Source organism: Agromyces sp. NPDC058104 (assembly GCF_042884835.1).
In the GTDB taxonomy this organism is placed as follows: domain Bacteria; phylum Actinomycetota; class Actinomycetes; order Actinomycetales; family Microbacteriaceae; genus Agromyces.
The window spans coordinates 420550-478220 of record NZ_JBHVTD010000001.1; the positions used below are offsets into that span (position 1 = coordinate 420550).

General features: G+C 71.8%; 49 protein-coding genes and 1 tRNA gene (2 of these 50 only partly in view). 22 read left to right on the forward strand and 28 right to left on the reverse strand.

The features are described 5' to 3' along the window. The 4 genes in view from ACFVTH_RS02010 to folE are tightly spaced (at most 1 nt apart) and all read right to left on the reverse strand, a layout consistent with a single transcriptional unit that may run on beyond the window. On the reverse strand, positions 1-34 hold the 5' portion of the coding sequence (locus ACFVTH_RS02010) for a pyrimidine reductase family protein (RefSeq protein ID WP_387086263.1). The gene continues 725 nt to the left of window position 1, outside the view; 34 of the gene's 759 nt are visible here — the first part of the coding sequence; its start codon is at positions 32-34; its stop codon lies beyond the left edge, outside the window. Then, complete coding sequence (gene folP / locus ACFVTH_RS02015; protein WP_387086266.1) at positions 31-957, reverse strand: dihydropteroate synthase; 927 nt, start codon at positions 955-957, stop codon at positions 31-33. Before folP ends, ACFVTH_RS02010 begins: the two co-directional genes overlap by 4 nt. After that, positions 954-2198, reverse strand: coding sequence for an NAD(P)/FAD-dependent oxidoreductase (locus tag ACFVTH_RS02020; protein WP_387086269.1), 1245 nt, complete (start codon positions 2196-2198; stop codon positions 954-956). Before ACFVTH_RS02020 ends, folP begins: the two co-directional genes overlap by 4 nt. Before the next feature lies 1 nt (position 2199). Continuing rightward, positions 2200-2835, reverse strand: coding sequence for a GTP cyclohydrolase I FolE (gene folE / locus ACFVTH_RS02025; RefSeq protein ID WP_387086272.1), 636 nt, complete (start codon positions 2833-2835; stop codon positions 2200-2202). Between the two features lie 90 nt (positions 2836-2925). On the opposite strand from folE, the gene ACFVTH_RS02030 reads away from it, so the two are divergent. The 4 genes from ACFVTH_RS02030 to ACFVTH_RS02045 all read left to right on the forward strand — a co-directional run bounded on the left by ACFVTH_RS02030 (position 2926) and on the right by ACFVTH_RS02045 (position 6725). Continuing rightward, complete coding sequence (locus ACFVTH_RS02030; protein WP_387086275.1) at positions 2926-3600, forward strand: helix-turn-helix transcriptional regulator; 675 nt, start codon at positions 2926-2928, stop codon at positions 3598-3600. 56 nt (positions 3601-3656) lie between these two features. Beyond that, positions 3657-4352, forward strand: coding sequence for a response regulator transcription factor (locus ACFVTH_RS02035; protein ID WP_387086278.1), 696 nt, complete (start codon positions 3657-3659; stop codon positions 4350-4352). 31 nt (positions 4353-4383) lie between these two features. Next, complete coding sequence (locus tag ACFVTH_RS02040) at positions 4384-6240, forward strand: ATP-binding protein (RefSeq protein ID WP_387086281.1); 1857 nt, start codon at positions 4384-4386, stop codon at positions 6238-6240. A gap of 194 nt (positions 6241-6434) precedes the next feature. After that, on the forward strand, positions 6435-6725 hold the full coding sequence (locus ACFVTH_RS02045) for a WXG100 family type VII secretion target (RefSeq protein ID WP_387086284.1): 291 nt from the start codon (positions 6435-6437) through the stop codon (positions 6723-6725). Positions 6726-6774: 49 nt separating this feature from the next. Here ACFVTH_RS02045 and ACFVTH_RS02050 read toward each other — a convergent pair whose 3' ends face one another. The 6 genes from ACFVTH_RS02050 to ACFVTH_RS02075 form a co-directional block, all read right to left on the reverse strand. Then, on the reverse strand, positions 6775-7959 hold the full coding sequence (locus ACFVTH_RS02050; protein WP_387086287.1) for a hypothetical protein: 1185 nt from the start codon (positions 7957-7959) through the stop codon (positions 6775-6777). 154 nt (positions 7960-8113) lie between these two features. Next, on the reverse strand, positions 8114-9733 hold the full coding sequence (gene groL, locus ACFVTH_RS02055; protein ID WP_376944517.1) for a chaperonin GroEL: 1620 nt from the start codon (positions 9731-9733) through the stop codon (positions 8114-8116). 153 nt (positions 9734-9886) lie between these two features. After that, positions 9887-10942: a DUF3048 domain-containing protein gene (locus tag ACFVTH_RS02060; protein ID WP_387086290.1), complete on the reverse strand. Its 1056-nt coding sequence runs from the start codon at positions 10940-10942 to the stop codon at positions 9887-9889. 103 nt (positions 10943-11045) lie between these two features. Further along, the gene (locus ACFVTH_RS02065; protein WP_022889901.1) at positions 11046-11249 is read right to left on the reverse strand and encodes a cold-shock protein; all 204 of its coding nucleotides are present in this window, start codon (positions 11247-11249) and stop codon (positions 11046-11048) included. Between the two features lie 204 nt (positions 11250-11453). Next, positions 11454-11999 (reverse strand): LytR C-terminal domain-containing protein, encoded by a 546-nt coding sequence (locus ACFVTH_RS02070; RefSeq protein WP_387086293.1) that lies wholly within the window; start codon positions 11997-11999, stop codon positions 11454-11456. A gap of 27 nt (positions 12000-12026) precedes the next feature. After that, the gene (locus tag ACFVTH_RS02075) at positions 12027-12323 is read right to left on the reverse strand and encodes a DUF3263 domain-containing protein (RefSeq protein ID WP_387086295.1); all 297 of its coding nucleotides are present in this window, start codon (positions 12321-12323) and stop codon (positions 12027-12029) included. A gap of 202 nt (positions 12324-12525) precedes the next feature. Here ACFVTH_RS02075 and msrB point away from each other — a divergent pair, with 202 nt between their 5' ends. Next, a complete protein-coding gene (gene msrB, locus ACFVTH_RS02080; RefSeq protein WP_386939936.1) occupies positions 12526-12927 on the forward strand; it encodes a peptide-methionine (R)-S-oxide reductase MsrB in 402 nt (133 codons plus the stop codon). Position 12928: 1 nt separating this feature from the next. Continuing rightward, a complete protein-coding gene (locus ACFVTH_RS02085) occupies positions 12929-13477 on the forward strand; it encodes a nitroreductase family protein (RefSeq protein ID WP_387086298.1) in 549 nt (182 codons plus the stop codon). Here ACFVTH_RS02085 and ACFVTH_RS02090 read toward each other — a convergent pair. From ACFVTH_RS02090 to ACFVTH_RS02100, 3 genes are all read right to left on the reverse strand, one after another. Continuing rightward, a complete protein-coding gene (locus ACFVTH_RS02090) occupies positions 13461-14537 on the reverse strand; it encodes a DMT family transporter (protein ID WP_387086301.1) in 1077 nt (358 codons plus the stop codon). The genes ACFVTH_RS02085 and ACFVTH_RS02090 overlap by 17 nt on opposite strands. Before the next feature lies 1 nt (position 14538). Beyond that, a tRNA-Thr gene (locus ACFVTH_RS02095) sits at positions 14539-14611 on the reverse strand. A 91-nt stretch (positions 14612-14702) separates the two neighbouring features. Then, positions 14703-15635, reverse strand: coding sequence for a DsbA family protein (locus ACFVTH_RS02100; protein WP_387086304.1), 933 nt, complete (start codon positions 15633-15635; stop codon positions 14703-14705). 283 nt (positions 15636-15918) lie between these two features. On the opposite strand from ACFVTH_RS02100, the gene ACFVTH_RS02105 reads away from it, so the two are divergent. Both ACFVTH_RS02105 and ACFVTH_RS02110 read left to right on the forward strand, forming a co-directional pair. Continuing rightward, positions 15919-17019, forward strand: coding sequence for an ABC transporter ATP-binding protein (locus ACFVTH_RS02105; RefSeq protein WP_386939919.1), 1101 nt, complete (start codon positions 15919-15921; stop codon positions 17017-17019). A gap of 197 nt (positions 17020-17216) precedes the next feature. Next, the gene (locus ACFVTH_RS02110; protein ID WP_387086307.1) at positions 17217-18536 is read left to right on the forward strand and encodes a DUF4032 domain-containing protein; all 1320 of its coding nucleotides are present in this window, start codon (positions 17217-17219) and stop codon (positions 18534-18536) included. Between the two features lie 54 nt (positions 18537-18590). Here the strand turns inward: ACFVTH_RS02110 and rlmB are convergent, their stop codons facing one another. The 4 genes from rlmB to ACFVTH_RS02130 form a co-directional block, all read right to left on the reverse strand. Continuing rightward, the gene (gene rlmB / locus ACFVTH_RS02115) at positions 18591-19625 is read right to left on the reverse strand and encodes a 23S rRNA (guanosine(2251)-2'-O)-methyltransferase RlmB (protein WP_387086310.1); all 1035 of its coding nucleotides are present in this window, start codon (positions 19623-19625) and stop codon (positions 18591-18593) included. Further along, on the reverse strand, positions 19622-21046 hold the full coding sequence (cysS, locus tag ACFVTH_RS02120) for a cysteine--tRNA ligase (RefSeq protein ID WP_387086313.1): 1425 nt from the start codon (positions 21044-21046) through the stop codon (positions 19622-19624). The genes rlmB and cysS overlap by 4 nt, the downstream gene beginning before the upstream one ends. A gap of 80 nt (positions 21047-21126) precedes the next feature. Next, a complete protein-coding gene (ispD, locus tag ACFVTH_RS02125) occupies positions 21127-22404 on the reverse strand; it encodes a 2-C-methyl-D-erythritol 4-phosphate cytidylyltransferase (RefSeq protein WP_387088674.1) in 1278 nt (425 codons plus the stop codon). A 76-nt stretch (positions 22405-22480) separates the two neighbouring features. Further along, the gene (locus ACFVTH_RS02130) at positions 22481-22963 is read right to left on the reverse strand and encodes a CarD family transcriptional regulator (RefSeq protein ID WP_022889889.1); all 483 of its coding nucleotides are present in this window, start codon (positions 22961-22963) and stop codon (positions 22481-22483) included. 155 nt (positions 22964-23118) lie between these two features. Here ACFVTH_RS02130 and ACFVTH_RS02135 point away from each other — a divergent pair, with 155 nt between their 5' ends. Next, a complete protein-coding gene (locus ACFVTH_RS02135) occupies positions 23119-23595 on the forward strand; it encodes a hypothetical protein (protein WP_386939913.1) in 477 nt (158 codons plus the stop codon). 81 nt (positions 23596-23676) lie between these two features. Here the strand turns inward: ACFVTH_RS02135 and ACFVTH_RS02140 are convergent, their stop codons facing one another. Both ACFVTH_RS02140 and ACFVTH_RS02145 read right to left on the reverse strand, forming a co-directional pair. Continuing rightward, on the reverse strand, positions 23677-24357 hold the full coding sequence (locus ACFVTH_RS02140) for a response regulator (protein WP_387086316.1): 681 nt from the start codon (positions 24355-24357) through the stop codon (positions 23677-23679). Next, entirely contained in the window at positions 24354-25586 is a 1233-nt protein-coding gene (locus tag ACFVTH_RS02145) for a sensor histidine kinase (protein ID WP_387086319.1), read from the reverse strand. Before ACFVTH_RS02145 ends, ACFVTH_RS02140 begins: the two co-directional genes overlap by 4 nt. A gap of 185 nt (positions 25587-25771) precedes the next feature. Between ACFVTH_RS02145 and phoU the strand changes: the two genes are divergently transcribed. Continuing rightward, entirely contained in the window at positions 25772-26431 is a 660-nt protein-coding gene (gene phoU / locus ACFVTH_RS02150; RefSeq protein ID WP_387086322.1) for a phosphate signaling complex protein PhoU, read from the forward strand. 78 nt (positions 26432-26509) lie between these two features. Here phoU and ACFVTH_RS02155 read toward each other — a convergent pair whose 3' ends face one another. Next, positions 26510-27256 carry a phosphoglyceromutase gene (locus ACFVTH_RS02155; RefSeq protein WP_387086325.1) on the reverse strand — a complete coding sequence of 249 codons (747 nt, stop codon included), beginning with the start codon at positions 27254-27256 and terminating at the stop codon, positions 26510-26512. Between the two features lie 100 nt (positions 27257-27356). Between ACFVTH_RS02155 and ACFVTH_RS02160 the strand changes: the two genes are divergently transcribed. Continuing rightward, complete coding sequence (locus ACFVTH_RS02160; protein WP_387086328.1) at positions 27357-28214, forward strand: class I SAM-dependent methyltransferase; 858 nt, start codon at positions 27357-27359, stop codon at positions 28212-28214. Between the two features lie 236 nt (positions 28215-28450). Continuing rightward, complete coding sequence (locus ACFVTH_RS02165; RefSeq protein WP_387086331.1) at positions 28451-34540, forward strand: ThuA domain-containing protein; 6090 nt, start codon at positions 28451-28453, stop codon at positions 34538-34540. A 187-nt stretch (positions 34541-34727) separates the two neighbouring features. On the opposite strand, the gene ACFVTH_RS02170 is transcribed toward ACFVTH_RS02165, so the two are convergent. The 3 genes from ACFVTH_RS02170 to ACFVTH_RS02180 form a co-directional block, all read right to left on the reverse strand. Beyond that, the gene (locus ACFVTH_RS02170) at positions 34728-35888 is read right to left on the reverse strand and encodes a YgfZ/GcvT domain-containing protein (RefSeq protein WP_387086334.1); all 1161 of its coding nucleotides are present in this window, start codon (positions 35886-35888) and stop codon (positions 34728-34730) included. Continuing rightward, positions 35888-36496, reverse strand: coding sequence for an FABP family protein (locus tag ACFVTH_RS02175; protein WP_386939900.1), 609 nt, complete (start codon positions 36494-36496; stop codon positions 35888-35890). The genes ACFVTH_RS02170 and ACFVTH_RS02175 overlap by 1 nt, the downstream gene beginning before the upstream one ends. 178 nt (positions 36497-36674) lie before the next feature. After that, a complete protein-coding gene (locus ACFVTH_RS02180) occupies positions 36675-36989 on the reverse strand; it encodes a hypothetical protein (RefSeq protein WP_387086337.1) in 315 nt (104 codons plus the stop codon). A gap of 76 nt (positions 36990-37065) precedes the next feature. Between ACFVTH_RS02180 and ACFVTH_RS02185 the strand changes: the two genes are divergently transcribed. From ACFVTH_RS02185 to pstB, 7 genes are all read left to right on the forward strand, one after another. Further along, complete coding sequence (locus tag ACFVTH_RS02185; RefSeq protein ID WP_387086340.1) at positions 37066-37761, forward strand: DNA-binding response regulator; 696 nt, start codon at positions 37066-37068, stop codon at positions 37759-37761. Between the two features lie 75 nt (positions 37762-37836). After that, on the forward strand, positions 37837-40044 hold the full coding sequence (locus ACFVTH_RS02190; protein ID WP_387086343.1) for an RNA degradosome polyphosphate kinase: 2208 nt from the start codon (positions 37837-37839) through the stop codon (positions 40042-40044). Further along, positions 40041-40976, forward strand: a complete 936-nt coding sequence (locus ACFVTH_RS02195) for an NUDIX domain-containing protein (protein ID WP_387086346.1) — start codon at positions 40041-40043, stop codon at positions 40974-40976. Before ACFVTH_RS02190 ends, ACFVTH_RS02195 begins: the two co-directional genes overlap by 4 nt. A 152-nt stretch (positions 40977-41128) precedes the next feature. Further along, positions 41129-42223, forward strand: coding sequence for a phosphate ABC transporter substrate-binding protein PstS (locus tag ACFVTH_RS02200; RefSeq protein ID WP_387086349.1), 1095 nt, complete (start codon positions 41129-41131; stop codon positions 42221-42223). A 121-nt stretch (positions 42224-42344) separates the two neighbouring features. Then, positions 42345-43283 (forward strand): phosphate ABC transporter permease subunit PstC, encoded by a 939-nt coding sequence (gene pstC / locus ACFVTH_RS02205; RefSeq protein WP_387086352.1) that lies wholly within the window; start codon positions 42345-42347, stop codon positions 43281-43283. After that, complete coding sequence (gene pstA, locus ACFVTH_RS02210) at positions 43283-44380, forward strand: phosphate ABC transporter permease PstA (protein ID WP_387086355.1); 1098 nt, start codon at positions 43283-43285, stop codon at positions 44378-44380. Before pstC ends, pstA begins: the two co-directional genes overlap by 1 nt. Before the next feature lie 27 nt (positions 44381-44407). After that, positions 44408-45187: a phosphate ABC transporter ATP-binding protein PstB gene (gene pstB, locus ACFVTH_RS02215; protein ID WP_386939888.1), complete on the forward strand. Its 780-nt coding sequence runs from the start codon at positions 44408-44410 to the stop codon at positions 45185-45187. A gap of 145 nt (positions 45188-45332) precedes the next feature. Here the strand turns inward: pstB and ACFVTH_RS02220 are convergent, their stop codons facing one another. The 4 genes from ACFVTH_RS02220 to ACFVTH_RS02235 form a co-directional block, all read right to left on the reverse strand. Further along, entirely contained in the window at positions 45333-47201 is a 1869-nt protein-coding gene (locus ACFVTH_RS02220; protein WP_387086358.1) for a glycosyl hydrolase family 18 protein, read from the reverse strand. 233 nt (positions 47202-47434) lie between these two features. Beyond that, positions 47435-50011 (reverse strand): glycosyl hydrolase family 18 protein, encoded by a 2577-nt coding sequence (locus tag ACFVTH_RS02225; protein WP_387086361.1) that lies wholly within the window; start codon positions 50009-50011, stop codon positions 47435-47437. 163 nt (positions 50012-50174) lie between these two features. Beyond that, a complete protein-coding gene (locus ACFVTH_RS02230; protein ID WP_387086364.1) occupies positions 50175-52727 on the reverse strand; it encodes a LuxR C-terminal-related transcriptional regulator in 2553 nt (850 codons plus the stop codon). A gap of 112 nt (positions 52728-52839) precedes the next feature. Next, entirely contained in the window at positions 52840-53727 is an 888-nt protein-coding gene (locus ACFVTH_RS02235; RefSeq protein WP_387086367.1) for an aminodeoxychorismate lyase, read from the reverse strand. A 31-nt stretch (positions 53728-53758) separates the two neighbouring features. Between ACFVTH_RS02235 and ACFVTH_RS02240 the strand changes: the two genes are divergently transcribed. Further along, on the forward strand, positions 53759-54670 hold the full coding sequence (locus ACFVTH_RS02240) for a MerR family transcriptional regulator (RefSeq protein WP_387086370.1): 912 nt from the start codon (positions 53759-53761) through the stop codon (positions 54668-54670). After that, entirely contained in the window at positions 54667-55590 is a 924-nt protein-coding gene (locus ACFVTH_RS02245; RefSeq protein ID WP_387086373.1) for a transglutaminase-like domain-containing protein, read from the forward strand. Before ACFVTH_RS02240 ends, ACFVTH_RS02245 begins: the two co-directional genes overlap by 4 nt. A 211-nt stretch (positions 55591-55801) precedes the next feature. Here the strand turns inward: ACFVTH_RS02245 and ACFVTH_RS02250 are convergent, their stop codons facing one another. After that, on the reverse strand, positions 55802-56440 hold the full coding sequence (locus ACFVTH_RS02250) for a DNA-directed RNA polymerase subunit beta (protein ID WP_387086376.1): 639 nt from the start codon (positions 56438-56440) through the stop codon (positions 55802-55804). 116 nt (positions 56441-56556) lie between these two features. Here ACFVTH_RS02250 and ACFVTH_RS02255 point away from each other — a divergent pair, with 116 nt between their 5' ends. After that, positions 56557-57671, forward strand: the 5' portion of a protein-coding gene (locus ACFVTH_RS02255; RefSeq protein ID WP_387086379.1) for a ScyD/ScyE family protein. Its footprint extends 10 nt past the window's final position; only the first 1115 of its 1125 coding nucleotides appear in the window; it begins with the start codon at positions 56557-56559; its stop codon lies beyond the right edge, outside the window.

Sequence of the window (57671 nt, forward strand, 5' to 3'; positions counted from 1 at the left end):
CGTCGAGGGATGCCCCGCCCCCGGCCGTGCTCACGGCTCCTCGTTCGGGCCGTCGAGCATGTTGTGCTTGAGGTACGCGGGCTCGCGCCATCCCATGATCGCCTCGACCATGCGCGCGGCGTCGACCGATTCTGCGACGTTGTGCATCCGCAGGATGCGCGCGCCCTGCGCCGCGCAGAAGACGGCCGCCGCGATCGAGCCCGCGAGTCGTTCGCCGCGGGCCCGGTCGAGGCTCTCGCCGATGAAGTCCTTGTTCGAGACGGCGGCGACGAGGGGGAAGCCGAGCCTCGTGAACTCGGCGAACCGCCGGGTCAGCTCGAGCGTCTGCAGGGTGTTCTTGTTGAGGTCGTGGCCGGGGTCGAGCACGATGCGCGACTCGGGCACGCCGCGCGAGACCGCGAGCGCGGTGCGCTGCTCGAGGAACGCCGAGATGTCGCCGACGACGTCCTCGTACTGCGGCCTCGGGTACCACTGCCGTGGCTCCGCACGGCTGTGGGTGATGACGAGCGTCGCCTCCGAGTCGGCGACGACCTCGGCGAGCGCGGGGTCGTGCACGCCGGTCGTGTCGTTGATCACGTGCGCTCCGGCGGCGATCGCGGCGGCCGCGACCTCGGCGTGGAAGGTGTCGACCGAGAGGGCGGCGCCCGACCCGGCGAGCGCGGCGACGACGGGCACGACCCGGTCGATCTCCTCGGCGACGGGGATCGCGGGCCCCGGGCCGAACTTCGCGCCCCCGATGTCGATCCACGCCGCACCGTCGTCGATCGCGCGGCGCGCGGCGTCGACGGCCGCGTCGAGACCGAAGGTCGCGCCCCGGTCGTAGAACGAGTCGGGCGTGCGGTTCACGACCGCCATGATCGCGATGGAGGTGCGGAAGTCGACGTCGCGCCCCGCGATGCGGCGCACCGGCTCGGCGAGGTTCGGGTCGGCCCACGCGACGGGCGGCGCTGCGGTCACGCGGATGCCTCGGCGACGAGCTCGTCGAGGGGCACCGCCGGGTCGGCGAGACGCGCCGGGTCGAGCCTCGCGCCCGAGCGGATGAGCGACTGCACCGCGTCGTTCACGTCCCACACGTTGACGTTCATGCCGGCGACGACGCGCCCCTCGCGCTGCCAGAAGGCGATGAACTCGCGGGCCTGGCGGTCTCCGCGGAAGACGGGATCGGCCCCGTCGGCCAGGGTGCCGTAGCCCGAGTACTCCATGCCGAGATCGTACTGGTCGGTGTAGAAGTACGGGATCTCGGCGTACTCGAGCGTCTCCCCCGCGAGTGCGCGGCCGGCGGCCCGCCCCGCGTTCTCGGCGTTGGCCCAGTGCTCGGTGCGCAGGTGGGTCTCGAGGACCGGGTGGTAGACGCTCGCGACGTCGCCGACGGCGTAGACGTCGTCGGCGCTGGTGCGGAACGAGGCATCCACGACGATGCCGTTGCGCACCTCGAGGCCTGCGGCCTCGGCGAGGCCCGTCTCGGGGACGGCGCCGATGCCGACGAGCACGAGGTCGGCCGGCAGGGTCTCGCCCGTGTCGAGCTCGACGCCCGTCGCACGGCCCTCCGCGCCGCGGATGCCCGCGACCCCGGTCGACATGCGGAGATCGACGCCGTGCGCCCGGTGCAGCTCGGCGAACACGCCCCCGACGGCGGCGCCCACGGCCGCGGCGAGCGGAACCGCCTCGGGCGCGACGACCGTGACCTCGTCGCCGTACCCGCGCGCGGCGGCAGCGGCCTCGAGCCCGATCCAGCCTGCGCCGATGGCGACCATGCGCCGCCCGCCCGGCGAGAGCGCGTCGCGGAGGGCGACGGAGTCGGCGAAGGAGCGCAGCACGTGCACGCCGTCGAGTTCGCCCTCGGGCGCGCGCCAGTGGCGCGCGCTCGCCCCGGTCGCGAGCAGCAGGCGCGCGTAGTCGAGCGTGCGACCGTCGGCGAGACCGAGCCGGTGCGCCGCGGGATCGAGTTCGGTCGCGCGCACCCCGCGCAGCACCTCGACGCGCTCGTCGGCGTACCACTCGACCGGATGCACCTCGACGACGTCGCGCTCGGCGGCCCCGGTCAGGAACTCCTTCGAGAGGGGCGGCCTGATGTACGGCATCGCGTCCTCGCCGGCGACGATCGTGATGGGGCCGGCATGCCCCGCCTGCCTCGCGCCCTCCGCGGCCCGGGCTCCGGCGAGCCCGCCGCCGACGATCACCAGTCGTTCCTCGTTCATCTCACTGCTCCGTCCTGCCGATGCCGCAGCGGTCCAGGAACTCGCGGCGGACGCGGTCGTCGTCGCGAACGACGCCCGCGAGCGAACTCGTGATGGTGCGGGTGCCCGGCACCTGCACGCCGCGCAGCGACATGCAGAGGTGCTCGGCCTCGAGCACCACTCCCACGCCCTCGGGATCGAGCACCTCGACGAGCCGGTCGGCGATCTGCACGGTCAGCCGCTCCTGCACCTGCAGGTCGCGGGCGTACTGCTCGACGACGCGGGCGAGCTTCGAGAGCCCGATGATGCGGCCGCCGGGCACGTATCCGAGGTGGGCGACGCCGCGGAACGGCAGCAGGTGGTGCTCGCAGAGCGAGTCGAACGGGATGTCGCGGACGACGACGAGCTCGCCATAGCCTTCGCCCGGAAAGGTCGTCGGCGTGAACGGGCGGGGCGTCAGCATCTCGATGTAGGCGTCGGCGACGCGCCGCGGTGTCTCGGCGAGGTGCTCGCTCTCGACGTCGCGGCCGAGGGCGACGAGCAGCGCCCGCACCGCCTCGGCCGCCGCCTCGCGGTCGACGGCGTGCTCCGCCTCGGCGGCGGTCACGGCGTGGAGTCTCGGCACCTCGGCCGCGGCTGCGAATTCGCTCGACGTCATGCTTCCCTCCGGGCCGGCCCTCTGCTGCCGAGGCTAGGCCTGCGAAATTCTTTTGTCAAGATTCGCTGCATTTAGAGATATGATCCGATCATGGGCACCGCAGCGAACGGCGACCCCGACGCGATCCGAGCGGTCGGCGCGCTCGCCGACCCGGCGCGGCGCCGGGTCTACCGGGTGGTCGCCCGCAGCCGCGAGGCCGTCGGTCGCGACCACGTCGCCGAGGTGCTCTCCCTGCCGCGCAGCACGGCCGCCTTCCACCTCGATCGCCTGGTCGACGCCGGGTTGCTCACGACCGAGTCCCGGCGGCTCACCGGCCGCACCGGCCCCGGCGCAGGGCGGCCGGCGAAGCTCTACCGCCGTGCCGACGACGAGATCGCCCTGAGCCTGCCGTCGCGGCTCTACGAGCTCGGCGGGCGGGTCATGGCCGAGGCGATCGGGCGCGCCGTCGACGACGGCGTGCCGATGCGCGACGCGCTGCACGACGCCGCCGATCGGGCCGGGCGGGGGCTCGCCGGGACCTCCGCCGACCTCGGCACCGCGCTCGCCGACGCCGGCTTCGAGCCGCACGACGACGGCGACGCCGGGGTGACGCTCGGCACCTGTCCGTTCCACCGGCTCGCCCTCGAGAACGCGTCCGTCGTCTGCGATCTGAACCACGCGCTCGTCTGCGGCATGGCCCGCTCGACCGGCACCGACCCCGCACGGGTGCTGCTCGATCCCGGCGCCGGAGGGTGCTGCATCCGGGTCGTCCCCACCCCGCGGTGACCCGTCATCCACACGACTCACAGCCAAGATTCAGCGAACGTCAAGAGAATCGAGACATGAGCGACGGACCTCGCATTCTCATCGTCGACGACGAGCCCAACATCCGCGACCTCCTCACCACCAGCCTGCGCTTCGCGGGCTTCGCGGTGCGCGCCGTCGGCAACGGCGCGCAGACCATCTCGGCCGTGCTCGAGGAGGAGCCCGACCTCATCATCCTCGACGTGATGCTGCCCGACATGAACGGCTTCGGCGTCACCAAGCGCCTCCGGTCGGCGGGCTACACGGCGCCGATCCTCTTCCTCACCGCGAAGGACGACACGGAGGACAAGATCACCGGCCTCACGGTCGGCGGCGACGACTACGTCACCAAGCCGTTCTCGCTCGACGAGATCGTCGCACGCATCAAGGCGATCCTGCGCCGCACCATGCACGCCGAGGAGGACGCGGTCATCCGCACCGGCGAGCTCACGATGGACCAGGACACCCACGAGGTGCTCGTCGGCGAGGTGCCCGTCGAGCTCTCCCCCACCGAGTTCAAGCTGCTGCGCTACCTCATGCTGAACCCGAACCGCGTGCTGTCGAAGGCGCAGATCCTCGACCACGTGTGGGAGTACGACTTCAACGGCGACGCGGGCATCGTCGAGAGCTACATCTCGTACCTGCGTCGCAAGCTCGACCAGCACTCGGCCGAACCCCTCATCCAGACGAAGCGAGGGTTCGGGTACATGCTCAAGTCCTCCTCCAAGCCCTGACTCAGGTTCCGCCGCCTAGACTCGGCCCGCCATGAATCAGACCCTGTTCGAGCGGTGGAACCGCATCTCGCTCCGCACCAAGATCACCGGGGTGACGGTGCTGATGCTGACGCTCGGGCTGCTCGTCTCCGGCATCGGCACGGCCGCGATGCTGCGCTCGTACGTCGAGGACCAGCTGGAGTCGAAGCTCGAGGCGATCGCCTCGGGCAGCATGGAGCGGTACTTCGACATCGACAGCGACAAGCCGCGGGCGCAGACGAACCTCAACCAGCTCGACTTCACCCCCGAGGACGACGTCTTCGTCGCGATCTACACCTCGAGCGGCGAGTACAAGCGCAGCAACTGGGAGGACAAGCCCGCCGCGGAGTGGCCCGACATCCCGGAGACACTCACCCAGGCGCAGGTGACCGCACGCAACAGCGGGCACTACGCCGCCTTCCCGCTCGACGACGCCGACGGCGAACCCACCTTCCGCGCCGTCTCCGCACTCATGACCGCCGACTCGCACGGCACCCTGGTGCCGATCGTGATCGCGATCTCCTCGAAGGAGACCGAGCGACTGCTCGCCGTCTACCTCACGATCTTCCTCGGCTTCGGCCTCGGCGTGGTGCTCGTGGGCGCCCTCCTCACCCGCATGCTCGTGACGAGCACCTTCGGGCCGCTCCGCGAGGTCGAGCGCACGGCCGCCGCGATCGCCGACGGCGACTTCAGCCAGCGCCTCGGCGGCGCGACCCCGAACACCGAGGTGGGCCGGCTCAACCGCTCGCTCAACACGATGCTCAACCGGATCGACCGCGCATTCCGCGACCGCGCGCGCACGATCGACCAGATGCGCCGATTCGTCGGCGACGCCTCGCACGAGCTGCGCACCCCGCTCGTCTCCGTGCGCGGGTACGCCGAGCTCTACCGCATGGGCGCCCTCCAGTCGCCCGACGAGGTCGCGCAGGCGATGGACCGGATCGAGAAGGAGGCCATCCGCATGGGCGGCCTCGTCGAGGACCTCCTCGCCCTGGCCCGGCTCGACGAGGCCAAGCCGCTCGAGCTCGGCGAGGTCGACCTCGTGCCGCTCGCGCGCGACGCGGCGCTCGACACGATGGCGGCGCACCCCGACCGCACGGTCACGGTGATCGCGCCCGAGGAACTCGGCGACCCGGATGCCGCGGCCGACGCGCCCGAGCTCGAGGTCGAGCTCGACCCCGCCGCCCGCGCGGCGACCGGTCCCATCTCGTTCGCCGGGGCGACGCTGGCCCGCCTGCGGGGCAGACAGCCCCGGAGCGAGCCCTCCCCCGCCGCGCTCGCCCGCAAGGAGGCGCAGGCCGCCCGCCGTGCGGCGACGGCGGCGGCGCAGGCGGCACGGCGTGCGAGCCGGCAGAACGCGGCCCAGTCGGCGCGCGCCGATGCCGCGGCGAGGGCCGCGGAACGCACCGCGGCCGACGCGGCCGCGCAGGCCGCGGCCGTCCACGCCGCCGAGACGTCGCCCAAGCCCGTGCGCCGCGCCGTGGTGCTCGCCGAGGAGAACAAGATCCGCCAGGTCATCACGAACCTGATGGGCAACGCCATCCGCTTCACGAACGACGGCAGCCCGCTCGAGATCCGGGTGTCGGTCGACGACGTCGCCGAACGTGCCGTGGTCGAGGTCGTCGACCACGGCGAGGGCATCCCCCCGCAGATCCGCGAGAAGATCTTCCAGCGCTTCTGGCGCGCCGACACGTCGCGAACGCGTGAGACGGGCGGCTCGGGGCTCGGCCTCGCGATCGTCTCCTCGATCGTGGCGGCGCACAACGGCGCGGTCGACGTGGTCGAGACGCCGGGCGGCGGGGCCACGTTCCGGGTCATGCTGCCGCTGGCGGGGTCGTCGGCGGCGCCGCAGCCCATCGCCGAGGGCTGAGGCGGGCCCGGGGCCTCGGCCACCGTCCCCTGAGGGCGCCTGCGGGTCCGCATCCCGTCCCCTGCGCCCGGTCCTCGCGGTCCCCTCCTCCCCAGCGCGTCCAGGCACTGACATCCGACCCGATGCGAGGCGCGGTGCCCCGCCCGGGCCGACCGCCTCGTAGCGTGTGGGCACACCGAACGAAGGGATGCCCCATGACCAGCTACCACGTCGACGCAGAACAGGTCGCCGTAGCCACCCAGACCGCGCAGGGCACGATCACGCGCATCCAGTCCGACGTGCAGGCCCTCCTCGCCCAGCTCACGGGCCTGCAGTCGTCCTGGTCGGGGCAGGCCTCGAGCGCCTTCCAGGGCGCGGTCTCCGACTGGCGGGCGACCCAGCTGCAGGTGGAGCAGAGCCTCGTGGGGCTGAGCCGTGCGCTCGGCATCGCCGCGACGCAGTACGCCGACGCCGAGCAGGCGAACGCGCGGCTGTTCCTGCGCTAAGCGCGACGGGTGCGCGCCGGACCTCCCGGGAGGTCCGGCACGACCGACGTCAGCCCGCGTTCGCGACGATGCGGTTCGCGAGCTCGACGATCGAGGCCCGAGCCGCGGCGAAGTCGACTCCCTCAGGCAGGTACGTGACGCTCTCGGGCGGAACCGTCGGGAACGAGATGCGGAGCCAGTCGCGATCCAGACGCAGATCGAGCACGCACGGCGCCTCGTCGTCGGCGCACCGCAGCACCGAGTCGTCGGCAGCGAGACCCGTGACACCCACGGGCTCACCGCCGTCGGCCAGCCAGGTCTCCCGTTCGAGGAGGTAGCGCCAGTCACCTCCCGGGAGCAGCGAGACGGTGCCGTAACTCGCCTCGCTGGCAGTGAACCCGACCGTGCATCGAAGGGCCCCCGCGGTCGTGGTGGTGTACCAGTACTGCCCGACCCTCGGCCCGTCCCACGAGAGCCCGAACCACAGCTCGGGCAGGCCCGTCACCTCGGTGATCTCCTCGGCCGTCGTGAGCTGCGCGCACTCGTCGATCGTGTTCGTCGAGGTCGGGGGCGTCCACGCCTCACCGGGCGCTCCGCCCGCACCGAGCGCTGCGAGCATCCCGTCGGTCATCGCCGTGAACTCCGCTGCGAGCGAGGCGTCGGTATCTCCGTCTTCCGCCACGATGCCGTGCAGCGCGAGCTCGATCCAGGCGTTCTCCATCCAGCCGTAGAGCTCGCAGAACGCGTCGACCTCGTGGACGACGCACCTCGGGCCCTGCGAACCCGGCCCGTAGCCCGCAGGAATGTCGGGACCCGCGTAGAGGTCCACGTAGGCGAGCGCCTCCGCTTCGCCCTCGGGCAGGAGCTGCAGCCGCACCGTCTGGGCGTCGGCGGCGGGGCCGACCCATGTGGTCGAGGGTCGACCGTCGTCCCACGCGCACGTGAGTGCGCCGAGCTGAGCCGCGGCCGACGCGTCGGGCGAGCTCACCGCACCGAGATCGACGGCAGCGAGCGGCGCCACGCCGTCGCCGAGGAAGGCTTGCAACGACGTCGTCGGCAGGAGGTCCTCGCACCCGGCAGCGAAGCGGGGCGTCGGGGCGTCGACCGGTACGGGCCCGGCAGAGACGCTCGGACTCGGGCTCGGCGTCGGGACGCTTGTGGGCGACGGCGTCTCGGCGACGCATGCGGCGAGGAGCGCGACGGTGGACGCGGCGATGACGAGGGCGAGCCATCGTCGAGGTTCGGGACTCGACATTCGGTCAGCGTATCGTCAGGACGGGGTGTGCCAGGGCAACGTTTCGACAACGGCTCGGCGCTGGTTCGGCATCGTGCACGGGGCGTCCCCGAAACCGACGAAGGGCGCCCCCCGGAGGAGGCGCCCTTCGCGCGATTCGTGTGTCGCGGACTGCTTAGAAGTCCATGCCGCCCGTGGGGTCGCCGGCCGGGACCGGGTTCTTCTCGGGCTTGTCGGCGACGACGGCCTCGGTGGTGAGGAAGAGGCCGGCGATCGAGGCCGCGTTGAGCAGCGCCGAGCGGGTGACCTTCACCGGGTCGTTGATGCCGGCAGCGAGCATGTCGACGTACTCGCCGGTCGCGGCGTTGAGGCCCTGGCCGACCGGGAGGTTGCGCACGCGGTCGACCACGACGCCCGGCTCGAGGCCGGCGTTGAGGGCGATCTGCTTCAGCGGCGCGTCGATCGCGACGCGGACGATGTTCGCACCGGTCGCCTCGTCGCCCGAGACCTCGAGCTTCTCGAAGGCGGTCTTGCCGGCCTGGATGAGCGCGACGCCACCACCGGCGACGATGCCCTCCTCGACGGCGGCCTTCGCGTTGCGGACGGCGTCCTCGATGCGGTGCTTGCGCTCCTTGAGCTCGACCTCGGTCGCCGCGCCCGCCTTGATGACGGCGACGCCGCCGGCGAGCTTGGCGAGGCGCTCCTGGAGCTTCTCGCGGTCGTAGTCGGAGTCGGTGTTGTCGATCTCCTTGCGGATCTGCGCGACGCGGCCGGCGATGGCCTCCTCGTCACCGGCACCCTCGACGATGGTCGTCTCGTCCTTGGTGATGATGACCTTGCGGGCCTGGCCGAGCAGGTCGAGGGTGACGTTCTCGAGCTTGAGGCCGACCTCCTCGGAGATGACCTGGCCGCCGGTGAGGATCGCGATGTCCTGGAGCTGCGCCTTGCGACGGTCGCCGAAGCCGGGGGCCTTGACGGCGACCGACTTGAAGATGCCGCGGATCTTGTTGACGATCAGGGTCGCGAGCGCCTCGCCGTCGACGTCCTCGGCGATGATGAGCAGCTGCTTGCCGGTCTGGATCACCTTGTCGACGATCGGCAGCAGGTCCTTGATGTTCGAGACCTTGCTGTTGACGATCAGGATGTAGGGGTCTTCGAAGACCGCCTCCTGGCGCTCGGGGTCGGTGACGAAGTACGCCGACAGGTAGCCCTTGTCGAAGCGCATGCCCTCGGTCAGCTCGAGCTCGGTGCCGAAGGTGTTCGACTCCTCGACGGTGACGACGCCCTCCTTGCCGACCTTGTCGATCGCCTCGGCGATGAGCGCGCCGATCTGCTCGTCGGCGGCCGAGATCGACGCCGTGGCGGCGATCTCTTCCTTCGTCTCGACGTCCTTCGCGTTCGCGAGGAGCTCGGCCTCGACGGCCTGCACGGCCTTCTCGATGCCGCGCTTGAGCGAGATGGGGTCGGCGCCTGCGGCGACGTTGCGGAGGCCCTCGCGGACGAGCGCCTGGGCGAGGACGACCGAGGTCGTGGTGCCGTCGCCGGCGACGTCGTCGGTCTTCTTGGCGACCTCCTTGACGAGCTCGGCGCCGATCTTCTCGTACGGGTCGTCGAGCTCGATCTCCTTGGCGATCGAGACGCCGTCGTTCGTGATCGTGGGGGCGCCCCACTTCTTCTCGAGCACGACGTTGCGACCGCGCGGGCCGAGGGTCACCTTGACGGCGTCGGCGAGCGTGTTCAGGCCACGCTCGAGGCCGCGGCGGGCCTCCTCATCGAAAGCAATGATCTTTGCCATGTGTGTTTCTCGCCCCTTCTCGGACGTCTTCAAAGATTCGTGATTAGCACTCAAATCACGTGAGTGCTAAGACGATTCTGGCACTCGACCGCCACGAGTGCAAGCGAGCCCGGCGCCCTCGGCGCACGCCCAGCGCGAACAGCGCGGCCGTCGTCAGGGGGTGAACGAGGCGCTGCCGCCCGCGGGCACGAGCTCGATCCAGGTGTTGCCCGGCGCCAGCCGCAGCGGCGAGCCGTCATCGGCCGCGAGGGTGATGGGCGCGGCCGCGGCGTCCTTCGTCCACGTGCCGTGCGCCGTGCGCCCGGCGACCGACACCCAGGCCTCGCCCGAGCCGATGAGCACGGTCTTCGGCACCTCGCCGTAGCGCCAGTCGATGCCGACCTCGAGCGTCACGACGTTCGTCGCCCGCACCCGCGCTCCGCCCTCCTCGACGTCCGCGACCCCCTCCTGCGAGCGCAGCCACGACGAGGAGCCCGCGTCCCAGTCCCACGTCGGTGCGCGCGCCTCCGAGAAGACCAGCGCGATACGGGAGGTCGGCGCGGCGGCGAGCTCGGGGGCGGCGAGCGGATCGGCGGTGCCGTAGTCGAACTGCACGGGCGGGGGCGCGAGCGCAGCGTTGCGCGCCATGGTCTCGGCGGCGTCGAGGATCACGTCGTGCGGACCGGGACGCTCGTCGGCGCGCGAGTACAGGCCGGTCTCGTCGAGGTCGAAGACGACGTTGACGAGCGGCGTCGCCATCATCATCGCGACGAACTGGTCCTGCCCGCCCGAGTAGGCGATCACGCCGCCGAGCGGCGAGGCGATGTCGGGATCCATGGGCCGGATGGAGCGCACCGGCCCGATCGTCGGCGGGAGGTCGGAGTGCCAGACCGCGAGGTAGCGGGTGAGCCCGCCCTCCACGAGCTCCTCGAAGACGAGGTCCGTGCGATTCAGCGCGATCTGCGGGCGCGCGTCCTCGTGGTTGTCGATCTTGGCGGCGAGCGAGGGATGCCTCGGCGCCGCCGGGTCGGTCGGCGTGCCCCGCAGCGGGGAGAACGCCACGGCGAGCGGCTGCGAGCTGCCGACCGGACGCGGCTCGGCCGTCGGCCCGGGCGTCGGGACCGGCTCGGGAGGGCCTGGCTGGCAGCCGGCGAGGAGCAGCGCCGCCACCGCGACGGCGACGAGGCGCATCCCCCGCCGTCGCAAGGCCCGTCGGCCCCCCGTGACCATAGCCACATGCTAGTGACGCTCGGGAATCGACCGACCGCGAACTGCGCCGACACGCCGAACGCGCCGTCGGAGGGACGACGGCGCGTTCGGAATACGCGTGCGCTCAGGCGGGACGAACGGCTTCGGCCTGCGGACCCTTCGATCCCGTGCCGACCTCGAACACGACCTGCTGGCCCTCTTCGAGCACCTTGTACCCGGCCATGTCGATGGCGGAGTAGTGGACGAAGACGTCCTGCCCGTCGCCGTCGACAGTGATGAACCCGTATCCCTTTTCAGCGTTGAACCACTTGACGGTTCCGTTCGCCATGCGTTGCTCCCATGTTGCGGTGTGTGGATCAGCACGTGCCTGTCGCCTGTACCGGGTCGCCCTCGACGCGGGCGAACGAGGCACCTGAGGTACCGGACGTGCACGCGGGCCCGGGCGACCAACTCCAGATAGTCACATCGCGCCGCTCGGACGCAAGGGGGTGCACGTCACGAATGGTCGCAGAATGGCAACGATTCGGCCGGCTCAGCCGGCCGTGGCCTCCGCATAGTCCGAACCGAGCACCAGCACGAGCGGGGTGCCTGTCGCCGCGAAGGTCTCGGAGAGACGCACGTCGGCCTCGGGCAGCAGCGTCGCGACGCCGCGCGCGGCACCCTCGAGGTCGGGCGTGGCGAAGTAGACGACCGTCTCGGTGAGGTCGTTCTCGCTCGCGTTGGCCGTCGCATCCACCGGGACCCCGCCCGCCGTGAGCGTCTCGGCGGCCTTCGCCGCGAGCCCGGCCGTGCCGGTGCCGTTGAGCACCGTCACCTTCACCTCGGGCGAGATCGTGGGCTCGGCGGTCGCCGTCGGCGTCGGCGTCGCGGCCGGATCCGGTCCGCTCGCGGCGTTCAGCCGGTCGTTGAAGACCATGACCCCCGCGATGCCGACGCCGGCGAGCACGACGGTCGCGAGCGCGGCCCAGCCGAACCGGATCCATCGCGCACCGCGCCGGGCGGGCGCACGGTGGGCGCCGACGCGGTCGATGCCGTGCGGGATCGTGTCGAAGCGATCGCGAGGGAACTTCTGCGCCATGGGATCCAGATCGGGTCGGGGCCGGGCTCAGTCGAGCGGTCGGCCGAGGGGAATCGAACGGCTGGAGCGCGCCGCCCGGCGCGCCGATCGCATCCGCTGCAGTCGCTTGACGAGCATCGGATCGTGGCGGAGCGCCGCCGGCGAATCGATGAGCTCGCCGAGAATCCGATAGTAGCGGGCGGCTGAGATGCCGAACTCGTCGCGGATCGCTTCGGCCTTGCGGGCCGGCTGCTGCCAGGCACGGGCCTCGAAGGCGAGCACGCGACGCTGGCGGTCGTCGAGGCCGACGGAGTCGGGCCGGTCCGGCAGACGCTCTGCGCTCATCCGTTCCTCCCGTCGGGCGGTCGACGCACCGCCTTGCAGCACATCCTAGGGAACGCCCGCCGAGAGTGCGCCGAGTGGTCCCGGCGTGTACCGTCGGCCGGAACAGACGGCCGCCGCGCGGCGTTGCACCCGGTGCGGCCGCACGAATGCCCGCGGCCGAGCTGCGACGATTGAACCCGTCGACCCCCGAGAGGAGCACCCCATGTCCTACCCCGTGAACAAGAGCGATGCCGAGTGGCGAGCCGAGCTGGGCGACGAGCAGTACTCGGTGCTCCGCGAGGCCGCGACCGAGCGCCCCTGGACGGGCGAGCTGCTCGACGAGGAGCGCGCCGGCGTCTACAACTGCGCGGCGTGCAAGGCCGAGCTGTTCAAGAGCGGCACGAAGTTCGACTCGGGCTGCGGATGGCCGAGCTTCTACGAGTCGGTACGGCCCGAGGCGGTCGAGCTCATCGAGGACCGCACGCTCGGCATGGTGCGCACCGAGGTCCGCTGCGCGAACTGCGGTTCGCACCTCGGCCACGTCTTCCCCGACGGCTTCGGCACGCCCACGGGCGACCGGTACTGCATGAACTCGCTCGCCCTCGGCTTCACGCCCGAGTCCTGAGGTGGGTTCGGTTCGCGAGGCGGCGCTCGCCCGGCGTTCGGCGCCCAAGGTGACGGACGGCTCGCCGAGCGACGCCGAGCTGCTCGAGCTCCTCGGCGTCGCCGAGCGGGTCGCCGATCACGCGGCGCTCCGCCCCTGGCGCACGATCGCCCTTCGCGGTGCCGCCCGCGAGCGGCTCGGCGCGGCCCTCGCGGCCGCGTCGGGCTTCGACGGCGCCGCGGCCGAGAAGCTCGCGGCGAAGCCGCTGCGCGCGCCGCTCGTGCTCGCGCTCGTGCTCTCGCCGCGATTCCACCCGAAGGCACCCGAGTGGGAGCAGCTGGTCGCCGCGGCGGGCGTCGGACACCTGCTGAGCCTGCTCCTCGACGAGGCGGGCTGGGGCGTCATGTGGCGCACCGGCCCGTTCACCCGGCATCCGCTCGTCGCCGAGATGCACGCGCTCGAACCGGGCGAGCAGCTGCTCGGCTGGCTCTACGTCGGCGGCCGCCCCGAGGGCGGGCGCCCCGGTCGCCCGTCGGGACGGCCGGCGCCGAGGTTCAGCTCGATCGGGTGACCGCGGCGTCGCCGCCGTCGGCGTCGGGCTCGACCGCGCGGTGGCGGTGGCGCGACCACCGGATGGACGCGACGGCGACCGCCACGACCGCGAGCACGGTGCCGCCGATCGTCGCGCCGTCGACCGGGCGGCCGGTCGGCAGCAGCAGGTCGAGCGCGAGCGCCCCCGCGAGCTGTCCGGCGACGCCGCACAGGGCGAGCAGCAGCACGCCGATGACGCGGACGACGAGCGCCTGCCCCGCGATGAAGATGCAGCCGATCGCGCCGCCGAGGTAGAGCCACGGCTCGGTCGGCAGGCGCTCGGGCCATCCGGCGATCGCGGCGTGACCGAGCATGACGACCACGAGCGCGACGGTGCCGACGAGGAAGTTGCCGAACGCGGCGGTGAGCGCGCTGCCGGCCTCGGCCTTCACCCGCCCGTTGACGGCCTGCTGCCACCCGACGCCGAGTCCTGCGACGAACGGGAACAGCATCACGAGGAGCGGCACGTCGTGCGCGAGCTGCGCCGACACCGCCCAGCCGATCGCGACGAGCGCCAGCAGTGCGCCGAGCACCCGCATCGGGGTCAGCGGGCGCCGGCCGCCCGGGCCGAGGCCGATGAGGTCGAAGACGATGCCGCCGATGGTCTGGCCCGCGACGATCGCGACCGTGAACATGGCGACGCCGAGCACGCCCGCCGAGAGGCCCTGGGTGACGACGAACCAGGCGCCGGCGAGTCCGCCGAGCACCATCCACCACGCGAGGCGCCCGGCGCGGAGGCCGGCGAGGACCCGTCCGACCCCTTCCCGGCCCGGCCGCCACACCGCGAGCGCCACCGCGAGGATGACGAGGCCGGTGCCGAACGAGATCGCCGCCGCCGTGTACGGGTCGTCGAGCTCGGCGGCGAGCTGGCCGTTGATGCGCGACTGGAGCGCCGTGCCCGCGCCGAACAGGATCGCGAGGACCACGGCGATCCAGAGCGGCATCCGGGTGCGCTCGACGTGGGGATGGGCGTGCGCGTGGCGGTGGGGGTGGCTCGGCGGTTCGGCGTTCGACGAGGCGTCGGAGATGTCTTCGGTCAAGAGCCGGCTACGGGACTCGAACCCGTAACCACCGCTTTACAAGAGCGGTGCGCTACCAATTGCGCCAAGCCGGCAGTGAGGGATGCCTCGCTGGGTCATCCTACCCGGGCTGCACCGACGACGAGGGCCCGGCGCGAACGCCGGGCCCTCGTCGGGATCGCTCCGCTACGACGCGGGCGTCGGGGTGGGGGTCGGCGACGGGGTGGAGGTCGACTCCGAGAACGCCTCGCCGGTGGCCTGCAGCACGAACGACTGGAACTCGGCCGGGTCGGTGAGCGAGCCCACGTACTGCTTGCCGTTCACGAGCACCGTCGGGGTGCCCTTGATCGACTCGAGGTCGGAGTTCGGCACGGGCTGGGTGAGCGCGCGCTCGGTGGCGTTGTTGACCCAGCCGTGGAACTGCTTCGAGTCGATGCAGCTCTCGATCGTGCCGACCGAGGAGGCACCGGACTCCTTCACGAAGCCCTTGAGCTCGTCGTTCGTGAGACCGGTCGTGCCCTCCTCGGGCTGGTTCGCGAAGAGCAGCGCGTTGAAGTCGAAGAAGGCCTCGGGCGAGGTGTCGGCCACGCACGCCGCGGCGTTCGCCGCACGCAGCGAGTACTGCGTGCCCGCCGACTTGTTCGTGAGGATCGCGAGGGGGTGCGTCTCGAGCGTCGCCGCGCCCTGCTCGACCATCGTGCGGATCGCCTCGCCGTTCGTCGTCTCGAACTGGCCGCAGAAGGGGCACAGGTAGTCGACGTACACGACGATGTTCGCGACGGTGCCGCTGTCGTCCTGCTCGGTCGGGATCGGGTCGGCATCGGCGGGCAGCGACTTCGTCTCGACAGGCGTCATGACGCCGTCGACCCCGGTGAGGAGGATGCCGTTGCTCGCCATGTTGGCCGGGCCGGGGCCCGCGGGCTTCATGTTCTGCACGACGACGCCGATGACCAGCCCGATCACGAGCACGACGGCGACGGTCACGCCGCCGATGAGCAGGAACTTGTTGCGGCGCTCCCGCTTCTTCTGCGCTTCGCGCAGCTCCCTGGCCTTCTCGCGCGCGGCTTCGCGCTGCTCGTTACGGGTGGGGCGTGGCTGGTTCGATCCGCCGTTGCTCATCGATGGTCACTCCGGTCGCTGTGTGGGCGCGCGCGAGTGCAGGCGCACGCAATGACGATAGTAGGGAGGATGGCTGTGAATCACCCAAACGGGCACTGAACGCGCTCTCCGCGCGCGCCGGGTCGCAGCTGCGAGGATGCCTCCCGGGCGGACGCAGGGGCATCCGCCCCGTGGTCGGGCGCGCCCGTCGCGCGTGCGATACTGAGGAGGCGTCGATGTCGACGCGCTTCCATTCACTACGGATCGTCCGGCACGTACCTGCCGGTGAAGGAGATTAAGAACCATGGCGTCAGTCACGTTCGACAAGGCCACCCGCCTGTACCCGGGCGGCACCCGCCCCGCGGTCGACCAGCTCGACCTCGAGATTGCCGACGGCGAGTTCCTCGTGCTCGTCGGCCCGTCGGGTTGCGGCAAGTCCACGTCGCTCCGCATGCTCGCGGGCCTCGAAGAGGTCAACGACGGCAACATCTTCATCGGCGACCGCAACGTTACCGACGTGCCCCCGAAGGACCGCGACATCGCGATGGTCTTCCAGAACTACGCGCTGTACCCGCACATGACGGTCGCCGAGAACATGGGCTTCGCGCTCAAGATCGCCGGCGTCGGCAAGGAGGAGCGCGCCGCGCGCGTCCTCGAGGCCGCCAAGCTCCTCGACCTCGAGCCCTACCTCTCGCGCAAGCCGAAGGCCCTCTCGGGCGGCCAGCGCCAGCGCGTCGCGATGGGCCGTGCCATCGTGCGCCAGCCCCAGGTCTTCCTCATGGACGAGCCGCTCTCGAACCTCGACGCCAAGCTCCGCGTGCAGACCCGCACCCAGATCGCGTCGCTCCAGCGCCGCCTCGGCGTCACGACCGTCTACGTCACGCACGACCAGACCGAGGCGCTCACCATGGGCGACCGCATCGCCGTGCTGAAGGACGGCCTGCTCCAGCAGGTCGGCACCCCGCGCGACCTCTACGAGAAGCCGCAGAACGTCTTCGTCGCCGGCTTCATCGGCTCGCCCGCGATGAACCTGTTCCACGCCGACCTCGTCGAGTCGGGCGTCAAGTTCGGCTCGGCGGTCGTGCCGGTCGACCGCGACGTCCTCGCCGAGGCCACGGGCACGGTCGCCACCATCGGCGTCCGCCCCGAGGACATCGTCGTCTCGTCGACCCCGGGCGAGGGCCTCGAGGTCGACGTCGACCTCGTCGAGGAGCTCGGCGCCGACGGCTACCTCTACGGCCACTCGGTCGTCGAGGGCAAGCGCACCGACATCGTCGCCCGCGTCGACGGCCGCGCGCACCCGAACGCCGGCGACAAGGTGTACCTCACCGCGACGCCGAACCACGTGCACCTCTTCGACGCCGAGTCGGGCGACCGCCTCGGCAACAAGGCCGTCGTCAGCTGACGCACGCATGACCTCGATGCCGGTCGGGCCGCGGCCCGGCCGGCATCGTCGTCTCCGGGGGCGTCGCTCGGATCGAGACGCCGCCCCGCGGCATCCGCGTTTCAGGAAATAGGCCGCTCGTCAGGACGATCTCCGCGATTCCGCCCTGAATCGCGTACGAATTCCTGAAACGGTGCGCGCACTGGAAGGATCGACCCATGAGCGGTTCCCTCTCGATCACCTCCGCCATGGCGGACCCGGCCCTCCTCGACCTTCCGTGGAGCCTCCCGCTCGAGTCGTGGCCGAGCGACGCGATCGCCGCCCTCCCGAAGGGCATCTCCCGCCACCTCGTGCGCTTCGCCCACCTCGGGGGCCACGTCGTGGCGATCAAGGAGACGACCGCCGAGATGGCGAAGGGCGAGTACGAGATGCTGCGCACCCTGCAGCGCCTCGAGATCCCGTGCGTCGAGCCCGTCGCGGTCATCACGAACCGCAGCGACGACGAGGGCGAGGAGCTCAAGCCGGTGCTCGTCACGCGGCACCTGCGGTTCTCGCTGCCGTACCGCGCCCTCTTCTCCCAGACGCTGCGCCCCGACACGGCCACCCGCCTCGTCGACGCGCTCGCGGTGCTGCTCGTGCGCCTGCACATCGTCGGCTTCTTCTGGGGCGACGTCTCGCTCTCGAACACGCTCTTCCGCCGCGACGCGGGCGCGTTCGCCGCATACCTCGTCGACGCGGAGACGGGCAAGCTGTACGAGGGCGGCCTCTCGAACGGGCAGCGCGAGAACGACCTCGAGATCGCGCGGGTGAACATCGCGGGCGAGCTCCTCGACCTCGAGGCCGGCGGCAAGGTCGCCGACGAGCTCGACCCCGTGCGCATCTCCAACGGCATCGTCGAGGCGTACCGCAGCCTCTGGACCGAGCTCACGGGATCCGAGTCATTCTCCTCCGCCGAGCGCTGGCGCATCAACGAGCGCGTCAACCGGCTCAACGAGCTCGGCTTCGACATCGAGGAGCTCGCCATCAAGACGGATGCCTCGGGCACGACCGTGCGGATCCAGCCCAAGGTCGTCGACGCGGGGCACCACCAGCGCCGGCTGCTGCGGCTCACCGGCCTCGACGCCGGCGAGAACCAGGCCCGTCGCCTGCTCAACGACCTCGACTCGTACCGCGCCGCCTACGGCAAGGGCGACCTCGACGAGGAGATGGTGGCGCACGAGTGGCTCATGCGCGTGTTCGAACCCGTCGTGCGCGCCATCCCGCGCGAGCTGCGGGGCAAGCTCGAGCCGGCCGAGGTGTTCCACCAGCTGCTCGAGCACCGCTGGTTCATGGCGCAGCAGGCCGGGCACGACATCCCGCTCGCCGAGGCCGTGACCTCGTACATCAACACCGTGCTGCGCCACCGGCGCGACGAGGCGACCATGATCGACCCGCCGACGGGGTCGCTGACCGCTGCGATCGAGGTCGTGCCGACCGAGACGGCGGCGATGAGCGCGATCGACCCCGACGACGAGGACGACTGGCGCCTCAAGGTCTGAGTGCGGCCGCGAGGCATCCGCCCGGATGCCCCGCGGTGACGCGGCCCGCCGCGGCTACTCGCCCGCGGCGCGGAGCTTCGAGATCTCGTAGAGCGTGACCGAGGCGGCGATGCCCGCGTTGAGCGACTCGGTCGTCGCACTGATCGGGATCGACACGATGGCGTCGCAGGTCTCGGCGACGAGTCGCGAGAGGCCCTTGCCCTCGCTGCCGACGACGACGACGATCGGACGGTCGGCCCAGCTGAGGCCCGGCAGCGACACGTCGCCCTCGCCGTCGAGGCCGAGCACGAACACACCCCGCTCCTTCAGGCCCTTGAGCGTCTGGGTGAGGTTCGCGGCCATCGCGACCGGCACGCGCGCGGCGGCGCCGGCCGAGGTCTTCCACGCAGCCGAGTTCACGCCGACGGAGCGGCGCTGGGGCACGATGACGCCCTGGCCGCCGAAGGCGCCCGTCGAGCGGAGGATCGCACCGAGGTTGCGGGGGTCGGTGATGCCGTCGAGGGCGACGAGGAGCGGCGTCTCGTCGCGGGCGACGACCTCGTCGAGGAGCTCCATCGGGTGCGCGTACTCGTAGGGCGGCACCTTGAGCGCCAGTCCCTGGTGCACGCCGCCCTCGCCGGCGAGGCGGTCGAGCTCGGGCTTCATGACCTCGAGGATGGGGATGCCGCGGTTGGTGGCGATCTTCACCGCTTCCTTGACGCGGTCGTCCATCTCGATGCGGGCGGCGATGTACAGCGTCGTCGCGGGGATGCGGGTGCGCAGCGCCTCGACGACCGAGTTGCGGCCCGTCACGATCTCGGACTCGTCGCCCGACTTCGAGCGTCGTGCCGCCCCGGAGGCGCCGCGGGGCGCGCTCGAGCCACGGCCGCCGCCGGCCACCTTGCCGCCGGGCCGGCCCTTGCCGCCGGCCGCGGCGTAGCGCTCCTGCGCCGCCTTGCGCTTGCCAGCGGGGTGCCAGGCGCGGTCCTCCGCCTTGGGGGTCGGCCCCTTGCCCTCGAGGGCCTGGCGGCCCTGGCCGCCAGAGCCGACCTGCTTGTTCTTCGCCTTCCGCACGGCTCCGGCGCGCGACTTGCCGCTGCTGCCCTTCATGATCCCAAACTCCAATGCGTGCCGGTCTGACTGTCTTCGATGGTGATGCCCGCGGCCGTGAGCTCGGCGCGGATGCGGTCGGCAGCGGCGTAGTCCTTGGACTCGCGCGCGGCCTGCCGGTCGTCGATGAGGCGGCGGACGAGCACGTCGAGCGCCGCGGCGGCGGGGCCCTGCTCGGCCGCCGACCAGTGGGGGTCGCGGGGATCGATGCCGAGCACCTGCACCATCGCGACGACCTGCCCGTGGGCGGTCGCCGCCTCGTGCAGCTCTTCGGCGTCGAGCGCCTGGTTGCCGGCGCGCACCGTGTCGTGCAGCACCGCGAGCGCCTGGGGCACGCCCAGGTCGTCGTCCATCGCGGCTTCGAACGCCTCGGGCGCCACGGGGGCGCCGACGCCCGCGAAGCGGGTGCCCGCGAGCCGCCGCTCGACGCGCTCGAGGAAGACGCGGATGCGGTCGACGGCCGCCTCGGCCTCGAGGAGCGAGGCCGGCGCGTAGTCGAGGGTCGAGCGGTAATGCGCCTGGCCGAGCAGGTATCGCACCGCGAGCGGGCTCGCGAGGGCGAAGAGCTCGGCGGCGTAGACGGAGTTGCCGAGCGACTTCGACATCTTCTGGCCGCCGATGTTCACGAGGCCGTTGTGCACCCAGTACCGTGCGAAGCCGTCGCCGGCCGCGGTCGACTGCGCCAGCTCGTTCTCGTGGTGCGGGAAGCGGAGGTCGAGCCCGCCGCCGTGCAGGTCGAACTCGGCGCCGAGGTAGCGGGCGGCCATGGCCGAGCACTCGATGTGCCAGCCGGGCCGGCCGTCGCCCCACGGGGAGCGCCAGCTCGCCGACTCGGGCTCGCTCGGCTTCCGCCCCTTCCACAGGGCGAAGTCGCGGGGGTCGCGCTTTCCACGGGGGTCGGCGTCGGCCGCCGCCTCCATCTTGTCGCGCGACTGCCGGGTGAGCTCGCCGTAGGCGGGCCAGCTCGCGGTGTCGAAGTAGACGTCGCCGGAGTCATCGGGCGCCGGGTACGCGTGGCCGCGTTCGATGAGGCGTGCGATGAGCTCCTGCATCTGCTGCACGCTGGCCGTCGCGCGGGGCTCGTAGCTCGGCGCGAGGATGCCGAGCGAGTTGTACGCGGCGGTGAACTCGAGCTCGACCCGGTACGCGAGCGCCCACCACGTGTCGCTCGTGCCCTCGTCGACGGCGACCTGCAGGATCTTGTCGTCGATGTCGGTGACGTTGCGCACGAAGACCACGTCGTTGCCGCGGTAGGCGAACCAGCGCCGCATGATGTCGTAGACGAGCGCGCTGCGGAGGTGCCCGATGTGGGGGCTCGACTGCACCGTCGGCCCGCAGACGTACATGCCGACGCGCCCCTCCCGGAGGGGCACGAAGTCGCGCAGCGCCTGGGCCTTCGAGTCGTAGAGTCGCACGGTCACCTGCAAAGCTTACCGGCGCGGCCCCTCGCTGCCCGCGTCGCGGTGCCCCGCGCCGCCACGGCGGGCGTCGCCCCCGCGCCTCAGGCCGGGACGATGAGCGCCGTGGCGACGGCCGCGACGCCCTCCCCTCGACCGGTGAAGCCGAGCGCGTCGCTCGTCGTCGCGGCGACGCTGACCGGGGCGCCGAGGACGCGCGAGAGCAGCGCCTCCGCCTCGTCCCGTCGAGGGGCGAGCTTCGGTCGGTTGCCGACGATCTGCACGGTGACGTTGCCGATGACGTAGCCGGATGCCTCGACGAGACGCCGCGTCTCGGCCAGGAACACCTCGCCGTGGGCTCCGGCGAACCGCACGTCCGCGGTGCCGAAGATCGAGCCCACGTCGCCGAGTCCGGCCGCGGCGAGCAGGGCGTCGCACACGGCGTGCGCTGCCGCATCGCCGTCGGAGTGCCCGGAGAGCCCGCGCTCGCCGGGCCAGTGCAGGCCCGCGAGCCACAGGGGCGAGTCGTCGTCGGCGAAGGCGTGCACGTCGGTGCCGGTGCCGATCCTGGGCAGTGCCGGGTGCGCCGCCTCGGAGGCCCCGCCGTCGGCCGGGCCGGCGGCCGGGCGGCCGACGGCCGCGGCCGCGCGCCGCTCGGCGACGAGCTGCTCGGCGCGGCGGAGGTCGGCGGGAACGGTGATCTTGAAGGCGCGGACGTCGCCCGGCACCGTCTCGACGACGAGCCCGGCGGCGGCCACGAGCGCCGCATCGTCGGTGAACTCGTCTCGCGCGGTGGCGTAGGCGTGGTCGAGCGACGCCCGCGGGAAGCCCTGCGGGGTCTGCACGGCGCGCAGGCTCGAACGATCGACCGTCTCGATCACGCGTCCGTCGTCGGCGACGCGCTTCACGGTGTCGACGACGTCGAGCGCGGGGACGATGCCGTGCCGGCGCGCCTGCACGGCGGCCGCGACCTCGTCGAAGAGCAGGGCAGGCGTGAGCGCGCGCGCGGCGTCGTGCACGAGCACCGTCTGAACCGACGCGGGCAGCACGGCGAGACCCGCGGCGACGGACTCCTGCCGGCTCGCGCCCCCGGCGACGACGTCGAGGGAGGCGCCTGCCGCCCCCGCGTCCGCGGCGAACCGCTCGCGTGCGGTCTCGACGCGGTCGCCCGGCACCACGAGCACGAGGTGCGGCGCCTGACGCATCGCGAGCACGCCCGAGACCGCTTCGGCGAGCACCGTGCCCCCGCCGAGCGGCACGAAGGCCTTCGGCTCGGCGTGACCGAGACGGGTGCCGCTTCCCGCGGCGACGACGATGACGGCGATCGCAGAACTCACGCTTCGAGCGTAGTCCCGGGCGCCGGGACCGAGACGTCGACGCACGATCGGCACGACGCCGGAGACGGCGAACGGCGGGTGCGCACGCACCCGCCGTTCGTCGAAGGATCGAGCTGCCCAGCTAGGAGGCGAGCACCTCGTCGAGCACGGTCGACGCCGCCTCTTCGTCGGTCTTCTCGGCCAGGGCGAGCTCGGAGATCAGGATCTGACGTGCCTTCGCGAGCATGCGCTTCTCGCCGGCCGAGAGGCCGCGGTCCTGATCGCGGCGCCAGAGGTCGCGCACGACCTCCGAGACCTTGATCACGTCACCGGATGCGAGCTTCTCGAGGTTCGCCTTGTAGCGGCGCGACCAGTTGGTCGGCTCCTCGGTGAAGGGGGCGCGCAGCACCTCGAAGACCTTGTCGAGGCCCTCTTTGCCGATGACGTCGCGGACGCCGACGAGGTCGACGTTCTCGGCGGGCACCTCGATGACGAGGTCTCCCTGCGTGACGTTCAGCTTGAGGTAGAGCTTCTCTTCACCCTTGATGATGCGTTTCTTGACCTCGGTGATCGTTGCGGCACCGTGGTGGGGGTAAACGACGGTTTCGCCAACCTCAAAAAGCATGAATGATAGTCCTTTCGGCAACTTTCAGGATATCACATTCCCGATCATGCTAAGGTTCGCCTCCCCTTCTCGCGGGCCGCTCCGCGTAGGATATGCTCGGATTCGATCGCACGTGCCGCCTGGTTCGTGCGCGCAGTTTCGCACTTGGAGGTTCTGTGAAGGCGCGTCTCGCCGCATCCGCTGCTCTGGCCCTCGGCGTCGCACTCGGTGCGAGCGGGTGCTCGATGCTCACCTACCAGGCGACGACCGAGCACTACGACGCGAGCGACGGCGTCTCCGCGAACGTCGGCGACCTCGACCTCCGCAACATCCTCGTCGTCAGCGACGACGGCGTCGACGGCACGCTCGTCCTGACGATCGTGAACACGGGCGAAGACGACGTCGACCTCGACGTGCAGGTCGACGGCGGCGACACCGTGAGCATCCCGGTCGACGCCGGCGCGACCGTCGCCTTCGGCACCGACGCGGTCGAGGGCATCGACGAGGTCGAGCCGATCGTCCTCGAGGGCATCGACACCGAGCCCGGTTCGCTCCTGCCGATCTACTTCCACGTCGGCTCCTCCGAGGGCGTCGAGAAGCAGGTCCCCGTGCTCGACGGGCGCCTGCCCGAGTACGAGTCGCTCGTTCCCTGAGCGCGAACCCCTGAACGCGACGAAGAGCGGATGCCACGCGGCATCCGCTCTTCGCATGTCTGCGCCCTGCGGGCGCCGGCGTCAGGCCTCGAAGCGGTAGCCGAGGCCGCGCACCGTGACGAGCTGGACCGGCTCGGACGGCGCGACCTCGATCTTCGAGCGGATGCGCTTGATGTGCACGTCGAGCGTCTTGGTGTCGCCGAAGTAGTCGGAGCCCCACACCCGGTCGATCAGCTGGCCGCGGGTGAGCACGCGCCCCGGGTTGCGCATCAGCAGCTCGAGCAGCTCGAATTCCTTCAGCGGCATGGGCACGGCGGCGCCGTCGACCTCGACCGTGTGGCGGTCGACGTCCATCTTGACGCGACCGCCCTCGAGCACGGCCTCGTCGAAGTCCTCGATCTCGGTGCGACGACGCAGCACCGCCCGGATGCGGGCGAGCAGCTCGCGCGTCTTGTACGGCTTCGTGACGTAGTCGTCGGCCCCGAGCTCGAGCCCGACGACGATGTCGATCTCGGAGTCCTTCGCCGTGAGCATGATGATCGGCACCGTCGAGCGCGTGCGGATCTCACGGCAGACCTCGGTGCCGGGCAGCCCCGGCAGCATGAGGTCGAGCAGCACCAGGTCGGCGCCGTCGCGATCGAACGCGGCGATCGCCGACGGGCCGTCGGCGGCGACCTCGATCTCGTAGCCCTCGCGTTCGAGCAGGAAGCTCAGCGGGTCGGAGAGGGCGATCTCGTCTTCGACGAGCAGGATGCGGGTCACGTACGGTCTCCTTGCTGGGATGCTGCGAGCTTCGCAGCGGGTCGTGCGCCGGGCCGGGTCGCAGCGGCCCCGTCGGCCTCGTCGGCAGCCCGGCCCGCGACGATGGGCGTCTCGGCGAGCGGCAGTTTGATCATGAAGGTCGAGCCGCGGCCGGGCTGCGACCACACGCGCACGTCGCCGCCGTGGTTCTGCACCGTGTGCTTCACGATGCTGAGCCCGAGCCCCGAGCCGCCGGTGTTGCGCGAGCGGGCCTGGTCGACCCGGTAGAAGCGCTCGAAGACGCGATCGAGGTCGTCGCTCTCGATGCCGATCCCCTGGTCGGTGACCGCGATCTCGACCTCGTCGCCCTCGACCTTCACCCCCACGCCGACCCGGCCGCCCTCGTTCGAGTACGCGATGGCGTTCGCGACGAGGTTGTGCACCGCGACGACCATGAGCGCGCGGTCGCCGTAGACCTGCGCCCCCGTGCCCGCCTTGACGGCGATGTCGACGCGCTTGCCGCCGGCGACGACCCGGTTCTGGTCGACGGCCGCGGCGACGATCTCGTCGACGTCGACGAGCACGTCGGGCCGCAGGGCGTCGCGCGCCTGCAGCCGGGACAGCTCGATGACCTCGCTCGTGATGTGCGCCAGCCGGGTCGCCTCGACCGAGAGCCGGCCGGCGAAGCGGCGCACCTGGTCGGGCTCGTCGGCCGCCTGGTCGAGGGCCTCGGCGAGGAGGCTGACGCTCGCGATCGGCGTCTTCAGCTCGTGGCTGATGTTCGCGACGAAGTCGCGGCGCACCTCGTCGAGGCGGTGCGACTCGGTGCGGTCCTCGGCGAGGAGCAGCACGAAGCGGGTGCCCAGTCGCGCGACCCGCACCCGCAGGCGCAGCGGCGAGTCGCCGTGCGGCGAGCGGGCGACCGTCAGCTCGTCGGCGACGGGGTCGCCCGTGCGCCGCACCGAGGCGACGAGCTCGAGCAGCTCGGGGTGCACGAGCGCCTGCTGGCGCACGAGCCCCATCGAGAGCGCGCCGGGCGAGGCGCGCAGCACGTTGTTCGACGGATCGAGCACGACGCCCGCGGACTCGAGCACCTCGAGCACCTGGTCGACCCCGTCGGGGATCGTCGGCGCGACGACCCGCGCCGCGCTCGAGCCGCGCCGCTCCGCGACGTGCAGCACGACCATGAATGCGGCGCCGAGGAAGACGCCGAAGGCGAGCGCGGTGAGCACTGCCCAGGTGGAGTCCATGGCACCAGACTAACGACGCGGCAACCGCCCGAACGCCGTCTTCCCGCTGTGCGGCGCTACGTTAGGGAGTGTTCAGCGTCCCGGCACCTGTTGTTCACCTCCAGCCGGGAGGATGGCCCGGAGCCGGGTCGTCCCGGAGGGTTCGTGCTGTGCGCGCGGACGATGAGAGCCAAAGGAATTCGAGCATGCGTGAGGTGTTCCAGCAGGAGCTGGCCGAGGTGCAGGAGCGACTCGTCGAGATCGCCGACCTCGTCGCCGTTTCCATCGACAAGGCGACCCGGGCGTTCAACGATTCCGACGTGAGCCTCGCCGAGGAGGTGATCGCCGACGACGACAAGATCGACCAGGCCGCCGTCGAGCTCGACGAGCTCGCGATCACGATCCTCGCCAAGCAGCAGCCCGTCGCCCGCGACCTCCGCATCGTGGTCAGCGCGCTGCGCATCAGCGCCTCGCTCGAGCGCATGGGCGACATGTCGACCCACATCTCGCAGCTGGCCCGCTACCGCTTCCCCGACAAGGTGGTGCCGAAGTCGCTGCGCCCGACCTTCTCGGAGATGGGCCGGCTCGACGTCGAGATCGCCCGCAAGCTGGTCGAGCTCCTCCGCACGGAGGACGTGCACCTCGCCGAGCAGATCCGCAACGAGGACGACAAGGTCGACGCGCTGCACCTCTCGGTGTTCGACAAGGTGCTCGGCGAGAAGTGGAAGGGCGAGACGGTCGACACCGTCGACGCGACGCTCGCGAGCCGCTACCACGAGCGCTTCGCCGACCACGCGGTCTCGATCGCGAAGAAGGTGCAGTACCTGGCGACCGGCGACTGGGACCCGGAGAAGTCCGCGCTCTGAGCGCACGACGGTCGCGAGCGGCGACCGGCACGACGAAGGGCGGATGCCGTACGGCATCCGCCCTTCTCGTGCTTCGCGCTACTTCTTGCCCTGCGCCGCCACCGCTGCCGCACCGGCCGCGGCCGCCTCGGGGTCGAGGTACTCGCCCGGCTTGACGGGCCGGAACTCGTCGTCGAGCTCGTACACGAGCGGGATGCCGGTCGGGATGTTGAGCTCGGCGATGTCGTCGTCGCCGATGCCGTCGAGGTGCTTCACGAGCGCCCGGAGCGAGTTGCCGTGGGCCGTCACGAGCACGGTCTTGCCCGCGGCGAGGTCGGGCACGATGTCGGACTGCCAGTACGGCAGCATGCGCGCGATGACGTCCTTCAGGCACTCGGTGCGGGGCAGCTCGCCATCGGCGAGATTCGCGTAGCGCGGGTCGCCGACCTGCGACCACTCGGCGTCGTCGGCGAGGACGGGCGGGGGCACGTCGAACGATCGGCGCCAGAGCTGGAACTGCTCGGGGCCGTACTTCTCGAGCGTCTCGGCCTTGTCGAGGCCCTGCAGGGCGCCGTAGTGACGCTCGTTGAGGCGCCAGCTGCGACGCACGTCGATCCACCCGCGGTCGGCGACGTCGAGGGCGATGTTCGCCGTCTGGATCGCGCGGGTCAGCACCGAGGTGTGCAGCACGTCGGGCAGCAGCCCCGACTCGGCGAGCAGCTCGCCCGCGCGAGCGGCCTCGGTGCGGCCGAGCTCGGAGAGCCGGACGTCGACCCAGCCGGTGAACAGGTTCTTCTGGTTCCATTCGCTGTTGCCGTGACGGAGCAGCACGAGGGTGTGAGGCATGCCACCAGCCTAGCGGCGAGGCATCCTCGGCCCTGCCCGCGTGAAGCCCGATGACCCCGGCCTGCCGCGGACGCGACCGCCGGGCTGCCAGACTTGGGACATGCCCCCGGATGCCTCGCCCCGCCCCAGGCGCCTCCGGCCCGGACAGCGCGTGGGCAACGTCACCCGCGGCACCACGAACACGAACCGGCTGCGTCGCGTCGACCGGTGGATCGCCGCGCATCCCGCGCTGCTGCACGCGCACGACCCGTTCGTGGTCGACCTGGGCTACGGCGCGAGCGGGGTGACGACGCTCGAGCTCGCCTCGCGGCTCGCCCAGGTGCGCCCCGACGTCGAGGTGCTCGGCCTCGAGATCGAACCCGAGCGCGTGCGCGTCGCGCGCGAGCAGCTCGCCGCGGTACGGGCGGGCGAGACCCACTTCGGCAGAGCGCTCGAGGTCGACTTCGCGATCGGCGGCTTCGAGGTGCCGGTCGCCGCCGGTCGCCGCCCGGCGGTGATCCGGGCGTTCAACGTGCTGCGCCAGTACGACGAGGCCGAGGTCGGCGACGCGTGGGCGCTCATGCGCTCCCGGCTCGCCCCCGGCGGGCTGCTCGTCGAGGGGACCTGCGACGAACTCGGACGGGTGTCGAGCTGGGTGGGGCTCGGGGCATCCGGGCCTCGGACCTTCACCGTGAGCCTGCGACGCTCGGGCCTCGAGCTGCCCTCGATCGTCGCCGAGCGCCTGCCGAAGGCGCTCATCCACCGCAACGTGCCCGGCGAACGGATCCACCGGCTGCTCGGGGACCTCGACCTCGCGTGGCGCACGCATGCGGCGATGGCCGTCTACGGGCCGTCCCAGCGCTGGATCGCCACGGTCGCGACGCTGCGCCACGAGGGCTGGCCGATCGTCGGCGGGCCTCGGCGCGCTCGCCTCGGGGAGCTCACGCTGCCCTGGTCGGCGGTCGCCCCGCTTCCCTGATCGACCCCCGGCTCGGCCGGCCGGCGAGCTCGGCCCGCGCTCTGGCGTCGAGCACCGAATTCTGCGCAGGCGGAGACATTACTCAACAGTCCTGATGATTAAGAAGTCGATGTTGTCACATCTTTTGCTTGACCAACGGCAAAAGTCTCCCCTAGGTTCGGGACCGGACGCGCACACGGTCGTGATCTCAGACGTGTCCAGCATTGGAAACCAATGGAGGTCTCATGCTGTTGAAGTTGCCCCCCGCCATCTCCCGGCTGTTCGCCGGTGCGGTGGCCTCGATCCTCGCGGCCGGCGCCATCGTCGCCACCGCGACACCAGCGCAGGCGCATGACGGCGCCCATGTGCTGATCTTCACCAAGACCACGCAGTATCGGCACACCGACGCGATCGACAAGGGGACCCCCCTGATCACGGCGGCCCTCGAAGCCGAGGACATGGTGGTCACCCACACCGAGGACTCCACGGTCTTCAACGACCAGGCCCTCGCCGAGTACGACGCCGTCATCATGTTCCAGACCTCGGGCGACCCGTGGAACGCCGACCAGAAGGCCGCGCTCGAGCGCTACCAGCAGGCGGGCGGCGGCATCGTCGCGATCCACAACGCCACCGACATGCGCGGCAACTACGCCTGGTGGGACGAGCTCGTCGGCTCGCTCATGCCGGGCCACGCCGCCACCGGCACCGACCCCGGCCAGCCCGGCACCGTGCGGATCGAGGACCACACGCATCCCTCGACCGAGCACTTCGAGGCCGACCGCTGGGACCGCTCCGACGAGTGGTACAACTTCTCGAACAACGTCCGCGGCACCGCGCACGTGCTCGCCTCGATGGACGAGTCGACCTACACCCCTGGCAGCAACGCCATGGGCTACGACCACCCGATCTCGTGGTGCAAGCCGTACGACGGCGGGCGCGCCTGGGTGACGGCGATGGGCCACTTCGGCTCCCATTTCGAGGAGCCCGACCTCATGGAGCACATCGTCGGCGGCGTGAAGTACGCCGCGGGCGTCGAGGCCGGCGACTGCGGCGGCACCGTCTGGAGCAACTTCGAGAAGGTCGCCCTCGACGAGAACACCTCGGCACCCTTCGCGATGGACATCGCCGAGGACGGCCGAGTGTTCTACACCGAGCTCGTGCGCGGCCAGGTCCGGGTCTGGGACCCGGCGACGAACGCCGTGACGACCGCCCTCGAGCTCGACGTGTACTCGGGCGGCGAGGACGGCCTGCTCGGCATCGCCCTCGATCCCGACTTCACCGAGAACGGGCGCGTGTACCTCTACCGCTCCCCCGACGCACCCGACAACTCGGACCCGTCGAGCTTCTTCAGCCGCGTCTCCCGCTTCACGATGGAGAACGGCGTCATCGACCCGGCCAGCGAGGAACTCATCATCGAGGTGCCCGCGCGGCGCCTGCCCGACGAGCCCGGCCACACCGGCGGCGGACTCGACTTCGACGCGCAGGGCAACCTGTACCTCGGCGTCGGCGACGACGTGAACCCGCACTCGGAGCCCTCCGGCGGCTACGCCCCGCTCTCGACGCGGCCCGGCACGTTCCACGACGCCCGCGAGACGTCGGCGAACACGAACGACCTCCGCGGCAAGCTGCTGCGCATCACGCCGAAGGCCGACGGCCCCGGCTACACGATCCCCGAGGGCAACCTGTTCCCCGAGGCCGACGACCCGGGCGACAAGACGCTGCCCGAGATCTACGCCATGGGCTTCCGGAACCCGTTCCGATTCTCGGTCGACCAGTCGACCGGTGCGATCAGCCTCGCCGACTACTCCCCCGACAACGGCAGCGACGCGCCCGCCACGCGCGGCCCCGCCGGCATCGCGGAGTGGAACTACATCACGAGCCCCGGCAACTACGGGTGGCCGCTCTGCATGGGCCAGAACGAGCCGTTCCGCGACGTCGACTACACGACGAACCCCGTCACGGTCGGCGACTTCTTCGACTGCGACGCGCCGATCAACGACTCGCCCCGCAACACCGGCCTGACCGAGCTCCCCGCAGCGCGCGGGGCCGACCTGGCCTACGGCTACAAGCGCTCCTCGGTGCCCGGCATCATCCCGCAGGGCGGCGGCCTCGCCCCCATGGGCGGCCCGGTGTACGACTACGACCCCGAGCTCGTGAGCGACACGAAGTTCCCGGCGTCGTACGACGGCAAGCCCTTCTTCTACGAGTGGGCGCGCAACAAGATGTACTCCATCCAGCTCGCAGGCGGCGACAAGGCCCCAGGTGCCCAGATCGAGAAGGTGAAAGCATTCCTCCCGCAGGAGCAGTTCCTCGCACCGATCGACTCGCGCTTCGGCCCCGACGGCTCGCTCTACGTGCTCGACTGGGGCGGCGGCTTCGGCCGTGACAACCCGAACTCGGGCCTGCACCGGATCGACTACATCCAGGGCTCCCGATCGCCGATCGCGAAGATCTCGATCGACCGCGACTCGGGTCAGGCTCCACTCGCGGTGGCCTTCGACGGCTCGGGCTCGAGCGACCCCGAGAACGCGTCGCTGCAGTACGCGTGGGACTTCGACGGCGACGGCACGACCGACGCCACGACCCCGCAGGCGAGCCACAGCTACGCGGCCGACGGCGTCTACGACGCCCGTCTGACGGTCACCGACCCCGACGGCAAGACCGGCACGACCACCGCGCCGATCACGGTCGGCAACACCCGCCCGAGCGTCGGCATCTCGCTGCCGCCGGACGGCGCGTTCTTCGACTTCGGCGACGACCTCAACTGGGCCTCCCAGGTGAGCGACCCCGAGGACGGCACGGTCGACGGCTCGGAGGTCATCATCCAGCCGGCGCTCGGCCACGACGACCACGCGCACCCGCTCACGCCGCTCAGCGGGCTCACCGGCACCACGCCGACGAGCCTCGGCGGCCACGCCCCCGACGAGGACATCTTCTTCGCGATCGACGCCAGGTACACCGACCACGGCGGCGAGGGCGGCGCGAACCCCCTCACGGGCTCGGCGACGACGCTCGTGTTCCCGAAGGTGAAGCAGGCCGAGTTCTTCGACACCTCCTCGCCGGGCGTCTCGGTCGTCGCGAGTCGCGACGTCGGCGGCGCCGAGGGCGACCGCATGGTCGTCGCACGCGACGGCGACTGGGTGAACTACGACCCGGTGAGCTTCCACCGCATCGAGCGTCTCGCACTGCGGGTCTCCGCGGTCTCGGAGGGCTCGAGCATCGAGCTGCGCAAGGGCGCCGCCGACGGCGAGCTCCTCGCGACCGCAGCGGTCCCGGCCACCGGTTCGACCCGGTTCGCGGATGTCACGCTGGACGTGAGCGGGTTCTCGGGCGAGTCGATGAACCTCGTCCTCGTGTTCCGCGGCGGGGAGGTGAAGCTGAACTTCCTCGAGGCGATCGGCCGGGGCTCGTCCCCGACCGCGGCTCCCGAGGTCGCGATCACCTCGCCCGAGCAGGGCGTGCAGCTCGAACCCGGGCAGGACGTCACGGTCGAGGCGGCGGCGGATGACGAGCTCAACGCCGACGGCTCGGTCGAGTCGGTCGAGTTCTTCGTCGACGGCGAGTCGATCGGCACCGATACCGACGCGCCGTACGCCGCCCAGTGGGCGTCGCCCGAGGAGGGGCTCTACGAACTCACCGCGGTCGCGACGAACGCGGCGGGCAAGTCGAAGACCTCGCGCGTCGTGCTCTCGCAGGTCGGCGAGCTGTTCGGCGACCTCGTGCCCTTCACGAACGCCGACGGGCTCTTCGAGCGCATCGGCTCGGGCAAGTTCCGCATCACCGGTGCGGGCGACAACACCTGGCAGGGCACCGACGAGTACTCGACGCTCTACGCTCCGGCGGGCGGCGACGAGGACTGGGAGGCCGTCGTCAAGGTCGACGCCCAGCAGAACACGAACGGGTCGGCCAAGGCCGGCATCATCGTGCGCAACGACCTCACGCAGCCCGGCAGCTCGCCCGGCTACGCGATGGTCGGCATCCGTCCCAGCAACGGCGTGGAGTTCCTCGCGGACCCCGACGGCAACGGCCAGCTCAACACCTCGGTCGCCGGCGGCACCACGAGCTACCCCACCTGGGTGAAGCTCAAGCGCTCGGGCACCGAGTACACGGCCTACTTCTCGAAGAACGGCACGAGCTGGACGCAGGTGGGCGGCGCGGTGACCCTCGCGGACGCCGCAGGCACGCAGGACGTGGGCATGTTCATGGTCGCGCACTCGGGCACGGCGGGCGCCGTCGACTTCTCGGAGTTCGCGATCGACACGGAGCCGAAGGGCCCCGAGCCCGAGAAGCCGCTCGAGCCGCTCATGTGCACGGGCGCACCGTTCTCCGACGAGTTCGACGCCCCGGCGCTCGCGCCGTCGTGGACGGTCCGCTCCGGCGCGGTGCCGGTCACGCAGTCGGGCGGTGCGGTCTCGCTCCCCGTGACGGCGGGCGACATCAACGAGGCGTCGACCGGTCCGGTCAGCTTCATCGGCAAGCCCACCCCGGCCGGGGCGTGGGAGGCGACGACGAAGATCGACCTCGCGCACACCTCGCACTGGCAGTGGGCGGGCGTCGTGCTCCACGGCAGCGATGACGAGTACAACAAGCTCGCCTTCGTGCGCAACCAGAGCGGCGGGCGCTTCATCGAGTTCCAGAGCGAGACGGCGGGTTCCCGCACGACCGCCGCGGCACCGGCGCTCCCCGCCGACTTCCCGAGCACGATCCACCTGAAGCTCACGAGCGACGGAAGCGTGTTGAAGGGCGCCTACTCGGCCGACGGGACGAACTGGACGGCGCTGGCCGGCCAGCTCTCGCAGAAGCCGAACTCGCGCCTCGGCGTGATGGCGGCGGGCGACCTGGGCAGCACCCCGGTGGTCGCGAAGGTCGACTGGCTGCGCGTCACCCCCGACGCCGGCGCGAGCGCGGCGGTGACGCCGAGCGATGCGTTCGACGGCACGTCGCTCGACGGCTGCCGCTGGGCGCAGAGCGTGCGCTACGACTCGAACCACCTGGAGGTCGCCGACGGCCACCTGAAGATCGAGACGCAGCCGGGCGACATCAACGGCAGCAACCCGATCTCGCCGCGCAACTTCATCCTCACGAAGGCGCCCGAGGGCGACTGGGTGGCGTCGACGAAGTTCAAGGCTCCGCTGAAGCACCGCTGGCAGCTCGCCGGCCTGCTGATGTGGGCCGACGACGACAACTACGTCAAGGCCGACGTCGTCGCCTACAACAACCCAGGCAGCGCGCTCGACCTCCGGGCCGAGCTCGCGGGCGAGAAGGATGCCACGGGGATCGGCAGCCGCAACCTCGACATCGCGAACTCGTCCGAGAGCGGGTACTGGTACCTGCGCGTGACGAAGTCGGGGTCGAGCTACACGGCCGAGGTGAGCGACGGCGGCGTCAACTGGACGTCGATCGGCGCGGCGATCGCCTTCGACCGCCCGCTGCGCGGCATCGGCCTCATGGCCATCGGCCCGCAGCAGGAGGAGCCGGTCGTCGTCGAGTTCGACTCGTTCGACCTCGAGGTGCCGCAGGTCGACGTCACGGCGCCCGCGACCGAGCTCGCCTGGAGCCCGGCCGAGCCCGACGGCGCCGAGGGCTGGTACACGTCCGCTCCGAGCTTCTCGCTCGAGGCGGGCGACGGCGACGGCACCGGCGTGGCGTCGACCGAGTACGCCATCGGCGACGGCGCGTGGGCCGCGTACACCGAGCCGGTCGAGGTGACCGGCGAGGGCGAGACCACGGTGCGCTACCGTTCGACCGACGAGGCGGGCAACGTCGAGGAGGAGCGCTCGGCGAGCGTCCGGCTCGACACGGTCGCGCCGGTCACGACCGCCACGGTCGAGGAGATCGTCCGCGGCGCGGTGTTCACCCTCGCCGGGGTCGACGACACCTCGGGCGTCGCCGGCACCGAGGTCCGGGTCGACGGCGGCGACTGGGTCGCCTACGCCGAGCCGGTCACGGTGACGGGCGCGGGCGCGCACACCGTCGAGTACCGCTCGACCGACGTCGCGGGCAACGCCGAGGAGGCCCAGACCGCCGAGATCACGATCGACGAGCCGCTGCCCGTCGAGCTCGGAGTCACGGCGAGCGCGGCGCCCCAGTGCGTCGCCGGGTCCGCTCACCTCGCGGTGTACGCCGCGAACACCGGCAACGTGGCCTCCGAGGTCGTCATCACGACGCCGTGGGGCGCGCACGAGATCGCCGATGTCGCCTCGGGCTCGGCCGTGTACCACCTGTTCGACACGGGTACGGCCAAGCTCAAGAAGGGCAGCATCACGGTCGCGGTCCGCCACCACGACGGCGAGCGCGAGCACGTCAAGGAGGTCAAGGTCAAGTACACGCAGCTGAACTGCAAGTAGCGGGCGGCAGGCGATGCCCCGGGGCCCTCGGCTCCGGGGCATCGTCGCGCGCGGGGCGGGCACGGCGCGGATGCCCCGCGGCCGGCGCCGGCGCCGCCGAGGCCCCGCACGCGCGCGCGACCCGATCGGGAGCGGACGGCGGCGGAGGTTCGGGCCGCCGGCGGCCGCCCGGGACTCGCGCGGCCGGCTAGGGCTTGCGAACGCCGAGACGCGGCAGGCGCGGCACCTCGACGGCGGCGCCGGCCCCCGCCGGCACGATCTCGACCTGGGCGGCGGCGATGTCGATGCCGTGGCTCAGCACGATCAGCGGCAGTTCGGCGGGCACGGCGCGCTTCACGACGGCGAGCGCGATCGGCCCGAGCTCGTGGTGCATCGCGCTCGAGGTGACCCGCCCCACGACCCTGCGCTCGGGCGCCTCGCCGTCGGCGGGTTCGGGGCGCACCTTCTCGCCGACGACCTCGTCACCGGGAGCAGGAAGGACGGTGTCGCTGCCGTCGAGGTGCAGCAGCACGAGCCGGCGCGGCGGCCGGCCGAGGTTCAGCACCTTCGCGACCGTCTCCTGGCCCTTGTAGCAGCCCTTGCCGAGGTCGACGGCGCTGCGCAGCCAGTCGAGCTCGTGCGGGATCGTCTTCTCGTCGACCTCGCTCGCGAGGCGCGGACGCCAGGCGGCGATGCGCAGCGCGTCGAGGGCGAGGGCTCCGGCGACGGCGACGCGCCCGGCGGCGACCGCCTCGGCGGCGGCGGCGAGGGCCGGTCGCGGCACGATGCGTTCGATGAGACGCCAGCCGGATGCCGGGTGGCCGGCCGCGTCGGCGTACTGGTGGCCGCCGGGCCGGGGGCCCGTGGCCCACGGGTCGACCCAGTCGAGCGCGACCCCGGCCGGGGCGTACGCGGGGACGGCCGCGTCGAGCGCGGACGTCGACATCGCCGCGAGGACGGCCGACTCGGCGCTGCGGTCGGCGACCTCGACCCGCAGCATGAACCGCATGCGGTCGAGCCAGGCCGCGAGCGGCGCGGCCTCGTCGCCCTCGACGACGAGCCAGACGGTCTCGCCGTCGTCGACCGCGTGCACGGCGTGCTCGATGTGCCCGGCCGCGTCGAGGAGCAGCGCCTCGATGCCCTCGCCAGGGGCGAGGCGGTCGAACGACTGGCTCGCCATGGAGTGCAGCCAGCTCAGCCGGTCGGGCCCGGTCACCGTGACGACGCCGCGGTCGGAGAGGTCGACGATCGCCTCGCCGCGCTCGAGGCGGCGCTGCTCGACCATGGGGTTGCCGTAGTGGCCGGCCACGGCCGGCGACGACTCCGACGGCACGGCGCCGCCGAGGCCCAGGAACGGCGATCCGGTCATCAGTCGACCTTGCCGAGGCGCGCCGAGGCGTGGGTGCGGAGGTCCTGGCCGAGCGCGGCGATGTCCCAGGCCCAGAGCAGGTGGCCCTCGACGAGCCCGTAGAGCCGAGTGGCCGCCGAGTACGGCTTCGCACCGGCAGCGCGCATGACGGCGTCGGTCGCGAGATCGATGCGCGGTCCCTTCACCTGGCCGAGGTAGAGCTCGCTCACGCCGCCGGGGTGCACGATCGACACCTCGAGGTCGAAGCCGCCGTCGTCGTTGCGCAGCGCCTCGACCGCCTCGGCGTCGGGGAATCGCGGCTCGCCGACCGCCGGCAGCAGCGCAGGGCCCGGGTCGCCGTCGCCCTGCTCGCGGGCGAGACGCCAGTAGCCGGTCTCGGTTGCGAGCGGAGTGGGGTCGCCGCCCTCCTCGGCGGGGAACAGCCAGGTGTAGGACGTGTAGTTCAGGTGGGGCAGCCCGTCGTGGCTGAAGCTCAGCCGCTGCCCGAACTCGCGCGTGACCGATTCGTCGCCGACCGCGTAGTCGATCACCCCGGAGCCCTCCCAGACCCCGAGGAGCCAGGAGAGCGGGACGAGCTCGGCCGGGAGGTCGACGGGCAGCTCGATCATCGCCACGTCGTCACCAGCGCCTAGCGCTGACCCTTGAAGAGCTTGTAGACCACGACCCCGCTGACCCACGCGATCGCGAGGCTCGCGAGGCCGAGCAGGCCGATGAAGAGGAGTTCGAGGGCGAGCAGCTCAGACATACTGCGAGTCTATCCGCTGCCCGCGCGGCTCGGGTCGCGGGTCAGGCCGTCGCGAACGGGGCGAGCAGCAGTGCGGCGAGCGCGACCACGACGACCGCGCCGCCGATCGATGCCGAGACGCGCCCGACGAAGCCCTCGGGGCGCCTGGTGGCCAGCTGCACCACGAGCGTGCCGATCACGGCGGCGGCGAGCACGACGCCGAGCGCCCCGTAGAGGCCGAGCCACGAGTCATCCCCGAACCAGTCGCTCTGCCCCGCGAGCGCGAGGCCGCCGACGATCGCGGACCCCGCGATCGCGACCGCCCAGATGAGCATGACGCTCGCCCACCCGAAGCGCGTCCCGGACTGCTCGACCATGTCTCCCCGTTCGTGTCGCGGGACGGCGGCGGCCGTCCCGTAGTATTGACCGCACCTTACTACTGGAGGGTGTGGCGTGGCGCAGCTGCTGATCTTGACGCCGACGGCCAACGACGACGTTCTCCCGGCGCTCGCACTGCTGACCCATCGGGTCAGGGTGATCCCTGCGTCGCCCGAGCAACTGGTGCGGGCGCCCGACGCCGACCTCGTGCTGCTCGATGCGCGCACGAACCTCGCCGGCGCGAAGGCGCTCTCCCAGATCCTGAAGACGACGGGGCTCTCGGCACCGCTCGTGCTCGTCGTCACCGAGGGCGGCCTCGCCGCCGTCACGCCCGACTGGGGCGTCGACGACGTCGTGCTCGAGGGCGCCGGCCCCGCCGAGATCGACGCGCGCGTCCGCCTCGCGATCGGGCGCGCGCAGACCTCCCAGCCGAGCGAGCGCATCCAGACCTCGGGCGTCGTGATCGACGAGGCGAGCTACTCGGCCAAGGTGCACGGCAAGCCGCTCGACCTCACCTACAAGGAGTTCGAGCTGCTGCGCTTCCTCGCGGCGCACCCCTCACGGGTGTTCACCCGCGAGCAGCTGCTCAGCGAGGTGTGGGGCTACGACTACTTCGGCGGCACCCGCACGGTCGACGTGCACGTGCGGCGGCTGCGGGCGAAGCTCGGCGACCTCGAGTCGCTCATCGGCACCGTGCGCAACGTCGGCTACCGCTTCAACGTCCACGAGGACGACGAGGGCGCGGGCGCGGCGCCCGTCACCGCCCGCTGATCGGCGCAGCCCCCGTCACTCCCCGTTAACCCGGCCCTCATCGGCGCGTTTCGGGGCGCGTGCCATGATGTGTGGATGAGCCCCGACAGCATCCTCGAGGACGACCGCACCTCCGACCGGACGGCGAGCGACTTCGACGACGACTTCGAACCCTTCGACACCGAGGGCGCACCCGAGCTGCCGTCAGAGCGCTACCTCGACCGCGAGCTCAGCTGGCTCGCGTTCAACCAGCGGGTGCTCGAGCTCGCCGAGGACGAGACCCTCCCGGTGCTCGAGCGCGCCAACTTCCTCGCGATCTTCGCGTCGAACCTCGACGAGTTCTTCATGGTCAGGGTCGCGGGCCTCAAGCGCCGCATCGTCACGGGGCTCGCGGTGCCCACCAACATCGGCCGCGCCCCGGCCGACGTGCTGAGCGACATCTCGAAGAAGGCGCACGAGCTGCAGGAGCGCCACGCCGCCGCGTACCAGACCCTCGTGAAGCCGGCCCTCGCCGAGGCGGGCATCCGCATCGCCACGTGGGCCGAGCTCGGGGACGACGAGCGCGAGCACCTGCACGACGTGTTCTCCAAGCAGATCTTCCCGGTGCTCATGCCGCTCGCGGTCGACCCGGCGCACCCGTTCCCCTACATCTCGGGCCTCTCGCTGAACCTGTCGGTGCGCGTGCGCAACAGCCGCACCGGCCGGCAGGAGTTCGCCCGCGTGAAGGTGCCGCAGATGCTGCCGCGCTTCGTGCGCGTTGACCCCGACGAGTCGATCGAGGACGCCAGGTACCTCACCCTCGAGGAGCTCATCGCCAATCACCTCGGCGACCTGTTCCCCGGCATGGAGATCGTCGAGCACCACGTGTTCCGCGTGACCCGCAACGAGGACGTCGAGATCGAGGAGGACGAGACCGAGAACCTCATCAAGGCCCTCGAGAAGGAGCTGCTGCGACGTCGCTTCGGCCCGCCGATCCGCCTCGAGGTCACCGACGACATGGACGAGGTGACGCTCGGCCTCCTCGTCCGCGAGCTGGATGTCACGGAGCAGGAGGTGTACCGCCTGCCGGCGCCGCTCGACCTCGGCGGACTCTTCGACCTGTCGCGACTCGACCGGCCCGAGCTGCACTACCCGATCCACGTGCCGACGACGGCCGTGCAGCTGCAGCCGACCGAGTCGAACCTCCGCGCCGACGTCTTCAAGGCGGTCTCCCGCCAGGACGTGCTGCTGCACCACCCCTACGAGTCGTTCGCGACGAGCGTGCAGGCGTTCCTCGAGCAGGCGGCGGCCGACCCCGACGTACTGGCCATCAAGCAGACCCTCTACCGCACCTCGGGCGACAGCCCGATCGTCGAGGCGCTCATCGACGCCGCCGAGTCGGGCAAGCAGGTGCTCGCCCTCGTCGAGATCAAGGCCCGCTTCGACGAGCAGGCGAACATCACCTGGGCGCGCAAGCTCGAGAAGGCCGGCGTGCACGTCGTCTACGGCCTGGTGGGGCTGAAGACCCACTGCAAGCTCGCGCTCGTGATCCGCCAGGAGAAGGGCGTGCTGCGGCACTACAGCCACATCGGCACGGGCAACTACAACCCGAAGACGAGCCGCATCTACGAGGACCTCGGCCTGCTCACGGCCGACGACCAGGTCGGCAAGGACCTGACCCGGCTCTTCAACGAGCTCTCGGGCTACGCGATCGAGAAGAAGTTCAAGCGGCTCCTCGTCGCTCCCCTCCACCTCCGCAAGGGGCTCCTGAAGCTGATCGCGACCGAGATCCGCAACGCGGAGGCGGGGCGACCCAGCGGCATCCGCATCAAGGTCAACTCGATGGTCGACGAGGCCATCATCGACGCCCTCTACCGCGCCTCGAACGCCGGCGTCCCGGTCGAGGTGTGGGTGCGCGGCATCTGCAGCCTGCGGCCCGGCCTGCCCGGGCTCAGCGAGAACATCCGGGTGCGCTCGATCCTCGGGCGCTACCTCGAGCACTCGCGCCTGTTCTGCTTCGAGAACGACGGCGACCCGCAGATCTACATCGGCTCGGCCGACATGATGCACCGCAACCTCGACCGCCGGGTCGAGGCCCTCGTGCGCCTCGCCGACCCGCAGCACCTCGCCGAGGTGCAGGGGCTGTTCGACCGCGCGATGGACGACTCGACGAGCTCGTGGCACCTCGACGGCGAGGGCGTCTGGACCCGCCGCTCGACCGACGAGTCGGGGCAGCCGCTCGCCGACCTGCAGAACGTGCTCATGGCCGAGGTCGCCCGCCGAACGAGATCGGCCCAGCGCCCGCGATCGGGGCAGCGCCGGTGACCACGGCCGTCTACGCGGCGGGCGCCGTCTGCTGGCGCCACATCGACGGCAAGCTGCACGTGCTCGTGATCCACCGCACGGTGTACGGCGACGTCACCATCCCGAAGGGCAAGGTCGACCCCGGCGAGTCGCTGCCGCAGACGGCGGTGCGCGAGATCGCCGAGGAGACCGGGCTCGAGGTCGCCCTCGGCGTGCCGCTCGGCGTCTCGCGCTACCCGCTGCCGAGCGGTCGCGAGAAGATCGTGCACTACTGGGCCGCGGAGGTGAGCGACAAGGCGGTGCAGCGCTCGACGTTCAAGCCCAACGCCGAGGTCGCCGCGCTCGAGTGGGTGACGCCGAAGCGCGCCCGCGGGTACCTCAGCTACCAGCCCGACGTCGAGATCCTCGACAACTTCATGGCGCTCGTCGAGCAGGGCGTGACCCGCACCTTCAGCCTCACCGTGCTCCGTCACGGCAAGGCGGTCGGTCGCAAGGGCTTCGAGGGGCCGGATGCCTCGCGCCCGCTGTCCGAACGGGGCGTCGAGCAGGCGGCGGCGCTCGTCGACACCCTCACGGCGTGGGCGCCGAAGCGCATCGTGTCGAGTCCTGCGGTGCGCTGCGTCACGACGGTCACGCCGCTCGCCGTCGCCACCGGGATCGAGGTCCGGCGCGACGCCGGCATCAGCGAGGACGCCTGGCACGAGGGCGAGGCGGAGGTGCGCCGCGTCGTCGGCAAGCGCGTGCGCGCGGGGCGGTCGGCCGTGATCTGCAGCCACGGCCCGGTGCTGCCCGAGATCTTCAGGGAGCTCGCCCTCGCGACCGGGACCCCGATCGGCTCGTACGTCGGCGACGCCGCCGAGCTCGAGCCGGGGGCGTTCAGCGTCGTGCACCTCTCCGCGACGAACCAGGGCTCGGGCATCATCTCGATCGAGACGCACGCGCCGCGCGCCTGAAAGCGCGATCTTCCGGCGGTTTCTGCGCGCCAAGATCCGTTCACCTCCCGTTTACCGAGGTGGCGGATGCTCGTAAGGCGCGCTCGTTAGCGTCGCAGGCGGGCCGGCACCGGCCCACAACTCCTGCAAACGATCCCCGGAAGGGAAATCACGTGAACCTCAAGCGTTTCGGCGTGCCCGCAGCCATCGCCGTCACCGCGGCGCTCGCGCTCAGCTCCTGCGCCTCGAACGAGGGCGGCGCCGCCGCTCCCGAGGAGTCGACCTCGACCCTCGCCGGCAACCTCGTCGGCGCAGGCGCCTCGTCGCAGGACGCGGCCCAGCAGTCGTGGATCGCCGGCTTCCAGACCGCGAACCCCGACGTGACGATCGACTACGACCCCTCGGGTTCGGGCGCCGGCCGCGAGACGTTCCTCTCGGGCGCGAGCGACTTCGCCGGTTCCGACCGTGCGTTCAAGGACGACGAACTCGCCGCGGGCGGCTTCCAGAAGTGCGCCCCCGACTCGACGATCGTCGAGCTCCCCCTCTACATCTCGCCGATCGCGGTGATCTTCAACCTCGAGGGCGTCGACTCGCTCGACCTCGACCCGGCGACCGTCGCGGGCATCTTCGCCGGCACGATCACCAAGTGGAACGACCCGGCGATCGCCGCGACGAACGAGGGCGTCGAGCTGCCCGACCTCGCGATCACGCCCGTCCACCGCTCGGACGACTCGGGCACGACCGAGAACTTCACCGAGTACCTCGGTGCGGCCGCGGCCGACGTCTGGACGTGGGAGGCCGACGGCGTGTGGCCGTTCGAGGGCGGCGAGGCCGCTCAGGGCACCTCGGGCCTCGTCGACGCCGTGACCAACGGCAACGGCACCATCGGCTACGCCGACGCCTCGCGCGCCGGTGACCTCGGCACCGTGGCGATCAAGGTCGGCGACGAGTTCGTGCCGTACTCGCCCGAGGCCGCTGCCGCGATCGTCGACCACTCGCCGTTCGCCGAGGGCCGCGCCGAGGGCGACCTCGCGATCGAGATCGACCGCACCTCGGAGGAGGCCGGCGTCTACCCGATCGTCCTCGTCAGCTACCTCATCGCCTGCGGCGAGTACGCCGAGTCCGACAACGTCGAGCTCGTGAAGGCCTACCTCTCCTACCTCGCCAGCCCCGAGGGCCAGGAGACGGCCGCGACCGACGCCGGCTCCGCCCCGATCTCGGACACCCTCCGCGAGAAGGTCACCGCCGCGATCGACTCGATCAAGTAATGACCTCGTGCCCGGCCCCCGAGTTCCGCGAGGAACGACGGGGTCGGGCACGGCCGCGTCCTCCGGTTCGTCCGGAGGGCGCACCCCAGAACCGCAACCCGACCCCCGAGGATCGCACCTGATGACCTCTGCACCAGCCCCGATCAAGGCGAAGCTCCGCGTCGGCGACCTCGTCTTCTCCCGTTCGGCGGTGTTCGCCGGCTCGATGATCCTCGTCACGCTCGCCGCCGTCGCCGTCTTCCTGATCGTCCAGAGCATCCCCGCGCTCTCAGCCACCAAGGACGACGCCTCGATCCTCGAGACGAACTTCTGGGAGTACGTCGGCCCCCTCGTCTTCGGCACCGTCTGGGCGGCGGCGCTCGCCCTGCTCTTCGCCCTGCCCATCTCGATCGGCATCGCGCTCTTCATCTCGCACTACGCGCCCCGCCGGCTCGCCTCCGTGCTCGGCTACATCGTCGACCTGCTGGCCGCCGTCCCCTCGGTCGTCTTCGGCCTCTGGGGCATCGGCGTGCTCGCGCCGGCGGTCGTGCCGGCGTACACCTGGCTCAACGAGAACCTCGGCTGGATCCCGCTGTTCGGCGGCACCGTCTCGGCCACCGGCCGCACGATCCTCACCGCCGCGCTCGTCCTCGCCGTCATGGTGCTGCCGATCATGACCGCCATCTGCCGCGAGGTGTTCCTGCAGACCCCCGTCCTCCACGAGGAGGCGGCGCTCGCGCTCGGCGCGACCCGCTGGGAGATGATCCGCGTCGCCGTGCTGCCGTTCGGGCGCTCGGGCATCATCTCGGCCTCGGTGCTCGGCCTCGGTCGCGCGCTCGGCGAGACGATGGCCGTCGCGATGGTGCTCTCGGCCGCGCACGTCGTCACCTTCGACCTGCTCACCTCGGTCAACCCGACCACGATCGCCGCGAACATCGCCCTGAGCTTCCCCGAGGCCTACGCCCTCAACGTGAACGTGCTCATCGCGACCGGCCTCATCCTCTTCGTCGTGACCTTCGCGGTCAACGCCTTCGCGCGCTGGATCATCAGTCGCCGCAAGGAATTCTCGGGAGCGAACTGATGACCCTGCAGACCATGACCCCCGCGCCCGAGACGGGCACCCCGATCGCGAACTCGCTCACCGCGGGCCGCCTCCCGTCCTCCGCCCCCTGGGTGATCCTCGGCACCGCGGTCGCGGTTGCCGCCGCCGTCTTCGGCGTCGTCGCGATCGGCTCGGGCTCGGGCTTCGACTGGGGCGGCGCCCTGCTCGTCGGCGCCCTGCTCTACATCCCGGCGATCTGGCTCTTCTCGCGTCTCGTCGAGGGCGCCCGCCGCGCGACCGACCGCCTCGTGACGGCGCTCGTGACCGGCGCGTTCCTCCTCGCGATGATCCCGCTCGTCTCGCTCACGATCACCGTCGTGACCTTCGGCCTCGCGCGATTCGACGCCGACTTCTTCTCGATGTCGATGCGCAACGTCACCGGCGAGGGCGGCGGCGCGCTGCACGCGATCGTCGGCACCCTGCTCATGACCGGCACCGCGGCGCTCATCTCGATCCCGATCGGCCTGATGACCTCGATCTACCTCGTCGAGTACGGCCGCGGCAAGCTCGCGCGCGGCGTGACCTTCCTCGTCGACGTCATGACGGGCATCCCGTCGATCGTCGCCGGCCTGTTCGCGTACTCGCTGTTCGCGATCTTCTGGGGGCCGGGCACCCGCACCGGCATCGCCGGCGCCGTGGCCCTGTCGCTGCTCATGATCCCCGTCGTGGTCCGCTCGAGCGAGGAGATGCTGCGGCTCGTGCCGAACGAGCTCCGCGAGGCGGCCTACGCGCTCGGCGTGCCGAAGTGGCTGACGATCGTGAAGGTCGTGCTGCCCACCTCGATCGCCGGCATCACGACCGGCATCATGCTCTCGATCGCCCGGGTCATCGGCGAGACCGCCCCGCTTCTCATCGCCGCCGGCTTCACCGCGAGCATGAACTACAACCTCTTCCAGGGCCGTATGCAGTCGCTGCCGGTGTTCGTCTACACGCAGTACGCGAACCAGGGCAACCCGGCCGAGGCCTTCCTCGACCGCGCCTGGGCCGCCGCACTCACCCTCATCCTCATCGTCATGGCGCTGAACCTCATCGCGAGGCTCGTCGCCCGTCTGTTCGCGCCGAAGCTCGGCCGCTGAGCCCGACCGAAAGCAAGAAGGAAACCCGTGTCCAAGCGCATCGAAGTCCGCGACCTCAACGTCTACTACAGCAAGTTCCTCGCTGTGGAGGGCGTGACCCTCGAGATCGAGCCCCGCAGCGTCACCGCCTTCATCGGCCCCTCGGGCTGCGGCAAGTCGACGTTCCTCCGCACCCTGAACCGCATGCACGAGGTCATCCCCGGTGCGCGCGTCGAGGGCGAGGTGCTCATCGACGGCAACAACCTCTACGACCCGGCGGTCGACCCGGTGCTCGTGCGCCGGCAGGTCGGCATGGTGTTCCAGCGGCCGAACCCGTTCCCGACGATGTCGATCAAGGAGAACGTGCTCGCGGGCGTGAAGCTCAACAACAAGCGCATCTCGAAGTCCGACGCCGATGAGCTCGTCGAGCGCTCGCTGCGGGGTGCGAACCTCTGGAACGAGGTGAAGGACCGCCTCGACCGCCCCGGGTCGGGCCTCTCGGGCGGCCAGCAGCAGCGCCTCTGCATCGCTCGAGCGATCGCGGTCTCCCCCGAGGTCATCCTCATGGACGAGCCCTGCTCGGCGCTCGACCCCATCTCGACGCTCGCGATCGAGGACCTCATCGAGGAGCTCAAGCAGGAGTACACGATCGTGATCGTGACCCACAACATGCAGCAGGCCTCGCGGGTCAGCGACCGGACCGCCTTCTTCAACATCGCGGGCACCGGCAAGCCCGGCAAGCTCATCGAGTACGCCGACACCACGACGATCTTCTCGAACCCCTCCGTGCAGGCGACCGAGGACTACGTCTCGGGTCGCTTCGGGTGATCGACGCCCCGGCGCGGGCGCGCGCCGGCCACGGCATGATGGATGCCCCGGAGCGAGGTCCGCTCCGGGGCATCCGTGGTTCTCGGGGTGGCGGTCTCGACGCGGCGTCACGACGCCTCGATGCGACCGGCCGCCGCCGAACGGGTCAGCAGGCCTTCACGAGCTCCCACGGGCCCCATTGCTCGGCGCCCGGGGTGTTGCCCTGCGTCCACCACTTGGCCTTGTACTCGCTGCCCGAGTAGCTCACGGTCGCCCCGCCCGAGTAGGCGGTCGTCGCGCTCCACGCGGCGGCGGTGCAGCCGGTCGGGTCCGTCGGGTCGGTCGGATCCGTCGGGTCGGTCGGATCCGTCGGGTCGGTCGGATCCGTCGGGTCGGTCGCGCACGGGCCGACGAACCCCCAGACGTCGTTGGTGCCGGGGGTGTTGCCCTGCGTCCACCACTTCGCCGTGTACTCCTTGCCGGCGTACGACACCTTCTGGCCGCCGGTGTAGACGGCGGTCGCGCTCCACGCCGGTGCGGTGCAGCCCGTGGGGTCGGTGGGATCCGTCGGGTCGGTGGGATCCGTCGGGTCGGTGGGGTCGGTGGGGTCCGTCGGACCGGTGGGGTCGGTCGCCGGGCCGGTGGCCGAGGCGCGCAGCTTGTCGGCGAGGGTGCCGACCAGTTGCCCGTTGCGGTCGCCGTCGAGCTCCCACCACATGCCGCCGCCGAGTCCGAGCTCGGCGATGTACTGGCCCTTGCGGGTCGTCGACTGGGTGTTGTCGTAGCTCCACCACTGGTTGCCGTCGTACCGCCACGCCGCGCCGATGGCCGGGTCGTAGTGGTCGGTGCCGAGGGTCTTCAGCTTGTCGTAGTCCTCGTTGCCCTTCTCCCAGGTGCCGGGCGCGGCGGCCGTCGCGGGGCCCCACGCGTTCGCCGAGGTCGCGCCCTGCCAGCCCCGGCCGTAGGCGGCGAGGCCGATACCGAGCTGCTTCGGGTCGATGCCCGTCTTCAGGTACTCCTTCACCGCCTTGTCGACGCTGAACCTCTTCGACGCCGGCCGGGTGTCGGCGGGGTCGTCGAAGAGGTTCGCCTGGTGCCCGGTGAGCGTCGGGTCCCAGGCGCCGTGCAGGTCGTAGCCCTGCACGTTGCCGTAGTCGAGGTACCGGAAGTTCTCGGGGTTGTTCCAGCCGCCCGAGGCGATGTCTGCGGGGTTCGCCGGAAGGAACGCGGAGAGCTGGTACGGGTGGCCGTTCTCGGCGCTCAGGGCGTCCATCTGCGTGCGGAACTCCTTGAGCAGCAGGGTGAAGTTCGCCTTGTCGTTCACCTCGTCGACGTGGTTGCCGACCTCGCCGTTCTGCGAGCCGGGCCACTCCCAGTCGATGTCGATGCCGTCGAACACGCCGGCCGCCGCGCCCGTGCCGCCGCGCCCGTCGATGACGGGCAGGTTGCCGCGCAGGTAGAGGTCGACGCAGCTCTTCACGAACTTCTTGCGCGAGGCGTCCGTCGCGGCGGCCTTCGAGAAGTTCTTCGACCAGGTCCACCCGCCGAGGGAGATCATGACCTTGAGGTTCGGGTTCTTCGCCTTCAGCTGCTTCATCTGGTTGAACGAGCCGGCGAGCGGCTGGTCCCAGGTGTCGGCTGTGCCTGCGACCGAGTTCGCCGCGGTGTAGCCCATGCCGAAGTCGGCCCACGCGTCGCCCGCGCCGTCGGAGCCGTTCGGCCCCGTGCCCTGCGCCTTGTTCGCGATGAAGCAGGTGAGGTCCTGGTAGTGGATGTTGCCGAACGCGTAGTTGATGTGGGTGAGGTCGGCCGCGGCTCCCGAGGTCTGGAGCTGCTTGGCCTTGAAGTCGCGCCCGTAGACGCCCCACTGGGCGAAGTAGCCGACGTTGCGGTAGCCGTTGACGGCGCTCGGCGACTGCTCGGCCGCGACGGCCGGTGCGGTGCCGATCGCGGCGAGGCCGGCGACCATCGCACCGGTCGCGAGGGCGGCGATCGCCCGGCGCAGTCCGCGCCCCGGAGTTCTCTGATTCTTCATGGCGTCCTTCGGTGAAGGGAACTGAACGGGCGCGTGCGCCCTTGGACACGCTCACGCTACGAACGGACGCCGCGGTCGGGCGTCCGCACGATCCACATGAACCGGCGGACGGGGCGGGGCGTACGTAGGATCACGTACGCCCCGGATGCGGACGGGCGGGGGCCCCGTCGCCGGAACCCCCGCCCGTGGCATCCGCGTCGCAGCATCGCGGACGCCTCGACGGCGCGACCCGATCAGCAGGCGACCGGCTGGCCCCAGACGTCGTTCGTGCCGGGGGTGTTGCCCTGGGTCCACCACTTGGCCGTGTACTCGGCGCCGTTGTACGAGACCTGCTGGCCGCCGGTGTAGACCGCCGTGGCGCTCCAGGCCGGGGCGTCGCACGTCCCGGTGCCGCCGCCCGTGCCGCCGCCGGTGCCCGTCGAGGGCTCGACGACCGTGACGCCTCGCGGCAGGTCGGAGAGCGTCGCGAAGGTCTCGGTGCCGATCTTGACCCGCAGGTTCGAGATCTCCGCCATGGGCAGGCGCCACGAGAGCTTCGTGAAGACGCTGCCGCCGGCGGGGATGCCGCCCGAAGGCACGGTGATCGTGTAGGTGTGGAAGTCGCCCTTCAGACCTCCCACGTTCGATCCGGTGTGGTCGCTCGACACCTTCGTGATACCCCAGCCGTTCTGCTCGCCGAGGGCGCCGGTGTCGCTCGTCGCGGTGTCGAAGGTGATCGTCGATCCCGCGGGGATCGCGGTCTTCGACCGGTTGGCGAAGGTCACCTTCGGGTTGATCGGGTAGTTGCTGTCGCCGAGTGCGAAGTCGCCGAACGACACCCGAAGGTCGATCGCCTTCGTCGGCATCGTGACGTTCGCCTTCGCCGCGTCGTACGGCCGGGATGCCGCGAGGCGGTCGTGCAGGATCGACACGAGCGTCGAGCCCATCTCGTACTGCCCCTTCTGCGCGTTGTACCCGTAGTCGCCGGCGAGCTCCCAGATCATCGCGCCGCCGATGCCGTTGTCGGCGATGTAGTCGGCCTTCGCGCTGATCGCCTGGTCGGAGTCGCCCGAGAGGAACGTCCTGGTGGTGGGGTTCCACCACCACTCGGTCTTCGTCGTCTGGTCGAAGTGGTGCGTGTACGTGCCGTTGATCGACGTCGGTGCGCCGTACGAGGCCGTGTAGTCGCCCACGACGCCCTTCTGCAGGTTCAGCACGTGCCAGATCGGATTCGCCCCCGCCCCGACCTCGGCCCCGGTCTTGTCGAGGTCGTGCCAGAGGTTGTTGATGCCGACCGCGCCGTTGCCGCACTTCGAGGTGCCGCCGATCGTCGGGCCGGTGCCCGGGGGGCACTTGGTCTGATCGGCGAGCGGGGCCTTGCCGTAGAGCCCGTCGGTGCCGCCCTGCACGCCGTCCCAGCCGCGCGTGTAGAACGGGAGGCCGACGTTGATGCGACCGGGGGGCATCGCCCCGCGGAAGTAGTGGTAGGCCCAGTCGGTGTTCAGGTAGCCGATGTTGCTATAGGCGCCGTACACGCCGCCCGCTGCGAGTTCGGGGTCCTTGCCGTCGTCGAAGAGCGGGCCGTTGCCGCCGACGTAGTCGTTCCACGAGCCGTGGAGGTCGTAGCTCATGATGTTGACGTAGTCGAGGTACGGGGTCACCTGGTAGACCTCGGCGCCGCGCAGCAGCCAGCCCGAGGCGGGGGCCGCGACGGTGAGCAGGTAGTGCGTGCCGTCGGCCGCGCCCGCACGGTCGAGCTTCTCGCGGAGGGTCTTCATGAGCGACTCGTAGCCGGCCCAGAGCTTCGCACGACGCGGCTCCGAGAAGGCGAAGTCGTCGGGGCTGCCCGCCTTGCCGTTCGAGTTGGCGTACTCGTAGTCGATGTCGACGCCGTCGAAGCCGTACGTGCGGATGAACTGCACCGCGGAGTCGGCGAAGGCGTCGATCTTCGCCTGCGAGTCGGTCAACGTGTAGAAGCCGCCGTCGGCGACCCGGTTGCCCGCCGCGTCGAAATGGCCGCCGGTCTCGGCCCAGCCGCCGACCGAGACGAGCGCCTTCACACCGGGGTTCTGCTGCTTGTACTTCGTGAGCAGGTTGAAGTGGCCCTGGTAGGGCAGCGTCGGGTCCATCTCGGCGCCGGCGACGCCGGGCCAGGTCATCTTCGTGGAGGCGTTGCCTGCGACGTCCTGGTTCACCGAGACCTCGCCCTGGCCGTCGATGTGGGCGAAGGCGTAGTTGATGTGGCTGATCTTCTGCCACGGGATGTCGCTCGCGAGGTAGCGCGGCTGGCCGTTCTGCCCCGTGCGCCAGTTCGTGAAGTAGCCGATGACACGGTGCTCGAGGCCGTTCGGCAGCTTCTCGCGGCCCTGCTCGTCGTAGATGGTGCAGTAGGGCACGTCGACGCCGGGGGTCTGGTAGAGACCGTCGGGGCGGCACTTCTCGTCGGGGTTCGACGTCCAGGGGGTGCCCGGTTCGGGGGTCGGCGTGGGCGTCGGGGTGGGGGTGGGCGTCGGGGTCGGGGTCGGGGTCGGAGTCGGGGTCGGGGTCGGGGTCGGCTCGGGGGTGCCGGTGCCGCACGCGGCGCCCGCCGCCCACGGTCCCCACTCGCCCGTGCCCGGCTCGTTGTTCTGGGTCCACCACTTCGCGGTGTAGTTCACGCCGCCGTGCGAGGCGGTCGCGCCGCCCGTGTAGACGGCGGTCGAGCTCCACGCCGGGGCGCATGCCTCGGCGGCGCTCGCGACCGCCGCGGGGAGGAGTGCTGCGAGGAGCAGTCCGATCCCTGCGGCGGCGACGGCGGCCTTCGAGCCGCGCCCGAACTTCAGTGTTCGCATCTCGTTCCTGTCTGCCTGTGGTCAGCCCGCAGTCCACGGGCAGCCCGACGCTATCGACGGCGCACGGGCGGGCGAATCCGCACAACCCCGCATACGCAGGACCACGTAGGGCACCGAACGCAGCGGCCGTCGACCGGCAGTGGCCGCCGTACTGCGTGGCGGGCTACCTCGCGCGCGAGGGCGACAGCCCGCGCATGCGGTAGGCGAGCACCGCCAGCTCGACGCGCGAGTGCACGTCGAGCTTCGTGAACACCCGGCCGAGATGCACCTCGACGGTGCGCACGGACACGAAGAGCCTGGCCGCGACGTCGCGATTGGAGGCCCCGTCGACGACCAGCATGGCGACCTCGAGCTCGCGTTCGGTGAGCACCTCGGCCCAGACGCTGCGGCAGACGACGAGCGGGTCGTCGAGCTCGGCAGGCCCGGCCGGCCCGGCAGGCCCGGCTTGCTCGGCGGGCCCGGCGGGCTCGGCGCTCGGCCGACCGGGCGCGGCGCTCGCGCCGGCCTTCGGTGCGGCGGCCGGCGAAGCGGGCTCCGCCCCCACCCGCGCCGCCCGGGCGCGCGGTGACACCGGACCCGGCGTCGCCGTGCCCTCCGACACGGGCCCGTGCCCCGCCCCGAGTACCGGGCCGTCGGCGGTGGGGGCGGCCGGTGCTGCCTGCGGCACCGCGAGCAGGCCGCGTTCGCCGTCGACGACGGAGAGCCACGCCCGCGCGCCCGACTCGTCGAAGAGGTGCTCGGCGGCCAGCAGGTGCCGCTGCGCACGATCGGCGGCGCCCGCCTCGCCGCAGGCCCTCGCGAGCATGAGCTCCGTTCGCGCACGCTCGTAGTGCGAGCCGATCTCGCGGCTGGCATCGACCGCGACGCGGTAGTCGACCTCGAAGCGATGCCGGTCGGTGCTCCGCATGCGCCGCCGCAGCTCGCTCGCGAGCCGCGCGTCGAGCGGTCGCCGCACCCCCGTCCCGGCCTCCGCGCCACCGACGGGCGAGGGCTCGGGCCCGCCCGGCTCCCATCCGGCGACCGGGTCGAGCCCCGGGACGTGCAGGCCGCAGCCCCCGGCCTGCTCGCGTTCGCCAGCGAGTGCGACGAGTGTGGCGGCCTCGGCACGGGCGCCGCGCAACTGTGCGGCGATCGCGCGGTCGACGAGCTCCTCGGCACGGATCGAGACGGTCGACGGCGGCTGCGCCGCCTCCACCGCACGTGCGAACGCGCCGATGTCGCCCGTGGTGATCACGTCGATCCGTCGTGCGAGCGTCGCGCCCAGGCCGCCGAACGGCAGCGCGATCGGCAGGTCGGTCGCCGCGCGCGCGAGCAGTTGGCCCGCACGGGCGACCTCGCCCGACCACAGCACGAGCAGTGCGGCCGCGACGGCGCGGGCGGCCCGCATGATCGGTGCGCGCTCGTCGCGGGCGACGCGCGGATCGCTCGAGGTGTCGCGCAGCGCCCCCAGCCAGCGAGCCGCGCGTTCGGGGTTGCCGCCGAGCCCCTGCTCGATGGCGCGCGCGATCGCGACGGCGCCGACCGTCGTGCCGTCGCTCGGACCGGCCGGCGACGGCGCTGCCCCGTCGCCGGCGCTGTCGACGCCGAACATCGCGCACCACGCGGCGGCCGCACGGAGCGGCCCGTCGTCGAGCCCGTGCCGCGCGGTCGACCGGGCCGCCTCGGCGAGGCGTCGCGCCGCGGCGGCCGGAGCGCCGCGCTCGGCCAGCAGGCCGGCCGCCGTCGCCGACGCACGGGCGAGATCGGACCAGCGCCCGGTGAGGGCGGCGGCCGCATCGGGCCCGCCCGAACCGTCGGCCGCGTCCTCGGCCGCCGCCGCGATCCGGTCGTCGAGCTCGCCGAGCGGCACGGCGCCCTCGAGTGCGGCGCGCGCGATGAGGTAGTCGGCGAGGACCGAGGCGCGCTCGTCCTCGTCGCCGTGCTCGAGCACCCCGCCGAGCCAGCATCTGGCGTCGTCGACGTGCCCGCCGTGCAGCGCGGCCCGGCCGGCGATGCGCCAGGCGTCGACCTCGGCCCGACCCGAGGCGTGGCTCGCCGCCTCACGGGCGACGGCGTGCGCCCACTCGGGCTCTCCCGCCGCGTCGGCGGCGTCGGCGATCGCGAGGAGCGGGGCCACGAACTCCTCCGAGCCCTCGAGCGTCGAGAGCGATCGGTGCCACGTGGCCCGCCCGTCGGCGCCGAGCTCGGCGTAGGCCTGCGCGAGCCCGGCGTGCGCCGCGGTGCGCTCGGCGAGGCTGGCGACGGCGTGCGCCCACACGCGCATGCGCGGGTCGGCGAAGGCGAAGTGGCCGGCGACGAGCAGGAGGTGGCGACTCGCCTCTCCCTCGACGAGCGCCGCCATCGGCCGGCCGGATGCCGCGAGCAGGACGTCGACCCGATCGTCGACGCAGACCGCGGCGGTGACGAGCAGCATGCGCTCCCACTCCGCCAGCCGCTGCACGTCGGCGGCGACGGCGACCTCGATGGCCGGCACGAGCGGCAGCGGATCGGGCAGCACGGCGTGCCCGAGGCGCTGCGCGGCGCGGAGGCGACCGGCCACCTCGATGATCGCGTCGGCGTCGCCGCTGAGTGCGAGGCCCAGCCGCGCGGCGACGTGCGGGGCGACGACGAGGCGGTGCCTGGCGAGCAGTTCGACGACCGCTCGGGTGTCTTCGAAGACCTCGGTCGACGAGCGATGACGCGGGGCTTGGCGGGGCCGTTCCGGTGTGGACGCCATTGCCCCTCCGCTCACTACATCGGTCGCGTTGGGTTATGTTAGCAACATTTACAAAGTCGGCGCGAGTGCCCGCCGGCTCGGGCGCAACTCCCCCTTCGGGGGCGGGCCGGACTCAATCGCGCGGGCTGAGCAGGTACTCGTTGAAGCTCCGGGTCGTCGCCTCGTCGAGGGTGACGGATGCCCCGTCGACCGCCGTGACGCCCGCGGCGAGCCGCACGCTCGAGACGAGCCAGATCGCGTCGGCGAGCACGAGCTCGGCGACCGGGATGTCGCGGTACTCGGTGCGCTCGCCCGACTGCTCGAGGTGGTCGAAGAGGCTCTGCTGGGTGGTGCCGTGCAGGATCGCACCGCTCGGCGCCGGAGTGGAGTAGACGCCGTCGCGCCGGAGGATGACGCTCGAGGTCGGCCCCTCCATGACGAACCCGTCGGACGAGACGAAGATCGTGTCGTCCGCTCCGCGGCGCTTCGCCTCGCGGAGCGCCGCCATGTTGGGCGCGTAGCTCAGCGTCTTGGCACCGAGGAGGAGCCACGGGGCCTTCGCCGCGGCGTCGTGCGCGAGGCCGCGATCGAGCGTCACGACCCGGATACCCTGCTCGCGCGGCACGGTGAAGTCGGCCGCGGGCGCCGCGTGCAGCCACGCGGTCGGTGCGGGCCCGTGCTCGACGCCGCGGCTCAGCACGAGCTTCAGCGCGAACTCGCCGGTCGGCGGCAGGGCGGCGGTCGCCCGGCGGATCGCGGCGTGCCACTGCTCGAGATTGGGCTCGGGCAGTTCGCAGATCGCCGCCGAGTTGCGCAGCCGCACCAGGTGGGCCTGCGCCTCCTGGGCGTGGCCGTCGACGACCGCGAGCGTCTCGAAGATGCCGTCGCCGCGCTGCGTCGACAGCTCGCCGACGCGCAGCGCCGGCTCCGAGGCATCCACCTCGTGGAAGGTCGCGTCGACGCCCTCGGCGGACGCGTCGGCGGGCAGCGGGGCGATGAGGAGGGTCACGGTCGGGGCCATGCACCAATGGTATTCAGGATGCCGACCGCCGATGCGCTACCGTACCGGCATGCAGACGCTCGGCACCGGCGAGATGAGCCGCGCCACCGGGCTGTCGGCGAAGGCGCTGCGGCTCTACGATGCGAGCGGCCTGCTCGTGCCGGCCGAGGTCGACGGCCGCACCGGCTACCGCCGCTACGCGCCGGCGCAGCTCGAACGCGCCCGGTCGATCGCGGCGCTCCGCCGCGCCGACCTCCCCCTCGCCGTCATCGGCGAGCTGCTCGACGCTCCCGCCGGCGAGGCACGGGCGCGGCTGCGCGCCTGGTGGGCCTCGGAGCGCGAGGGCTTCGCCAGGCGCAGCCAGACGATCGACCTGCTCGCGGCGACGGACTCGGGGTCGCATGCGGGCGCCGGCCCGCTGCCGCCCGAACTGCTCGAGCGCGTGCGCGTCGAGTCGGTGCCCGACCGCGTCGTCGCGAGCATCGCCCGCACGGTCGAGCAGTCCGAGCTCGTCCCGACCTTCCTCGCCGATGTCGTCGAGATCCGCCGGCATCTGGCCGAGCAGGGTGCCGAGGCCGACCCCGCGCACTGGGTCCTCTTCCACGAGCCCGTCGGCGAGCGCCTGCCCGGCCGCATCGAGACCGCGGTGCCGTTCACCGGGCGTGCGACGCCGACCCGTGACATCCTGCTGCGCGTCGAACCCGGTGGCGATCACGCCGTCGTCGACCTCGCCGCGCGCGAGATCTCGTACCCCGGGCTGCTGCGCTTCTACGATGCGGTGCGCGCCGCCGCAGGGCTCGCGCCGGGCGACTCCGGACGACCGCCCCGCGAGTGGTATCCGGGAGCGTGGCCCGACGACCCCGACGCGATCGCGCTGCGCATCGCCCGCCCGATCTCGACGCCGGCGTCCGGCGCGTCGGCGCTTGACCCCGCCCCCGGGGCAGACTCCACGATGTCGTCATGACCGACTCCGCCGCCACCCGCTCCGCCGGTGCCTTCGCACGCCACTCCCCCTACTCCGACCCCGGAGCGCACCGAGCGCTCGTCGCCGGCATCGCGCCCGAACCGCGGGCGATCCACCGCGCCGTGACCGCCACGATCACCCACTACCGCGCCGGGGAGGCCCCGCCGACGCCGGCGCAGCTCGACGACGTCGACCGTCGTTGGATCTCGTCGATCCTCGATGCCGCCGCCGAGCGGGCCGACCGCGCCCTCGATGCCGAACGCGCCCCCGCCGATCGAGTCGGCGGCTGCTGTCGAGACCATTCGCTGCTCGCCGTCGCGATCCTGCGCGAGCACGGCGTCCCGGCTCGCACCCGGCTCGGCTTCGCCTCCTACTTCCAGCCCGGCTTCCACCACGACCACGTCCTCGTCGAGATGCGCCGCGACGGGCGCTGGGTGCGGTTCGACCCCGAGCTCGCCGACGACGGCGGCTTCGACTTCGAGGTGCACGAGATGCCCTCGGGCGAGGGCGCCCCATTCGAGACCGCCGCCGAAGCGTGGCTCGCCCACCGCGAAGGTCGCACCGACCTCGCCGACTACGGCGTCGCCCCCGGCCACGACATCAGCGGGCCGTGGATCGTGCACGGCTATGTGCTCGGCGACCTCGCCCACCGTATGCGCACCGAGCTGCTGCTCTGGGACGGGTGGGGCATCATGGACGCGCCGCGGCGCCCGCTCACGGCCGAGGCGATCGTGCTCGCCGACCGCATCGCGCGGCTCACGGTCGCGGCCGACTCGGGCGACGACGCGGCCGAGGCATCGCTCGCCGACATCTGGCGCGACGACGCCCGCGTCCGGGTCGGGCGGACCATCACGACCGCTTCGCCGTCGGGGCGATTCGGCACGACCGATCTCGTCGATCGCACGACGCACTGGTCGTAGGCGGCGCTCGCGTTCGCTGGGGGGATGCGAAAGGCCGGCCGCAGAAACGCCTCTCGGCGCGAGGCCGCTCGGAGCGGCGAATTTTGGAGCCCGGGGTTACTGCGGCCGGCCTCAGACAGTCTAAACGACGTCGAGGGCCGGTTCATTCCCGGCGGCGTCCACGGGGGCCGCGGGGGTCGGGCACCGTGCGATCCTCGCGCAGGGGCGCGGCTCAGTCGAGGGCGTCGCGCCGCCAGAGCCGGGCGCAGGCTCCGAGCTCGTCGGCGAGCTCGGTGAGGCGCAACGCGCGCCGGGTGAGCGCTCCCGAACGCTCGGGGTGCACGGCGTCCGTGGCATCCGCGTCGTCGGCGAGACTCGTGAACCCGGCCGAGGCCACCCGCGCGAACGCCGCGGCGCGCTCGAGCGCGACGGCGAAGTCGCCCGTGAAGACCCCGTGCAGCACCCGGTCGGCCAACTCGCGCACCTCGTCGGGACCGGTGGGCGCGGCCGCCCCCGCCACGACCTGGTCGATCGTGTGCGAGACCTCCGCGCCGCGTCGGTAGGCGAGGCTCAGCGCCTCGGCGTCCTGGCCGATGAGCGTGCGCAGGAGGTAGATGCGCCAGAGCGCGCCGGGCAGGCTCTTCGCCGACGAGCCCGACCAGAGCTCGGCGATCGCGTCGATGCCGTGCAGGTCCGTGTAGGCGATCAGCCGCGCGACGATCTCGGGATCGGGGTTCGCCCGGACGCGGGCGAGGAGCGCCGCCGCGGTGTCGTGCGCCGCCCGGTTCAACCGTGCCGGATCGTCGCCGCCGACGAAGCCGTCGAAGAGTGCAGGAGGGAACCGGGTGGGTCGGTGGAAGTCGGCGGCCATTCGGAACAGGATACCCGCGCTCCCTGCGTCTGTCCCCCGGATCGGGTGATCCCCCGCACTGGGGCCGCCCGCACTGGGGGCGTCGGCACCACGGCAACGGGAATAGCCTGCGAACCATGCGTACTCGAAGCATCCTCACCGCCTCTGCGGCGGCCGTGCTCGTCGCGACCGCCGCCATCGCCGCGCCCGCAGCCGCTGCACCGGCGCCCGGCAGCCCCGAGACCCGCGCGAGCGGGTTGCCCAGTCCGCTCGGGCTCGCCGTCGCGAACGACGGACGCGCGGTGGTCTCGGGCAACTTCGCCGGCCTCCTCTCGGGCATCGACAAGAAGGGCACCGCCTCGACGCTCGCCGCGGCGCCCGGCGAGGAGATCTCGGCCCCCGCGATCTCGGGCTCGACGATCTACTACATGCGCGGCGGCCACGACCACGTCGAGGCGGGCCTCTACGCGCTGACGAACGGCACCTCGACGTTCGTCGCCGACCTCGCCGGCTACGAGGCGAGCGAGAACCCCGATGCGGTCAACACCTACGGCTTCTCGGACCTGTCGCCCGAGTGCGAGGCGCAGTTCACCGGGTTCCCGGAGTTCCCGCCGATCGGCGAGCCGCACTACACCGGCATCGTCGACACGCACGCGTACGGCTCGACCGTCGTCGGCGACACCGTCTACATCGCCGACGCGGGCGCCAACGCGATCCTCGCGGTCGAGGACGGCGAGGTCTCCACCGTCGCCGTGCTGCCCCCGTCGGCGCCGATCACGGTGCCGCCCGGGTTCGGCGCGCATTACGGCTGGCCCGCCTGCGTCGCCGGCCATCCCTACCGCACCGAGCCGGTGCCGACCGACGTCGAGCTCGGCCCCGACGGCTGGCTGTACGTCACGAGCCTGCCCGGCGGCGAGGAGAGCCCAGCGTTCGGGCCGCGCGGCACGGTCGTGAAGGTGAACCCGGCGACCGGCGACATCGTGCCGGTGGCGAGCGGATTCAACGGAGCCACCAACCTCGCCGTCGCCCCGAACGGCACGATCTACGTCGCCGAGCTGTTCGGCGGGTCGGAGGGCATGGGACAGGTCGCGATCGTCGCCCCCGGGGCCGACGAGGCGACCGGCGTGATCGACGCCATGATGCCCGCCGCGGTATCGCTGCGCGGCGAACAGCTCTACGTGACGACCGAGGCACTCTCGGAGGAGGGCGGCAAGCTGACCGTTGTGCCGCTCAAGGGCACCGCGCACAGCCG

Bases quoted from the DNA above. Each gene is read 5' to 3' on its own strand.
- ACFVTH_RS02105 (WP_386939919.1), top strand. From the start codon at position 15,919: ATGGCGTCAGTCACGTTCGACAAGGCCACCCGCCTGTACCCGGGCGGC.
- ACFVTH_RS02130 (WP_022889889.1), bottom strand. From the start codon at position 22,963: ATGCTTTTTGAGGTTGGCGAAACCGTCGTTTACCCCCACCACGGTGCC.
- ACFVTH_RS02145 (WP_387086319.1), bottom strand. From the start codon at position 25,586: ATGGACTCCACCTGGGCAGTGCTCACCGCGCTCGCCTTCGGCGTCTTC.
- ACFVTH_RS02240 (WP_387086370.1), top strand. From the start codon at position 53,759: ATGCGCTACCGTACCGGCATGCAGACGCTCGGCACCGGCGAGATGAGC.
- pstA (WP_387086355.1), top strand. From the start codon at position 43,283: ATGACCCTGCAGACCATGACCCCCGCGCCCGAGACGGGCACCCCGATC.
- ACFVTH_RS02190 (WP_387086343.1), top strand. From the start codon at position 37,837: ATGAGCCCCGACAGCATCCTCGAGGACGACCGCACCTCCGACCGGACG.
- ACFVTH_RS02230 (WP_387086364.1), bottom strand. From the start codon at position 52,727: ATGGCGTCCACACCGGAACGGCCCCGCCAAGCCCCGCGTCATCGCTCG.
- ACFVTH_RS02180 (WP_387086337.1), bottom strand. From the start codon at position 36,989: ATGGTCGAGCAGTCCGGGACGCGCTTCGGGTGGGCGAGCGTCATGCTC.
- ACFVTH_RS02110 (WP_387086307.1), top strand. From the start codon at position 17,217: ATGAGCGGTTCCCTCTCGATCACCTCCGCCATGGCGGACCCGGCCCTC.
- ACFVTH_RS02040 (WP_387086281.1), top strand. From the start codon at position 4,384: ATGAATCAGACCCTGTTCGAGCGGTGGAACCGCATCTCGCTCCGCACC.
- ACFVTH_RS02220 (WP_387086358.1), bottom strand. From the start codon at position 47,201: ATGAAGAATCAGAGAACTCCGGGGCGCGGACTGCGCCGGGCGATCGCC.
- ACFVTH_RS02060 (WP_387086290.1), bottom strand. From the start codon at position 10,942: ATGGTCACGGGGGGCCGACGGGCCTTGCGACGGCGGGGGATGCGCCTC.
- ACFVTH_RS02065 (WP_022889901.1), bottom strand. From the start codon at position 11,249: ATGGCGAACGGAACCGTCAAGTGGTTCAACGCTGAAAAGGGATACGGG.
- pstC (WP_387086352.1), top strand. From the start codon at position 42,345: ATGACCTCTGCACCAGCCCCGATCAAGGCGAAGCTCCGCGTCGGCGAC.
- ACFVTH_RS02225 (WP_387086361.1), bottom strand. From the start codon at position 50,011: ATGCGAACACTGAAGTTCGGGCGCGGCTCGAAGGCCGCCGTCGCCGCC.
- ACFVTH_RS02245 (WP_387086373.1), top strand. From the start codon at position 54,667: ATGACCGACTCCGCCGCCACCCGCTCCGCCGGTGCCTTCGCACGCCAC.
- ACFVTH_RS02170 (WP_387086334.1), bottom strand. From the start codon at position 35,888: ATGACCGGATCGCCGTTCCTGGGCCTCGGCGGCGCCGTGCCGTCGGAG.
- ACFVTH_RS02045 (WP_387086284.1), top strand. From the start codon at position 6,435: ATGACCAGCTACCACGTCGACGCAGAACAGGTCGCCGTAGCCACCCAG.
- ACFVTH_RS02160 (WP_387086328.1), top strand. From the start codon at position 27,357: ATGCCCCCGGATGCCTCGCCCCGCCCCAGGCGCCTCCGGCCCGGACAG.
- ACFVTH_RS02030 (WP_387086275.1), top strand. From the start codon at position 2,926: ATGGGCACCGCAGCGAACGGCGACCCCGACGCGATCCGAGCGGTCGGC.
- ACFVTH_RS02035 (WP_387086278.1), top strand. From the start codon at position 3,657: ATGAGCGACGGACCTCGCATTCTCATCGTCGACGACGAGCCCAACATC.
- msrB (WP_386939936.1), top strand. From the start codon at position 12,526: ATGTCCTACCCCGTGAACAAGAGCGATGCCGAGTGGCGAGCCGAGCTG.
- ACFVTH_RS02235 (WP_387086367.1), bottom strand. From the start codon at position 53,727: ATGGCCCCGACCGTGACCCTCCTCATCGCCCCGCTGCCCGCCGACGCG.
- ACFVTH_RS02075 (WP_387086295.1), bottom strand. From the start codon at position 12,323: ATGAGCGCAGAGCGTCTGCCGGACCGGCCCGACTCCGTCGGCCTCGAC.
- rlmB (WP_387086310.1), bottom strand. From the start codon at position 19,625: ATGAAGGGCAGCAGCGGCAAGTCGCGCGCCGGAGCCGTGCGGAAGGCG.
- ACFVTH_RS02250 (WP_387086376.1), bottom strand. From the start codon at position 56,440: ATGGCCGCCGACTTCCACCGACCCACCCGGTTCCCTCCTGCACTCTTC.
- ACFVTH_RS02020 (WP_387086269.1), bottom strand. From the start codon at position 2,198: ATGAACGAGGAACGACTGGTGATCGTCGGCGGCGGGCTCGCCGGAGCC.
- ACFVTH_RS02100 (WP_387086304.1), bottom strand. From the start codon at position 15,635: ATGAGCAACGGCGGATCGAACCAGCCACGCCCCACCCGTAACGAGCAG.
- ACFVTH_RS02155 (WP_387086325.1), bottom strand. From the start codon at position 27,256: ATGCCTCACACCCTCGTGCTGCTCCGTCACGGCAACAGCGAATGGAAC.
- ACFVTH_RS02050 (WP_387086287.1), bottom strand. From the start codon at position 7,959: ATGTCGAGTCCCGAACCTCGACGATGGCTCGCCCTCGTCATCGCCGCG.
- groL (WP_376944517.1), bottom strand. From the start codon at position 9,733: ATGGCAAAGATCATTGCTTTCGATGAGGAGGCCCGCCGCGGCCTCGAG.
- phoU (WP_387086322.1), top strand. From the start codon at position 25,772: ATGCGTGAGGTGTTCCAGCAGGAGCTGGCCGAGGTGCAGGAGCGACTC.
- ACFVTH_RS02175 (WP_386939900.1), bottom strand. From the start codon at position 36,496: ATGATCGAGCTGCCCGTCGACCTCCCGGCCGAGCTCGTCCCGCTCTCC.
- folE (WP_387086272.1), bottom strand. From the start codon at position 2,835: ATGACGTCGAGCGAATTCGCAGCCGCGGCCGAGGTGCCGAGACTCCAC.
- ACFVTH_RS02070 (WP_387086293.1), bottom strand. From the start codon at position 11,999: ATGGCGCAGAAGTTCCCTCGCGATCGCTTCGACACGATCCCGCACGGC.